Raw genomic sequence first — 56,851 nt, 5'->3', positions numbered from 1 at the left:
CGCCTCACGGCGCGGCCGCCGCCGGCTGCCCGGCCGCAAGTTCACCGGCAGCGCCGCGTGGTACGGCGGCCACCGGCTCATCCAGAGCCAGGACCCGTGGGACGCGCTGGTCGAGCTGAACGTCTGGCGGCACGACGGCGGCACCGAGGAGGGCGAGAAACTGGACCGGGTGCTGTTCTCGGCGTTCCTGGCCGATCTCCGCGACAACGTGACCCACTCGTTCATGCCCCGCTCGTATCTGCTCCTGCTCGACAACGCGCACTCGGAGTACGGCCGCCGCTTCCTGGATCTGCTGATACAGGCCCGGCACGACGACACCGTGGTGGCGGGCGCCGCCTGCGACCCGCTGACCATCGTCGCCAGCTCCAACCGCTGGCTGCCCCGCTGGGGCCCGGCCACCGGCGACCAGTGGCCCTGGCTGCTGCGCGGTCCGGACCGGGCCTCCCTCGGGGACTGGCGCGAGCACCGGCCGCCCCGGGACAGCGACGACACCTGGTGGTACCCGCTGCGGCTGCGCGACCTCAATCTCGACGAGGTGCGCATACGGATCGAACTGGAGGTGCGCGGCCACCCCGACCTCGCGCCCTTCACCCGCCTCGCCCCGTTCGTGTACCGGCTGACCCGGGGGCTGCCCAGGGCGGTGCACCAGGTACTCGACGTCCTGCGGCACTCCGGCGTACCCGCGCAGGACGGTCCGGCGCAGGACCGCTGGCTGCGCACGCTGCCCGACCGGACGCTGCGCGACGGCGCGGACACACTCGTGGACGCCGCGCTCGGCCATCTCTTCAAGGACCTCGACGACCCGGTGGTCGGTGTGCTCGCCGAATGCGCCGCCGCGCGCGATCTGTCCGTCGGGACCCGGGTGCTCAGCGCGGGGGACTCGCTGTTCGGAGAGATCCGCGCACGCTGGCTGCTGGTCGGTCCCGAGTCCCTGACACCGGCCCTGCACCCCTGGCCCAGACGTCTGCTGCTGTGGCGTCTGGCCCGGCGGCCGGACGACTGGGACACCGTGCACGAACTGCTCGCCGAGCACTTCGGCGCCGGGGGCCGTCCCGTCCAGGAGATGTACCACCGGCTGGCGCGGGGGCAGATCGACGAGGTGACCGGGCATCTGGTCGCGCGCTTCCCCGTGGTGCCCGCGGCGCAGTGGATCAGCGAGTTCAACGCGATCACGGCCGCGCCCAACCGGCTCGGGTCCGCGGGCGGCCCGCTCGACCTGCTCGCCGGACTCGGCCCCGGCGAGCCCGGCGAGGCCGTCACCACCGCGTCGGTGATCCGGGAACTGCTCACCGCGCGCTGGGTGTGGAGCGATCCGCTCGCGGACCCCGGGATGCGGCTGAACGACTTGATCGCCGACGGGTTCAGCCAGCTCTCACGACTGCGCGGGAACGATGTCGTGGTCCTGTTCAACGAGGCGGAACGCTACCGCCACTGGCGCCATCCACTGACGTCCACGAGCGAGGGGTGAGCAGGATGCGCAGACTCGAATGGCCGCTGCACATCGTGCGGCGGGTGGTCGTCGCGGTGGTCGTCGTCGCCGTCCTGGCGGTCGCCGTCCCGCTGACCCTGAACTGGATCAGCGATGTCCGGGAGCGCTGCGACGACGGCGTCGTGAAACGGGGCGCGGGTGAGTGCGTGGGGGTCACCGACGGCTCCTGGGTCTTCTCCGGCCATCTCGCCGAGGTCGAGAAGAAGATCAAGGAGGAGAACGAGCTGGTCCTCAAGGACGGCGGGAAGGAGCCGTACGTCAGCGTCGCGTACATGACGTCGTTCACCCTCACCAACGACGACAGCAACTCGGAGGACTCGGTCCGGCATGAGCTGGAGGGCGCCTATCTCGCGCAGTTCCGGCACAACCGCGGCGATCTCTCCGCCTCGCCCAAGATCCGTCTGCTGATCGCCAACACCGGCAGCAGTTCGGCGCACTGGGAACACACCGTGGACGAACTGATCGACCGGAAGGACTCCAAGGAGAAGCTGGTGGCCGTCACCGGTCTCGGCCCCAGCACCGCCCGGAATCTGGACGCGCTCAGAAAGCTCTCCGCGAACGGCCTCGCCACGGTCGCGAGCACCATGACGGCCACGAACATCCATGACATACCCGGTTTCGTACGAGTGTCCCCCACCAACATCGACGAGGCGTACGCGGGCGCCGCCTATCTGAAGCGGTCCAGGAAGTCACTCACGGCGATGGTCGTCCAGGACGCCGCCAAGAGCAATCTGTACGCCGCCACCCTGGGCAACGCCTTCACCGAGGCGTTCCCCGACAAGGCCGGCGACTACCGGCTGGTCGCGGAACGGATGACGTACGACTCCTCGGTGCCCGGCGCCTGGAAGAACTCGCTGCGCTACATCACCGTGCAGCTCTGCGACACAAAGCCGCAGGTCATCTATTTCGCGGGCCGGGGGCAGCACCTCACCAACTTCCTCGACTACCTGGCGAGCCGCACCTGTACGGACCATACGTTCACGGTCCTCGCCGGCGACGACACCTCGAACCTGGACCGGGAACAGATCACCCGCGCCGTCGAGAACGACGTGGAGGTGCTCTTCACGGGGCTGGCCCACCGCGACATGCTGCGGGCCGATCCCGGCAAGGTCTCCAAGGTCTCGGCCGGCTACTTCCAGGAGGACGGCCGGCTCAAGGAGTGGTTCCCGAACGACGACCGCTACGACGGGCAGGACATCATGGCCCATGACGCCGTTCTGGCCGCCGCGCACGGCATCGAACTGGCGGCGGGCAATTCGGGCCCGGTGACCGGGCCCACGGTGGGACAGATGTTCCGCCAGATGCACGGACGGCAGCGGCTGGCGGGGGCGAGCGGATTCATCTCCTTCCAGAACAACGGCAATCCGGACAACAAGGCCGTCCCGATCCTCAGACTCAACTCCGAGGGCCGGACGGAACTCGTCGAGGTCTCGGCCGCCCACGGGAAGCCGCCGGAGGGCCAGTGACCTAGGGTGAGGGTAAGGACGAGGGCGCCGTCCCGTAACCGCCGCCCCCCGGCGTCCGCATGACCAGCACATCGCCGGGGCCCATCTCCACCGAGTCGACGCCCCGCAGCCGCGTGACCGTACCGTCCGCGCGCTCCACCTCGTCGCGGCCGAGCGCGCCCGGCCGGCCGCCCGCCATGCCGTACGGCGGGACCCTGCGGTGCCCGGTGAGCAGGGTCACCGTCATCGGCTCCAGGAACCGGATGCGCCGGACCACACCGTCGCCGCCGTGCCAGCGCCCCGCGCCGCCGCTGCCGTCCCGTACGGCGAAGGCGTCGACCCGCACGGGAAAGCGCCACTCCAGCACCTCGGGGTCGGTGAGCCGGGAGTTGGTCATATGGGTCTGGACGGCGTCGGCGCCGTCGAAGCCGTCACCGGCGCCGGAGCCGCTGGCCACCGTCTCGTAGTACTGCACCCGGTCGTTGCCGAAGGTGAGGTTGTTCATGGTGCCCGACCCCTCGGCCTGGACCCGCAGCGCCGCGTAGAGCGCGCCGGTGACCGCCTGCGAGGTCTCCACATTGCCCGCGACGGTCGCCGCGGGATGGACGGGGGCGAGCATCGAGCCTTCCGGCACGCGGATCTCCAGCGGTTCCAGACAGCCGCTGTTGAGCGGGATGTCGTCGGCCACGAGCGTGCGGAAGACATAGAGCACGGCGGCCGTCACCACCGACCTGGGCGCGTTGAAATTGCCCGGGAGCTGGGGCGAGCTGCCGCTGAAGTCCAGCACCGCGCCGCGCGCCGCCCGGTCCACCCGCAGCGCCACCTCGATCACGGCGCCGCCGTCGGTCTCGTAGCGGTACGAGCCGTCGTGCAGCCCGGCGACGATCCGGCGCACGGACTCCTCGGCGTTCCGCCGCACATGCCCCATATAGGCCTGTACGACGTCGAGGGAGAACTGGTCGACCATACGGGCGAGTTCGGCGATGCCCTTCTCGTTCGCCGCGATCTGGGCCCGCAGATCGGCGAGATTGGTGCCGGGGTCGCGGGAGGGATGGCGCGCGGTGGTGAGCAGTTCCCTGGTCTCCGCCTCGCGGAACCGGCCGTCCCTGACGAGCAGCCAGTTGTCGAAGAGCACGCCCTCGTCGTGCACGGTCCTGCTGAAGGCGGGCATGGAGCCCGGGGTGATGCCGCCGATCTCGGCGTGGTGGCCGCGCGAGGCCACCAGGAACCGCACCCGCCCGCCCCCGTCGCCCGGCCCATCCGCCCCGTCCGCCCCGTCCCCCCTGTCCGCGTCGTCCGTCTCGTCCGCCCCGTCCGTCTCGTCGAAGACGGGGGTCACCACGGTCACATCGGGCAGATGGGTGCCGCCGTGGTACGGATCGTTGATGGCGTACACATCACCGGGCCGCAGACTGCCCTTGTTGCGCCGCAGCACCTCCTTGATGGATTCGCCCATCGATCCGAGATGGACGGGGATGTGCGGCGCGTTGGCGATGAGATTGCCCTCGGCGTCGAAGAGCGCGCAGGAGAAGTCGAGTCGCTCCTTGATGTTGACGGAGTGGGCCGTGTTCTCCAGCCGCACCCCCATCTGCTCGGCGATCGCCATGAAGAGGTTGTTGAACACCTCCAGCAGCACGGGATCGACCTCCGTACCGACCGCGACCCGCGAGGGGCGTGGCCGCACGCGCGTGAGCAGCAGATGCCCCAGCTCGCCCGCGCTCGCCCGCCAGCCCGGTTCGACCACGGTCGTGGCGTCGGCCTCGGCGATCACGGCGGGCCCGGTCACGCTCTCGCCGGGAGACAGCTCCTCGCGGCGGTACAGCGGGGTGTCATGGAGGCGGCCTTCGCTGAACATCCTTACGGAGGCGTACGGTTCCGCCCCGCCGGGCCGGCTCTCCGAGGGCCGGGGCGCGTACGGGGTGTGCGCGCCGGAGGCGCCCACGGCCTCGACCGAGACCGCCTCCACCACCAGGGGCTTGTCCATGGTGAAGGCGTAGCGCGAACGGTGCTCGGCCTCGAAGGCCGCGGTCATGGCCGCGACACCGTCCAGGGCGACCGGCAGACCGGCGTCCGTACCGGCGTACCGGAGCAGCACACGCGCGCGCGTGCTGATGGCGGAGTCCGGTACGGAGTCGGCGCGCAGCTCGGCGCGGGTGCGCCCGGCGAGGGAGTCGCACAGCTCACGCACCCGCCCCAGGGTCCGCTCGGTCAGCTCGGCCTCGACGGACTGCTCGCGCATGGCGGTGGCGTCGGCGAGCCCGATGCCGTACGCGGACAGGACCCCGGCGAGCGGCGGCACGATCACGGTGTCGACCCCGAGGGCGTCGGCGACCGCGCAGGCGTGCTGTCCGCCGGCCCCGCCGAAGCTGGTGAGCGCGTAGCGGGTGATGTCGTGTCCGCGCTGTACGGAGATCTTCTTGACGGCGTTCGCCATATTGAGCACGGCGATCTCCAGATAGCCCGCCGCGACCTCCTCGGGGGTGCGGCCGACGCCGGTGGCCTTCCGTACCTCCTCGGCGCGTTCCTCGAAGCGCCGCCGTACCACCTCGGTGTCCAGCGGCCGATCACCGTCCGGGCCGAACACCGCGGGGAAATGGGCGGGCTGGACGCGGCCGAGCATCACATTGGCGTCGGTCACGGTGAGCGGGCCGCCACGCCGGTAGCAGGCCGGGCCGGGCACGGCGCCCGCCGAGTCGGGGCCGACCCGGTAGCGCTGGCCGTCGAAGTGGAGGACGGAGCCGCCGCCCGCCGCGACGGTGTGGATGTTCATCATGGGCGCGCGCATCCGGACCCCGGCCACCTGGGTGCCGAGTTCCCGCTCGAACTCGCCCGCGTAGTGGGAGACATCGGTGGAGGTGCCGCCCATGTCGAAGCCGACGACCCGGTCGAAGCCGGCCTGCCGGGCCGTACGGGCCATGCCGACGACTCCGCCGGCCGGTCCGGAGAGCACGGCGTCCTTGCCGCGGAAGTGGGCCGCCTCCCGCAGCCCGCCGTTGGACTGCATGAACATCAGCCGGATACCGCGCAGTTCCCGGGCGACCTCGTCGACATAGCGGCGCAGGATCGGGGAGAGATAGGCGTCCACGACGGTGGTGTCGCCGCGCGGCACCAGCTTGATCAGCGGACTGACCTCGTGCGAGCAGCTCACCTGGGTGAACCCCGCCGCGCGTGCGGCGCCCGCGACGGCGCTCTCGTGCGCGCTGTGGCGGTATCCGTGCATGAGGACGACGGCGGCGCTGCGGAAGCCGTCGCGGTGGGCCGCGCGCAGCCGCCCGGTGACGGTGTCCAGATCGAGCGGCCGTACGGTCACGCCGTGTGCGTCGACCCGCTCGGGGACCTCGATGACACGCTCGTACACCGCTTCGGGGAGCACGATCCTGCGGTCGAAGAGCCGGGGCCGGTTCTGGTACGCGATCCGCAGGGCGTCCCGGAAACCCTCGGTGATGAGGAGGACGGTCGGCTCACCACGTCTCTCAAGGAGCGCGTTCGTGGCGACGGTCGTCCCCATCTTCACGACGGCGATCCGGTCGGCCGGGACCGGATCATGCGGACCGAGCCCGAGCAGCAGCCGGATTCCGGCGACCGCCGCGTCCCGGTACCGCTCGGGGTGGTGCGAGAGCAGCTTCCTGGTGACCAGCTCTCCGTCGGGGCGCCTGCCCACCACATCGGTGAAGGTGCCGCCCCGGTCGATCCAGAATTCCCAGCGCCCGGTCATTCCCCCATTCTCGCGCGGGGAGCGCCCGGGGAGAGGGTGGCGAGCGCGCGGGAGAGGGCCTGATCGGCGTGGACGTCGAGACGGCCGCTGGTGCCACGGGCCCAGTGCCGTACCTCGTCCCCCGCGAGGCGCAGCAGCTCGGGCAGCAGATCCCGGCAGCGGCGGGCCACCCAGGCCGCCCCCTTGGTCGCGAGCCACCCCAGCACGGCGGCGCGGCTGGGCGGGAGCTGGTCGACCTCCAGGGAGGGCGGCGGTCCGATGGCCAGCCCCCGGGCGGCGAGCGGCGCGTGGAAGCGCGCGGCGATCATCCGGTGGCCCCGCTCCCCGGGGTGCAGCCGGTCGGCGCTCCACAGTGACCGGTCGTTGACCCAGGCCGCCTCGGCCATATGGAGATGGACGGTGTCGTACCGCGCGGCCAGGGCGTGTACGACGGCGTTCAGCGCACGCTGCCTGCGTGCGAGCGGCCTGGCGAGCGGCAGGGGCAGCCCGAGCATGGTCCCCGGGTCGGGCAGACAGGTGGTCAGCAGGACGGCCCCGCGCGCGGCGAGGACGGCACAGACGCGGTCGAGGCGCTGGGCGATGTCCTGGATGTCGAAGGCGCAGCGGAGCGTGTCATTGACGCCGATGACGACGGACGCGATGTCCGGCCCGAAGTCGAGGACGTCCGGGACCTGCTGCTCCTCGACGTCCCGGGTCAGCGCGCCGCTGACGGCGAAGTTGTGGAACCGTACGCCGCTCTCGCCCTCGGCACCGGCCGGGCGGGCGGGCCCGAGGGCCCCGCCGAGCAGGGCGGCCCAGCCGCGCCACCCGCCGTCCACGCGGTCACCGATCCCGGCGGTCAGCGAGTCCCCGAGCGCGGCGAACCGCAGCGCCCGCACGGACGGGACGACGCCCTCCTTACGGAGGCCGACGGGAACGGGAGCGCCGGCCGGCCCGGCGCCGGACGATCCGGACCCGGACGTGGCCGGGGCCGCTGCCCCGGCGGCCCCGATGCCGCGGACGGTGCCGACGGAACCGTCCCGCGGCTCCGTCGGGGGCACCTCGGCGGCCGGACCGGCGCGACCGGCGGTTCCGTCGCCCGGCCCCGGCGCGCCGTCTCCCGGACCGGAGACCGGCGGCACAGCGCAAGCCATGGCACCGGCGGAGCCGTCGGCAGGCCGGGAGTCCTGGGTGGAGGGCGAAAGCGGCCGACCGGAGGCCGGCGAGTCGGCGGTCCCGGACTCGGCGGGCGTCCGGCCGGCGGGCGCCGGTCCCAGCGACGCCTGCCCGGCGGACGCCGGTCCCAGGGACATCTGCCCGGAGAGCGCCGGTCCCAGGGACGCCTGCCCGGGGAGCGGCTGTCCCGCGGACGCCTCACCGGCGGGCGCCTGCCCCGGCGCCGTCCGCACCGCGCGCGCGTCCGTCTCCACCGGGGCCATGGGCTGTTCCCCTCCTCGTACGACGATGCGCGGCGCCGCGTCCGAGCCCTCGCCGGTGCGTTCTCCGCCCGGCGCCGACTCCGCGATCTCCGCGCCCGTGGTCATCTCTGCGCTCCGTCCGGGCGGCGGATCTGCGACGGCACCTTGTTCAGCAGCGGGGCGTCGTGCGCGGCCAGGAAGCCGGCCACCGCGTTGTCCCAGCTGAAGAGCTCCGCGCGGGCACGGGCCGCGGCGCGGCGGTCGTCCTCCGGGCGCGTCAGCAGCTCCTGGATCGCGTCGGCGAAGGACACGGCGCTGTCCACGGCGGCCACCCCCGCGTCCCCGATGACCTCGGGCAGCGCCGACGACGCGCTCGGCACGACCGGGGTACCGCAGGCGAGCGCCTCCAGGGCCGACAGCCCGAAGGTCTCGGCCGGTCCCGGCGCCAGACAGATGTCCGCGGCGGCCTGGAGATCGGCCATCTCCTCGCGGTCGGCCACATGTCCGAGGAAGAGCGCGGGCAGCCGCTGGGCACGGGCCCTGCGGACCAGTCCGGCCCGCAGCGGACCCTCGCCCGCGACGACCAGCACGGCCCGTACACCCCGGTCCCGCAGTTCGGCGAGCGCGTCCAGCGCGGCGCCCGGCCGCTTCTCCACGGAGAGCCGGGAACCGAGCACCAGCAGTACGTCCGCACCGCGCGCGTACCGGGCCCGCAGGGCCTCGCTGCGCCGCTGCGGCCTGCACCGGGTCAGATCGACCCCGAGCGGCGCGCGCACCACGTTGCGGGCGCCGATGCGGAGGAACTCGCGCTCCGCCCACTCGGTGGTGCACACGATCCGCGAGTACGCCCACGCGCTGCGCGTGTTGAGCCGGTCCGCGGTCCGTCCCGCGGCGACCCCGGGTACGCCCCAGGTGCGCAGCACCCCGTCCGCCGTCTCGTGGGAGACCATCACCGAGGGGACCCGGTGGCGCCGTGCCCACTCCCCCGTCCACCGCAGCGTGGTCCGGTCGGAGACCTCGAGCCGGTCGGGCCCGAGCGATTCGAGCACCTCCCGCAGCCGCCGCCGGGCGGTCAGCACCCGGTAGCCGCCGGTGCCGGGGATGACGGGACCCGGCAGGGTGATCACCCGCCCCTGCACGGTGTCCTCGTCGGTCTCCCGCTCCCCGGGCACGATGAGCACCGGCTCGTGCCCGGCCGCGAGATAGCCGCTGCCGAGCTCCTGGAGCGCGGTACGCAGCCCGCCCGAGGCGGGGGTCACGAAGTTCGCCAGCCGTACGATCCGCAAGCCGCTCACGCGACCACCGCCGTGCGCGCGCCGAGGACCTCGTCGTAGTGGCCGAGGAGCTGGTCGCCGACGACGGCCCAGGTCCTGCCCTCCACGGTGGTGCGCGCCGCCCGCCCGTACGCCTCACGGAGCGCCGGGGCGTTGGCCAGGTCGCGCACCGCCTCGGTGACGGCGTCGGCGTCGTGCGGCGTCACCAGCGTGCCGGTGTACCCGTGGGCGACGAGATCGAGCGGTCCGCCCGCGGCGGGCGCGATCACCGGTACCCCGCTGGCCATGGCCTCCTGCACGGTCTGGCAGAAGGTCTCGTACGGTCCGGTGTGCGCGAACACGTCGAACGAGGCGAAGGTACGCGCGAGCTCGTCGCCGGTCGTACGGCCCAGGAAGACCGCGCCGGGCAGCGCGCCCCGCAGTGTGGTCTCGCTGGGCCCGTCCCCGACGATCACGACCCGGACGCCCGGCAGCTCGCAGACGCCCGCGAGGAGTTCGACATGCTTCTCGGGCGCCAGCCGGCCGACGTATCCGACGATCAGCTCCCCGTTGGGCGCGAGCCGCCTGCGCAGCTCCTCGTCCCGCAGCTCGGGCCGGAACCGTACGGTGTCCACCCCTCGCGGCCAGAGCCGCACCCGCGGGATGCCGTGCTCGGCGAGGTCGCGTACGGCCGCGCTGGACGGTGCCAGGGTGCGGTCGGCCGCGGTGTGCACGGTACGGATCCGGCGCCAGGCGGCCGCCTCTCCCGCGCCCACATAGGTGCGGGCGTAGCCGGCGAGGTCGGTCTGGTACACGGCGACGGCGGGGACCCCGAGCCGTGAGGCGGCCGTCATGCCGCGCACCCCGAGCACGAACGGGCCCGCCAGATGGACCAGTTCGGCGCGGTGCGCGGCGATGGTCGCCGCGACCCGCCGGCTGGGCAGCGCCACCCGTACCTGGGGATAGCCGGGCAGCGGCACGGAGGGCACGCGCACCACGGGGCACGGTGCGTCGATCTCGGCATCACCGGCGACGGCCGGGGCGATGACGAGCGGGTCATGACCGCGCGCGGCGAGGTGCCGGGCGGTTTGGAGGGCGCAGTGGGCTACGCCGTTGACATCCGGTGGGAAGGACTCGGTAACTATGACGACACGCATGTTCGTGTTGTCGTCCTACCGAGCGTGTCCCTGCCAACGTGGATCTTTCCGCGTGGGGAACGTCCCGTGAGCATTGGACGCGGGTCGCCTGCGGCGGGCGGGGGTGATGCACGGAGGGTAGCGATGTGATCACGGTGCGCGTGCGCGTTGCGCCTGGCGGCGCGGGAGCGGTTCGCGCCTGGCGGCGCGGGAGCGGTGCGTGGGTGGTGCGGGTGCCGGGGCCTCCGGAGGTGCGTGTCCGGACTGCTATCCTCACCGCGCTCCGCGCGAGCTGCGACGCTTTACGTCCGGACACGCACCTCCTCCGACCCCGCCCCCCTCCCGCCGGTACTCCGGCTGCGGGCCGCGATTCAAGCCCGTCCGGCGATTGAGGACGGAACCGCCCACCCCGGCACCGGGCTCCCGGACGAACGCGGGGCGAAAAACAAGCCCGTCCGGCGATTGAGGACGGAACCGCGCGCCCCGGCGCCGGGCTCCCGGGGGGACCCGGGGTGGAAAATGAGCCCGTCCGGCGATTGAGGACAGAAACCGGCGCGCGGTCAGGTCGTGGTCAGGAGGACGATCAGGAGTACCAGGCCCGCCAGCGCCGGCGCGATCACCTCGTACGCCCAGCGCACCACCGGCTCGCCCTGGGCCGTGGGGCGCGTCGTGGCCCGTTCGGACAGTTCGCGCATCTCCGCGACCGCGCGGTCCACGAGCGCCAGCCGGGCCGGGTCGGGGGCCTCGGAGCCGCCGCCGCGGGCCAGCCGGTCCTGGTAGCGGTGGGCGCGCTTGCGCTGGCGCAGGGAGACCGGGACCGCCCAGAGCTGGAACTTCCCGGCGCTCTCCGTGAGGACCTCGCACGAGAACGCGGCCCGTATCTCCGTCACCGTCGCCCAGGGCAGCGTGATCGTCCGGAACGGGTTCCTGATCCGCAGCCGGTCCTCCCCCGCGAAGACCGCCGGGCGCAGACTGAACGCGACGACGAGCGGTACGGAGAAGAGGAGACCGGCCAGTGCCAGCCAGGGGGTGCGGCCCGTGCCCCGGACGAGCGCGTCGACGCCGAGCCAGCCCGCGATCGCCAGCAGCAGGAGCCCGCCGAGGATCCCGCCGCCCGACCGGAAGACGCGGTCACGGTAGGTCGGCTGGGAGGTCTGGGGCGCTGGACTCGTCATATGCCCGATTCTGCCGTACGCGTCCGTAAAGCCTCGACGGACCTCCGGTCACAGCTCGGACTCACCTCTGTACAGGTCGCTACGCGCGTAGATATGCTCCTCTGGTGACCATGCCCACCATCACTCCCCCATTCGCCGACGTGACCGGGTCCGACAGCGCGCTGCGCCACTTCCTGCACGGGCTGCCGGGTGTCGACGCCGTCGGCCTGGAGGCGCGCGCCGGTTCGCTCGGGACGCGCTCGATCAAGACCACGGCCAAGGCGTACGCCATCGATCTGGCCATCTCCATGATCGATCTGACGACGCTCGAAGGCGCGGACACCCCCGGCAAGGTCCGGGCGCTCGCCGCCAAGGCCCTGCGGCCCGATCCGACCGACCGTACGACGCCCGCCACCGCGGCGGTCTGTGTCTATCCGGACATGGCGGGGACCGCGGTCGCCGCGCTCGCCGGGTCCGGGGTGAAGGTCGCGTCCGTCGCGACCGCCTTCCCGGCCGGCCGGGCCTCGCTCGCGGTGAAGCTCGCGGACACCCGCGACGCCGTGGCCGCGGGCGCCGACGAGATCGACATGGTCATCGATCGCGGCGCGTTCCTCGCGGGTCACTACCTCAAGGTGTACGAGGAGATCCGTGCGGTGAAGGAGGCGGCCGGAGCCGCCCGGCTCAAGGTCATCTTCGAGACCGGTGAGCTGTCCACGTACGACAACATCCGCCGCGCCTCCTGGCTCGGCATGATCGCGGGCGCGGACTTCATCAAGACGTCCACCGGCAAGGTCGGGGTCAACGCCACCCCCGCCAACACGCTGCTGATGCTGGAGGCCGTACGGGACTTCCGCGAGCGGACCGGGGTACAGGTCGGGGTGAAGCCCGCGGGCGGTATCCGCACCAGCAAGGACGCGGTGAAGTTCCTGGTGCTGGTCAATGAGACCGTGGGCGCGGACTGGCTGGACAGCCACTGGTTCCGCTTCGGCGCCTCCAGTCTGCTGAACGATCTGCTGATGCAGCGTCAGAAGCTCAGCACCGGCCGCTACTCCGGCCCCGACTATGTGACGGTGGACTGATCACCATGGCTTCTGTGTTCGAGTACGCGCCGGCGCCCGAGTCCCGTGGAATCGTCGACATCGCCCCGTCGTACGGGCTGTTCATCGACGGCGAGTTCACCGAGGCGGCGGGCGGGAAGGTCTTCAAGACCGTCTCCCCGTCGACCGAGGAGGTGCTCTCCGAGGTCGCCCAGGGCGGCTCCGAGGACATCGACCGGGCCGTCGGGGCCGCCCGCAAGGCCTTCGAGAAGTGGTCGGCGCTCCCCGGCGCCGAGCGCGCCAAGTATCTCTTCCGTATCGCCCGGATCATCCAGGAGCGCTCACGCGAACTGGCGGTCCTGGAGACCCTCGACAACGGCAAGCCGATCAGGGAGACCCGGGACACCGATCTCCCGCTGGTCGCGGCCCACTTCTTCTACTACGCGGGCTGGGCGGACAAGCTCGGCCACGCCGGGTTCGGCCGGAGGACGGCAGCAGGACACAGCGGGGCGGATCCGAGGCCGCTGGGTGTCGCGGGCCAGATCATCCCGTGGAACTTCCCGCTGCTCATGCTCGCCTGGAAGATCGCCCCGGCGCTCGCCACCGGCAACACCGTGGTGCTGAAGCCCGCGGAGACGACCCCGCTCTCGGCCCTCTTCTTCGCGGACATCTGCCGTCAGGCGGGGCTCCCCAGGGGCGTCGTCAATATCGTGACCGGTGACGGGAGTACGGGCGCGGCGCTCGTCTCGCACCCGGGTGTCGACAAGATCGCCTTCACCGGTTCCACCGCCGTCGGCAAGGCCATCGCGCGCGAGATCGCCGGTACGGACAAGAGGGTCACCCTCGAACTGGGCGGCAAGGGCGCCAATATCGTCTTCGACGACGCCCCCGTCGACCAGGCCGTCGAGGGCATCGTCACCGGGATCTTCTTCAACCAGGGCCAGGTCTGCTGCGCGGGCTCCCGGCTGCTCGTCCAGGAGTCGGTCCACGACGAGGTGCTGGAGTCGCTCAAGCGCCGGCTCTCGACGCTGCGCGTCGGTGACCCGCTGGACAAGAACACCGATCTCGGCGCGATCAACTCCGCCGAGCAGCTCGCCCGTATCACCGCCCTGGCGGAGACGGGCGAGGCGGAGGGCGCGGAGCGCTGGTCCCCGGCCTGCGAACTGCCGTCGTCCGGCTACTGGTTCGCGCCGACGCTCTTCACGAACGTCACCCAGGCGCACACCATCGCCCGTGACGAGATCTTCGGCCCGGTGCTGTCGGTGCTGACGTTCCGTACGCCCGAGGAGGCCGTGGCGAAGGCCAACAACACCCAGTACGGCCTGTCGGCGGGTATCTGGACGGAGAAGGGCTCCCGCATCCTGGCGGTCGCCAACAGGCTCCGGGCGGGCGTCGTCTGGGCCAACACGTTCAACAAGTTCGACCCCACCTCGCCCTTCGGCGGCTACAAGGAGTCGGGCTACGGCCGTGAAGGCGGCCGTCACGGTCTGGAGGCGTATCTCGCCCCGTCGAGCCCGGAGGGCGAGCACTGATGAGCACCGCTGACTCGACGCGACTGAGTGTCCTCAAGACCTACAAGCTGTACGTCGGGGGCAAGTTCCCCCGCAGCGAGAGCGGCCGGGTGTACGAAGTGACCGACTCCAAGGGCACCTGGCTGGCGAACGCCCCGCTGTCCTCCCGCAAGGACGCCCGGGACGCGGTCGTCGCGGCCCGCAAGGCGTTCGGCGGCTGGTCGGGCGCGACCGCGTACAACCGGGGCCAGATCCTCTACCGGATCGCCGAGATGCTGGAGGGCCGCAGGGGCCAGTTCGTCCGGGAGGTCGCGGACGCGGAGGGCCTGTCGAAGCCGAAGGCCACGGCGGCGGTGGACGCGGCGATCGACCGCTGGGTCTGGTACGCGGGCTGGACCGACAAGATCGCCCAGGTCGTGGGCGGCGCGAACCCGGTGGCGGGTCCGTTCTTCAATCTCTCCACGCCCGAGCCGAGCGGTGTCGTCACCGTCCTGGCGCCCCAGGACTCGTCCTTCCTGGGCCTGGTCTCGGCGCTCGCCCCGGTGATCGCCACGGGCAACACGGCGGTCGTCGTCGCGAGCGAGCGGTCCCCGCTGCCCGCGCTCTCCCTGGGCGAGGTGCTGGCCACCTCGGACCTGCCCGGCGGAGTGGTCAACGTCCTGTCGGGACGTACCTCCGAGATCGCGGCCCCGCTCGCCGCGCACCAGGACGTCAACGGGATCGACCTGACCGGCGCGGACGCGGCCCTGGCGAAGGAACTGGAGATCGCGGCGGCGGACAACCTCAAGCGGGTGCTGCGCCCGCACACCACCGACTGGTGGTCCGACCCGGGCACCCACCGTCTGACGGCCTTCCTGGAGACCAAGACGGTCTGGCACCCCACCGGCAGCCTGGGCGCCTCGGGCTCGTCCTACTGACGCCCGGGAGACCTCGCACGGTCCAGGCCCCGCTTTCCCTCATCCGGGCGAAAGCGGGGCCCTTTCAGTGCCCACTACTTGGCAGAGTCGTACGCTTCCAGACATGACTGACACCTACGCCATGACCGATGCCCGCGCCAACTTCGGCACGCTCGTGCGTCGGACAGCCCACTCGCGCGAGCGCATCGCCATCACCGACCACGGACATGTGGCAGCCATACTGATCAACCCGCAGGATCTGGCGGATCTGGAGGACTCGCTGGCGCTGGCCGAGTACCGGCTCAGGCAGGAGCGCGGCACAGTCGAGCCGGGCATCCCGCACGACGAGGTCGGCCGCATGCTGGGACTGCGGTAAATGACTTACGGAATCATCTGGGAGCCCCGCGCCACGAACGCGGCTCTGCGCCACCTCAAGGACGACCCGGCCGGACTCTCGGCCGTGTACGAAACCGTGGACAAGCTCGCGGCCGAACCACGCCCCGCCAACTCGATCCCGTACGGATCGGATGACGTGCGGCGCCTGCACATCGGTGATTACCGCGTCCTCTATCTGATCGATGACGACGTCATCCGGATCCTCGTCACCCATCTCGGCCGCACGGTCTGACCGTCAGGCCGGCGGGGCCGGGAGCAGTAGTTTCAGGGCCGGGCCCGCCAGGGGGAGGTCCTGGAGGGCGCCGCCGCCCTTGGTGAGCGGGTCCGTCAGCATTGCCGTGGAGAGCGGCTTGAAGTCGGCGATCTGGGTGCCCACCGCGTTGTCCAGCGGGTCCACGCCGGTGCCGGCCAGCGGGTTGAGCTTGAGCTTGGTGACGGGGGCGAGCGCGCCGGTGGTGGAGTGCGTGAGCGCGCCGGCGAGGCCCTGGCCCGCCGCCTCGCCCGCCGCGGCGAGCTGGAGATCGCTGTCCGGCGAGGCCACGGCGGCGGGCACACCGCCCAGGCCGAGGGCCGCGCCCGCCGCGGTGACGGTCAGACCCGCGCGCAGCAGAGCGCGGCGCGGGGAGGTGGGAGCCGCATGACGTGCCATGAGTTTTCCTGCCTGGCCGAGGGGAATTTCCTGTTTTGTAACGACACTCGGCCGTGCGGAGATGCGGTGTGGCACACCATCAGAACCGGTCGGCCCACGACCGGTCCGCACCGGTCCGTCATCGGTTCGCCATGATCCGTCGTGGTTCCGTACACCCGGGGGGTCACGTACCCGGGTCCATGCCGCACACTGGTGTCCCGTGAGTCCTCCTTCCCATCCCGCCCGGGTCCTCCTGCTCGCCGGCCCCTCAGGCTCCGGAAAGTCCTCCCTCGCCGCGCGTACGGGTCTGCCCGTGCTGCGCCTCGACGACTTCTACAAGGAGGGCGACGACCCGACGCTGCCGCTGGTCCCGGAGAGTTCGGACATCGACTGGGACTCCGCCCTGTCCTGGGACGCGGACGCCGCCGTCGCGGCGATCGAGGAGCTGTGCCGTACGGGCCGTACGGCCGTTCCCGTCTACTCCATCGCCACCAGCGCCCGGGTGGACACGGAGGTGCTCGACCTCGCGCACACGCCCGTGTTCCTCGCGGAGGGCATCTTCGCGGCGGACATCGTCGCGCGCTGCCGGGAGTCGGGGGTGCTGGCCGACGCGCTCTGTCTGCGCGGCCGGCCCTCGACGACCTTCCGGCGACGGCTGCTGCGCGATCTGCGCGAGGGGCGGAAGTCGGTCGGGTTCCTGCTGCGGCGCGGCTGGCGGCTGATGCGCGCGGAACGCGCCATCGTCGCCCGGCAGACGGCGCTGGGCGCGTATCCGTGCGGCAAGGCGGAGGCACTGGGCCGTATCACCGCCGCCGGGGCGGAAGCGGCGACCGCGGAAGCCGCGGCGGCGAAAGCGGTGGTACGGAATGCCGCGCCCTGTCCCTCATCCGCGCCCAGCCCCACCGCGAGCGGTCACTGAGCGGCTCCCACCGGGAGCGGCCCCCACGGGGAGCGGCCGACCGCGCGCGAGCGGCCGACCGCCTCCGCGGGAGCGGCCGGCCCTTCGGCCGCACGAAAACAGGACCGCACAAGACCCCCCGGTCCTGTACGGTCCCGCTTCTTTTCCCTGTGATCCCCCGGTGGGCCCCCACGACCCCCGAGTTCTCCGTGCACCCCCGTGCTTTCCCCGTACTCCCGCCGTCTCCCCCGAGACCGCGGGCCCCCCACTTTCCCCCGTGCTCCCCCGTGTTTCCCCCTGCGGCCCTCAGGCGACCAGTTCGCCGAAGGACTCCTCCTCGTCACGGCCGAAGCTGAGGACCTCGTCCTCGCGCAGCCGGCGGAGCGACCGCCAGATGCTCGACTTCACCGTGCCGACACTGATGTCGAGGATGTCCGCGATCTCCGGATCGGTGCGGCCCTCGTAGTAGCGCAGTACCAGCATCGTGCGCTGGAGTTCCGGCAGGCGTGCGAGCGCCTGCCAGAGCACCGCGCGCAGTTCCGTGCCGCGCATCGCGTCGGTGTCGCCCGCCGTCTCCGGCAGCTCCTCCGTCGGGTACTCGTTGAGCTTGCGCCTGCGCCAGGCGCTGATGTGCAGATTGGTCATGGTGCGCCGTAGATAGCCCCCGACCGCGGCCTTGTCGCTGATCCTGTCCCACGCCCGGTACGTCGAGAAGAGGGCGCTCTGGAGCAGGTCCTCGGCCTCGAACCGGTCGCCGGTGAGGTGGTAGGCGGTGGCGTACAGGGAGGCGCGGCGCTCCTGGACGTAGGCGGTGAACGCCGCCTCGGCGTCCCCCGACCGCGCCGGGAGCTGCCGCTCCCCCGAGACCTCCCCGTACGTGGCGGCTCCCCCGTTGCCCGCCAGGTCCGCGTCAACCACCGTCATGTACGACGGCTTGTGCTGACGCCCGGCGCCGCGAACGCACCCCCGCCCGTTCACGGCGCCGGACTTCTCACTGCTCCTTGTGACGTCGTGAAGACGCGTGACCACCGCGTTCGAGGCCGTGCCGTGCACTGCGTTCATCCCGCGCCCCCCGTCGTTTGGAGTTGCTTCTTTCCCTGTGACCAAGAGCTTGCCGGGGCAGTTTCATGGCGCTGTCCGCCGACTGTCACAGGCCTGTCACAGGCGGCGGCGTACCTTGCGCGAACCGGGCGGAAAGGATGGGAGCGCTCCAACTGTCGAACTGTGGTCCCCCCATGGGACAGAATGACCTCCGTGCCTTTCCTGTTGCTGATCGAGGACGACGACGCCATCCGCACGGCCCTCGAACTCTCGCTGTCGCGCCAGGGCCACCGAGTGGCCACCGCGGCGACGGGAGAGGACGGCCTGAAACTGCTCCGCGAGCAGCGGCCGGATCTGATCGTGCTGGATGTGATGCTGCCCGGGATCGACGGTTTCGAGGTGTGCCGGCGCATCAGGCGCACCGACCAGCTGCCGATCATTCTGCTGACCGCGCGCAGCGACGACATCGATGTGGTGGTCGGCCTGGAGTCCGGGGCCGACGACTATGTGGTCAAGCCGGTGCAGGGCCGGGTGCTGGACGCGCGGATCCGCGCGGTGCTGCGGCGCGGCGAGCGCGAGTCCACGGATTCGGCGACCTTCGGCGGTCTGGTGATCGACCGGTCCGCGATGACGGTCACCAAGAACGGCGAGGATCTCCAGCTCACCCCGACCGAGCTGAGGCTGCTGCTGGAGCTGAGCCGCCGCCCCGGCCAGGCGCTCTCGCGGCAGCAGCTGCTGCGGCTGGTGTGGGAGCACGACTATCTCGGCGACTCGCGTCTGGTGGACGCGTGTGTGCAGCGGCTGCGCGCGAAGGTGGAGGACGTACCGTCCTCGCCGACCCTGATCCGTACGGTGCGCGGAGTGGGCTACCGGCTGGACGCGCCTTCGTGAGTGAGGCACACGCGATGGACGGGCCGGACCGCGGCCCGCACGGCCCGCACGGCCCGCTGGAGAACGGCGCGGGTGCCGGTGATGGCACCGGCTCGGATGCCGGCTCGGGCGCGGGCACCGGCTCGGGCACCGGCGGTGCGCGGCGCAGCGCGGCGGAGAAGGGCAGCGCCACGAAGAAGGCGATCCTCGCGGGGCTCCGCTGGACCAGTCTGCGGCTGCGGCTCGTGGTCGTCTTCGGGGCGGTGGCCCTGACCGCGGCGGTCTCCGCGTCGGGGATCGCGTACTGGCTCAACCGCGAGGCCGTGCTGACCCGCACCCAGGACTCGGCGCTCAACGACTTCCAGCAGAAGATGCAGAGCCGGGCGGCGGAGCTGCCCCTGTGGCCGAGCCAGAGCGAGCTCCAGGACACCGCGGAGCAGATGGCCGACGGCAACGCCGGTTACAGCGTGCTGCTGATAGGTGAGCGCGCCGAGGGGAAGCCCGTCGTCGGCGCCTCCGACCGGGACACCTTCACCCTGGACGACGTACCGAAGTCGCTCCAGGAGGCCGTGAACGGCCGGCAGAAGGTCACCTCCGGGAACGCCTACCCGTACCACGTCTTCTGGCTACGCACCGAACTGGGCGGTACGCCCTATCTGGTGGGCGGTACGCGGATCATCGGGGGCGGTCCGACCGGCTATCTCCTGAAGTCCCTGGACCAGGAGCGCGCGGATCTCAACTCGCTCGCCTGGTCACTGGGGATCGCGACGGCCCTCGCGCTCGTCGGGTCGGCGCTGCTGGCGCAGGCCGCGGCCACCACCGTGCTCAAGCCCGTGCAGCGGCTGGGCGAGGCGGCGCGGCAGCTCGGTGAGGGCAGGTTCGGGACCCGGCTGCGGGTGTCGGGGACGGATGAGCTGGCGGATCTCTCGCGTACGTTCAACAAGGCCGCCGAGTCGTTGCAGAAGAAGGTCGCGGACATGAGCGCGCGGGAGGAGTCCAGCCGCCGCTTCGTCGCCGACATGTCCCATGAGCTGCGTACGCCGCTGACCGCGCTGACCGCCGTGACGGAGGTGCTGGAGGACGAGGCGGACAGTCTCGACCCGATGATCGCGCCCGCGGTGACCCTGGTGGTGAGCGAGACCCGGCGGCTCAATGTGCTGGTGGAGAATCTGATGGAGGTCACCCGCTTCGACGCGGGTACGGCCCGGCTCGTCCTGGACGATGTCGATGTCGCCGACCAGGTCACGGCCTGTATCGACGCGCGGGCCTGGCTGGACGCGGTGGAACTGGACGCGGAGCGCGGCATCATGGCCCGGCTCGATCCGCGGCGGCTCGATGTGATCATGGCGAATCTGATCGGCAACGCGCTCAAGCACGGGGGTTCGCCGGTGCGGGTGGCGGTGCGCACGGAGGACGGCTCCCTCGTCATCGAGGTACGGGACCACGGGCCCGGTATCCCCGAGGACGTCCTGCCGCATGTCTTCGACCGTTTCTACAAGGCGAGCGCGTCACGGCCGCGTTCGGAGGGCAGCGGTCTGGGGCTGTCGATCGCGATGGAGAACGCCCATATCCACGGCGGTGACATCACCGCGGCCAATGTGCCGGACGGCGGCGCGATGTTCGTACTGCGCCTGCCGAAAAACGGCGCGGAGCCGGACGACGCGGCGGCGCGGGACGGGGAAGCGGAACCGGGAGAGGAAGGCGACGCGCGGTGACGCGGATGAGGCGGCCGACGCGAAGCGGACGGAACGGCGGAAGGACGGCCGGCACGCTGCCCGGGGCTCGGCTCGGGCGGGACGCGGTGACCGGCGGGGCTCGGCGTGTGCCCCGGCTCGGGCCGGACCGGGTGACCGGCGGCGGAACGGCCGATGGCGACCGGACCGGCGACAACCGGACCGGTGACGGTAGAGCCCGCGCGGGCCTGGCCCGTCGGCCGGGATCCCGGGGCGCGCGGCTCGCGGGCGCCCTGGTCGTCCTGCTCGCCGCCCTCGCGGCGGGGTGCGGGATCAGGACCACCTCGGTGCCGGTGGACGCGGGGCCCGCGCCCTCGCGGATGCCGTGCCAGGTCGCGGGAGAGAACGTGATCACACAGTCGCGGCCCGGCGTTCCCGTGCGGATCTATCTGGCCTGCGCGTCCGGCCTCGCGTCGGTGGAGCGCGCGGCGCCGATCCCGCAGGGGAAGTCGGTCGACGGCCGCCTGTCGATCGCGCAGAGCCTGCTCGACGAGCTCCAGGCACAGCCGTCCACGAGCGAGCGGGAAGCGGGCTTCACCACCTACGTACGGAGTCCGCTGGTCCTCTCCCCGCCCCGCGAGGGCGACCCCGCCGGCACACTGCGGCTCAGCCGCCAGCCCGAGGACCTGCCCGCGACCGCGCTCGCCCAGATCGTCTGCACCTTCGCGGAGAGCGAGGTCACGGCCGGCACGGTGGTCCTGGGCGGCCCCGGCGACTATCCCCCGCGCGGCTACGGGTGCGACCAGAAGACGAAGAGCAACCCGGACACGGCGGTCCCCACGCTCGCCCCGCGTCCCTCGGCCTCCACGTCGGCTTCCGGTTCCGCGTCGGCTTCCGGTTCCGCTTCCGCGTCCGGTTCCGTTTCCGCGTCCCGTTCCGCGTCGGCGCCGTGACATCCGGCGTGCCGGGGTGATACCCGTCTCATGGCGGCGTTCCCGCGCCGGTGGCGGAACCGATTCCGCCGGCCCGCGCGTCCTTGGGTACGTGCGTCAAGGTCCGGGCGGCACCGCCGTCATCCGCGTCCGTACGGCGGGGCTCGTACTCCTCCTTCTGCATCTCGCGCTGGTGGGGTGGCTGACGCTCCGCCCACTGGACGTTCCGTGGGTGCACGCGGCCAATCTGACACCGTTCGCGGGCATCAAGGCGGATCTGGCCCTCGGCCCCCTCATGGGCGCGCGCCGGATCGCCGAAGGACTGCTCCTGCTGGCCCCGCTCGGGGTGCTGCTGCCCATGGCGGGGGGCAGGGTCGCCGTGTCCGGCTGGGCCTCCATGGCCCGTACGGTCACGGCGGGCGCGCTGATCTCCCTGGGCATCGAGCTGCTCCAGACCGGGGTCCCCGGCCGCGTGGTCGACGTCGACTCGCTCCTGCTCAACACGGCGGGTGTGGCGCTGGCCCATCTGCTGCTGGTGCCCGCCGGGCGGGCACGGCTGCGGCGCGGGCGCCGGTCCCGTACGCCGCGTCGCGCACCCCGCCTGGGCGACGGGACGGAAACCGTCCATCGGGACGAGGCCCCTCAGGGAGCGACCCCGACGATTCCCAGGGTCGGCATCGCTCCGTAGAGCGACGCTCGGGCCCCGGCTCCGCCCGCACCATGGAGACAACGGGAGCACACGAGAAGAGGCTCCCCCAAGGTCTCGAAGGAGCCCACCATGGCCGCATTGATCCGCCCCCGTGACGGACGGATGATCGGCGGAGTGTGCGCGGCGCTGGCACGGCGCTTCGGCATCTCCGCGAACACGGTTCGCGCGATCTTCCTGGTCTCGTGCCTGCTGCCGGGACCCCAGTTCCTGCTCTACGTGGCGCTGTGGGCGCTCCTGCCGAATGAGAGGACCGCCACGACCGCCTGGTAGCGGTCCGGTCCCCGCGCACGGGCTCCGCGCGCACGGGCTCCGTACGCGCGCGGACGACACGGGCACGTGTCCGTACGACACACAGTGGGGCGCGCACCCGGATGCGGGTGTGCGCCCCACTGACGTGGTCCCGGACCGCCGGGCCGGGCGGTTCAGCCGCCGATCGGGATCCCGTTGACCGGCAGTCCGCCCTGGGCCAGACCGTTGACGGGCAGTCCGCCGAGCAGTCCCTTGAGCGGGTTGGCGGTCTGCGCGGCGCCGAAGACGTACGGCGTGACCGCCCGCAGAGTGCCGAGCGCGATCCGGCTGCCCTCCACGACATCGGAGGTGGGCGCGGGAAGCTCCTCCGCGACCTCCTCCAGAGGCAGTTGCTCAGCGGCGTTTCCGACGGTGTCCAGCGCGGAGACCGCGCCGGCGCCGACGAGGGCACCGCTGCCCACGGGCACGGGCGCGGCGGCCGCGGTGCCCACGGCGGTGGCGGCGAAGGCGGCACCGAGGGCGGCGACTCCGAGAGTCTTGACGGCGGACTGCTTCATCTGGGATTTCGTCCTTGGGGAAGAGGCTTCGGAACTTCGGGAGGAAGAGGAAAACGGGAGCGGATATACGCGCGGCTCCGCAAGGTAGCCAGTCCCGTACGTCTCCCGCAAACACCGGGAAGCGGTCGGAATCACACGCTCCCGACCGCTCCCCGGACTGCCGACCCCTCCGCCTCACCCATATATGTGCTGGTCAGGGCCTTCTACTTGAACAGCCACTCGGATTTCAGCTCCGCGTATCCGGGCTTGATCACGTCATTGATCATCGCGAGTCGTTCATCGAAAGGAATGAATGCTGATTTCATCGCATTGACCGTGAACCACTGCATGTCGTCGAGCGTGTAGTCGAACGTGTCGACCAGCAGCTCGAATTCCCGGCTCAGGCTCGTACCGCTCATCAATCTGTTGTCGGTGTTGACCGTGGCCCGGAAGTGCAGTCTGCGCAGCAGCCCGATGGGGTGCTCGCCGTACGACGCCGCCGCGCCGGTCTGGAGGTTGGAGCTGGGGCACAGCTCCAGCGGGACGCGCTTGTCCCGTACGTACGCGGCGAGCCGGCCCAGCGTCACCGAGCCGTCCTCGGCGACCTCGATGTCGTCGATGATCCGCACACCGTGGCCGAGCCTGTCGGCGCCGCACCACTGGAGCGCCTGCCAGATCGAGGGCAGTCCGAAGGCCTCGCCCGCGTGGATGGTGAAGTGGTTGTTCTCGCGCTTCAGATACTCGAAGGCGTCGAGATGGCGGGTGGGGGGATAGCCGGCCTCCGCGCCCGCGATGTCGAAGCCGACGACTCCCGAGTCCCGGTAGCGGTTGGCGAGTTCGGCGATCTCCAGGGCGCGGGCCGCGTGGCGCATCGCGGTGAGCAGGGCGCCGACCCGGATGCGGTGCCCGTTCGCCTGGGCGCGTCGCTCGCCCTCGCGGAAGCCCGCGTCGACGGCCTCGACGACCTCTTCGAGAGTGAGCCCGTTCTCCAGGTGCTGCTCGGGCGCGTACCGGACCTCCGCGTAGACGACGCCGTCCTCGGCGAGGTCCTCGGCGCACTCGGCGGCGACCCGGAAGAGCGCGTCGCGGGTCTGCATGACGGCGCAGGTGTGCGCGAAGGTCTCCAGATAGCGCTCCAGCGAACCGGAGTCGGCCGCCTCGCGGAACCAGACTCCGAGTTTGTCGGACTCGCTTTCGGGAAGGTTCTCGTAGCCGGCCTCACGGGCGAGGTCGATGATCGTGTCCGGGCGCAGTCCGCCGTCGAGATGATCGTGGAGGAGTGCCTTGGGGGCGCGGCGGATCTGGTCGGCGGTGGGCGGACGGTAGGTCTGGCTCGTCATCTCCGCACTCTAACGCCTACGCGCGTAGAATGCCGCCGCCGATATGGCCGTCGATATGTAACAGTGATCAGGCGGACGGGTGGAGTACACCCGTCCTTCTGAGACTGTTCTGCTATGGGACAGAACGCAGTTCCCGGGCCGGGGGGACGTACGGCAGGCCGGGGCGGTCCGGCACGCGCGCGTCGCGCGGAGCCGCGGGCACGGTTGGGGCGGCCGTTCACCGCACTTCCCACGGGGGTGGCCACGGGGGGCGTGATCCTGGTGCTTCCCACCGGCGAGCAGGTCTCCGACCGCCGTCCCTCCCCCCTCTCGTACGCCCGGGTGCTGCCGCTGGCACGGGCGTTGGCCAGACCGGGGGCGGCCGAGGGGCTGGCCGTGCATGTGGTGCACTACCGCAGACGGGGCTGGAACGGCACGGACGCGCAGCTCGCGGCCGACGCCGAGTGGGCGGCGGAGGAGGTCGTACGGCGGTACGGCGACGTACCGGTGTGCCTGGCCGGACACGGGATGGGCGGCCGGGCCGCGCTCCAGGCGGCGGGGCACTCCGCGGTCAACTCCGTGCTGGCGATGGCCCCTTGGCTGCCCGAGCAGGACAGGGCGGTGGAACCGGAGCCGGTGGGACAGCTCACGGGCAGACAGGTACTGATCATGCACGGCACCAATGACCAGCGCAGCGACCCGGAACTCTCCTACCGGCTGGCCGAACGGGCCAAGAAGATCAACCGCGACATCTGCCGCTTCGAGGTGCACTCCGACGGCCACGCGCTGCGCCAGCACCACGGCGAAGTCCTGGCGCTGGCCAGGGACTTCGTCCTGGGCGCCCTGCTCTCCCGCTCCTACTCCCGCCCGGTCGCGGACGCCCTGGCGGCGCCGCCGCCGCTGGGTCTGCGTATGCCGCTGGCGGCGGGGTTCGGCAGGTTACTGCGTCCGTAGGGGCGGACGGCGGCGGACGGGGCGGGGACAACGGGCGGACGCGGCGGTCGGGCGGTCGGGACAACGGCCCTACGGCGCACCGCGCCGGTTCAGTTCGCGAGCAGTTGGCCTCTGCGGGAGAGCAGGAAACGTTTGAAGGCCGCCACCGGCGGGGTGTCCGGGTGGCCGCCGAGCCAGGCGAGGCCGATCTCGCGTACCGCGCGCGGCGCCGTGACGGTCAGTTCCACCACTCCGGGGCGGGGCACGGCGGGCGGGGGCAGCAGGGCTACGCCCAGGCCCGCCGCGACCAGCCCGCGCAGGGTCTCCGCCTCCTCGCCCTCGAAGGCCACGCGCGGCCGGAAGCCCGCCTCGGCGCAGAGGTCGTCGGTGATCCGGCGCAGCCCGTAACCCGGCTCCAGGGTGACGAACGTCTCGTCCGCCGCCTCCGCGAGCCGGATCCGCCGGCGGCCGGCGAGCCGGTGGTCGTCGGGGACGACCAGCAGCAGCCGCTGTTCATCGACCCGGCGGGCGACCAGATCCGGGGCGTCGGGCACCGGCGAGGTCAGACAGAGGTCCAGCTCGCCCGCGCGCATACGCTCCAGCATCGCCTCGCCGTAGTTCTGGACGAGCTGGAACCGGACCCGCGGATGGTCGGCACGGAAGGCCCTGATCAGTCCCGGTACGGTCTCGGACCCCATCGTGTGCAGAAAGCCGAAGGCCACCTTGCCGGACGCCGGGTCGGCGTCGGCCCGTACGGACTCGGCCGCGCGCTCGACCTCCGCGAGGGCCCGTTCGACCGAGGCGAGGAAGGTCCGGCCCGCCGGGGTGAGCGAGACCGTACGGCCCTTACGGGCGAACAGCGCGATGTCCAGGTCCTGTTCGAGCCGGACCATCGCCCGCGAGAGCGTGGACTGCGGTACGCCCATGTCCTGCGCCGCGCGGGTCACATGCTCATGCCGGGCCACGCCCGCGAAGTACGCGAGGCGCGGTGCGAGGACGGCCGACCAGGACTCGGGATCCAGCTCGGCTGCACCAGTGGCACCGGTGGCACCGGCGACACCGGCAGCACCACCGACACCGACACCGGCTGTCGCCGCCATGTCTTCTTCGTAACTGTTCGATGACACGCGCCTCTGTGACCTGTGCTCATGCGTCATGGGAACGATTATCGCCGGTCCATGCATTGGACGCATGAAGCCGCGGTGCCTACGTTCGAGTCATGCCTTCCGTCAGTACCGGGGCGCCCACCACCGTGGGTGCCTCCCCCTCGCCGTCCACGGCCACCGCCGATCCCGTCCCCGCCTCCGCGCATCTGAGCCCCGGCCGACCCGGCTACCGCCGGATGAGCCTCGCGCTCTTCGCCGCGGGGGTCGCGACCTTCGCCCTCCTCTACTCCACCCAGGCCCTGCTGCCCGCCATCTCCACCGGTCTCGGTGTGACGGCGGGCCAGGCGAGCTGGACGGTCTCGGCGGCCACGGGCGCGCTGGCGCTCTTCGTCCTGCCGCTGAGCGCGCTGTCCGAACGGTTCGGCCGGCGCACGCTGATGACCGTCTCGCTGGCGCTCGCCGTCGTGGTCGGGCTGCTGGTGCCGTTCGCGCCGAGCCTGGAGTGGCTGGTGGCGCTGCGCGCGGTGCAGGGCGCGGCGCTCGCCGGGTTGCCGGCGTCGGCGATGGCGTTCCTCGCCGAGGAGGTACGGCCCAAGGCGCTGGTCGCCGCGATCGGTCTGTTCGTCGCGGGCAACAGCGTCGGCGGGATGAGCGGCCGTATCCTCACCGGCTGGGTCGCCCAGCTCTGGGGCTGGCGCGCGGCGCTCGGCGCGGTCGGACTGCTGGCGGTGGTGTGCGCGGTGGCCTTCCGCGTTCTGCTCCCCAAGGCACGGAACTTCACCCCGCGTTCGCTGAGTCCGCGATCGCTGGCGAGGACCGTCGGCGGGCATCTCGCCGATCCGCTGCTGCGCAGGCTGTACGCGATCGGCGCGCTCTTCATGACGGTGTTCGGCGCGGTCTACACGGTGATCGGCTACCGGCTGGTGGAGGCGCCGTTCGACCTCCCGCAGGGCGTCATCGGTTCGATCTTCCTGGTCTACCTGGTCGGTACGGTCTCCTCGGCGGCGGCCGGACGGCTGGTCGGACGGCTGGGCCGGCGCGGCGCGCTCTATCTGGCCGTGGGGACGACGGCGGCGGGGCTGCTGCTCTCCCTGGCGGACACCCTGGCCGCGGTGCTGCTCGGTCTGGTGCTGATCACGGCGGGCTTCTTCGCGGGCCACGCGGTCGCCTCGTCCTCGGTGAGCCGTACGGCGAAGACGGGCCGCGCGCAGGCCTCGGCGCTCTATCAGTCGGCGTACTACCTGGGCAGCAGCGCGGGCGGAACGCTGGGCGCGATCGCGTTCCACGCGGGCGGCTGGGCGGCGACCGTACTGCTGGGCCTGGCGGCGGTGCTCGGCGTCGTCTCCCTCACCCTGTACGGCACCCACCGCGCCCGCACAGAACGCCGCCTGACCGCCGCGTCGGTCTGACCGCCACGTCGACCTGACCGCCGCGTCGGTCTGAGCCGCGAGCGGCCTGAGCCTCGGCCGTCTCCGCAGGCGCCGAAACCTCCCGCGGCTGAGGGAAATCTCCCGTCCCGTCCGTGCAACTCCGCACGCTCCTCACCCGTCTACCACCCCGAGTACTCCACATGAGTGACATGTACCGAAGGGGGACGGGAGAGATGGGGCACATAGGACGTACCGGGGCCGTGGCGGCGGGGGTCGCCGCGTTGGTGGTGCCGTTGACCGTGGTGCTGGGGGCCGCGCCCGCACAGGCGGCTTCGTGTACGACCAGCAAGGGGCCGTATCAGAAGCAGGTCGAGAAGTTCCTCGGCCGGCCGGTGGACGGCAAGCAGTCCGCGGCCGACTGCAAGGCCATCCGCTCCTTCCAGCTGAAGCACGGCATCACGCCGACCATCGGCTACGCCGGACCCGTCACCTGGGGCGTGATGGATCTGATGAACAAGCAGAAGGCCGCGGGCAAGACGCCCAACAAGGCCGGCAAGTGCCCGGTCAACAAGGGCCGTATCGCCTGTGTCGATCTCACGCGGCAGCTGAGCTGGGTCCAGGACGGCAAGAAGCTGGTGTACGGGCCCGTGCCGGTCCGTACCGGGCGCGACGGGTACGAGACCCGGACCGGGCTGAAGAAGATCTACTGGCGGCACAAGAACCACGTCTCCTCGATCTACGACGTGCCCATGCCGTACAGCCAGTTCTTCGACGGCGGCCAGGCCTTCCACTCGGTCGGCGTCAGCATGTGGAACCCGCCGGGTTCGCACGGTTGCGTGAACATGACCAAGGCCGCCGCCGTCAAGTACTGGTCCCTGCTGAAGAACGGTGACGACGTCTACGTCTACGGCCGGAAGCCGGGAACCTGATCCGGATTGTCAGTGCCGTGCGGTAGCTTCCGGGAGACTGTTCAAGGGGGCGACTGGGGTGACCTATGAGTGATCTTGTTCCGGCACAGGACCTCGATTCCCGGCTGGAGAAGCACCGCACGGAGCTGACCGGCTACTGCTACCGGATGCTGGGCTCGGCCTTCGAGGCCGAGGACGCCGTGCAGGACACGATGGTGCGGGCGTGGCGCGGCCTCGCCGCGTTCGAGGGCCGCTCCTCGCTGCGGTCGTGGCTCTACCGCATCGCGACCAATGTCTGTCTGGACATGCTCAACGCGGGCAACCGCAGGGCGCGGCCCATCGATCTCACGGCCGCGACACCGGTGGCCGAGGCCCAGCTCAGCGCCCGTCCGGAGATCACCTGGCTGGAGCCGGTGCCGGACGGGCGGGTGCTGCCGTCGGTCGCGGATCCGGCGGACACCGCGGTGTCGCGGGAGACGATCCGGCTGGCGTTCGTCGCCGCGCTCCAGCATCTTCCGCCGAAGCAGCGGGCCGTGCTGATCCTGCGTGAGGTGCTGGCCTGGAAGGCGAGCGAGGTCGCCGAGCTGCTGGACACCACGGTCGCCTCCGTCAACAGCGCGCTCCAGCGGGCCCGTGCGACCCTCGCCGAGGCGGGGCCCGCCGAGACCGATACGGCCGATCCGCTGGACGACGAGCAGAAGGCGCTGCTGGAGCGGTATGTCACGGCCTTCGAGGGCTATGACATGAAGGCGCTGACCGCGCTGCTCCATGACGACGCCAAGTTCTCCATGCCGCCCTACGACCTCTGGCTCCAGGGCCATGAGGACATCGTCGGCTGGCTGCTCGGTGTGGGCTCGGTCTGCCGCGGTTCGCGGCTCATCCCGACGGCGGCCAACGGCACCCCGGCGTTCGCCCACTACCACCCGGCCGAGGACGGCTCCGGCCATACGCCATGGGCGCTCCAGATCATCGAGATCGAGGACGGCCGGATCGTGGGGATCAACAACTTCCTCGACGCGGCCCGCTGGTTCCCGCTGTTCGGTCTGCCGCCGAGGCTGGAGCCCCCCGAAGCCCGGGAGGGCATGATCTCAGCGGCGCCCGCCGTCACCGCTCCCGGGCCGCTGCTGGACCAGGCCGAGTAGGCCCACCAGGTCGAGGAGCAGGCGCAGTTCGCGGTCGGCGCCGCGCAGGCGGACGCGGCAGCCGTGGCGTCGGGCGGTGAGATGGAGGCGTGCCACCGCCTCGACGGCCGCGAGATTCGGCGGGCCGAGGCCGCCGACATCGCAGATCACCTCGGCCGCCTGCGTGCCGTACAGCCGCGCGGTCAGTTCCTCGCACAGCCGGGGCACATCGGCCGGGGTGAGCCGGCCCGCGATGACAAGAACGATCGGTTCTGTGGCGTCCACGCCGAATGAGACCGGCGCCATGGCCGGAACTCATCGCGGCGCCCCCGGCCCCGACGGTGTCGGGGCCGGGGGCCAACCCGCCCGGGTCAGCCGACCGGGTAGGAGACGCGCTCCAGCACCACCGGGGTCCGCTCGTACGAGGTGCCGGGCGGGGCGATGTCGTACGCGCCCTCCAGCGCCTCCAGCGCGTAGCCGAACTTCTCCGGGGTGTCGGTGTGCAGCGTCAGCAGGGGCCGCCCCGCGGTGATCTCGTCGCCCGGCCTGGCGTGCAGTTCGACACCCGCGCCCGCCTGGACCGGGTCCTCCTTGCGGGCGCGGCCCGCGCCCAGACGCCAGGCGGCGACGCCGACACCGTACGCGTCGAGCCTGGTGAGGACACCCGACGCCGGCGCGGTGACCACATGCCGCTCCCTGGCCACCGGCAGCGCCGCGTCCGGGTCGCCGCCCTGGGCCGTGATCATCCGGCGCCAGACATCCATCGCCGAGCCGTCGGCCAGTGCCTTCGCCGGGTCGGCGTCCTTGAGGCCCGCCGCGTCGAGCATCTCGCGCGCGAGAGCGAGGGTCAGCTCGACGACATCGGCCGGGCCGCCGCCCGCGAGCACCTCGACGGACTCCCGTACCTCCAGGGCGTTGCCCGCGGTCAGTCCGAGCGGGGTGGACATGTCGGTGAGCAGGGCGACGGTCCGCACGCCGTGGTCGGTGCCCAGACCCACCATGGTGGCGGCCAGTTCACGGGCGTCCTCGACGGTCTTCATAAAGGCGCCGGAGCCGACCTTGACGTCCAGGACGAGCGATCCCGTGCCCTCCGCGATCTTCTTGGACATGATCGAGGAGGCGATCAGCGGGATGGCCTCGACGGTGCCGGTGACATCGCGCAGCGCGTAGAGCTTCTTGTCCGCGGGGGCCAGTCCGTCGCCCGCCGCGCAGATGACCGCGCCGGTGGTCTCCAGGACCTCCAGCATCTCGGCGTTGGAGAGCAGGGCCCGCCAGCCGGGGATGGACTCCAGCTTGTCGAGCGTGCCGCCGGTGTGGCCGAGCCCCCGGCCGCTGAGCTGCGGTACGGCGGCGCCGCAGGCGGCCACCAGCGGGGCCAGCGGCAGCGTGATCTTGTCGCCCACTCCACCGGTGGAGTGCTTGTCGGCCGTGGGCCGCGAGAGCGCGGAGAAGTCCATGCGCTCGCCCGAGGCGATCATGGCGGCGGTCCAGCGGGCGATCTCCGTACGGTTCATACCGTTGAGCAGGATCGCCATCGCCAGCGCCGACATCTGCTCGTCGGCGACCTCACCGCGCGTATAGGCGTCGAGCACCCAGTCGATCTGCTCCGGGGTCAGTTCGCCGCGGTCCCGCTTGGCGCGGATGACGGAGATGACGTCCATGGCGTTCCTTTCGTACAGCGGGTCGTACACGTCGTAGACGTCGTACACAGGCAGTACGGCCCCGGCCCGCCGGGTCGCGGCGGTGCCGGGGCCGGGTCTCAGATCAGATGCCCCGGCCCGAAGGCCTGCGGAAGCATCTCGTCGAGCGTGCGGATCCCGTCCGGGGTCTCCAGGACCAGTTCCGGGCCGCCGAACTCGTACAGCAGCTGCCGGCACCGTCCGCACGGCACCAGCACCTCACCCTTGCCGTCGACACAGGTGAAGTGGGTGAGCCGGCCACCGCCGCCGAGCTGGAGGGCGGAGACCAGACCGCACTCGGCGCACAGCCCGAGACCGTACGAGGCGTTCTCGACGTTGCAGCCGGTGATGGTACGGCCGTCGTCGACCAGCGCGGCGGCGCCGACCGGGTAGCGCGAGTACGGCACATACGCGTGGGCCATCGCCTCGCGCGCGGCGGTCCGCAGCGTCCCCCAGTCGACGTCCCCGTGTCCGGCGGCGTCCCCGTGCCCGGTGTCCCCGTGCCCGGTGTCCCCGGTGGCGTCCCCGTTCCCGGCGGCGGCGGTCACTTTCCCTGTCCTCTGCGATAGCGCATGCCATCAGCTTTCGGCATCCGCAGCCGCTGCGCCGACAGGGAGAGCACCAGAAGGGTCACGACATACGGCGTGGCGCCGACGAAGTCCTCGGGCACGGTGTCCGTCAGCAGGTACCAGACCAGGATGAGCACGGCGACCGCCGCGCTCGCGCCGGCCTGGACCATCGCCTTGCGGTACGCCTTCCACAGGGCGAGCAGCACCAGCAGCACGACCAGCAGAAGCAGCAGCGCGTGGACGGTCTCGCCGCCGTTGCGCAGCTGGAGCGCGTCGGAGAAGCCGAACAGACCCGCGCCCATGGCGAGCCCGCCGGGCCGCCAGTTGCCGAAGATCATCGCGGCGAGACCGATATAACCGCGCCCGCCGGTCTGGCCCTCCAGATAGATGTGCGAGGGCACCGTCGCGAGGAAGGCGCCGCCGAGACCGGCCAGTCCGCCGGAGACGGCGACGGCCGCGTACTTGTACGAGTAGACGTTGACGCCCAGCGACTCCGCCGCGACCGGGTTCTCACCGCAGGAGCGCAGCCGCAGTCCGAACGGGGTCCGCCACAGCAGCCACCAGGTGGCGATGAAGAGGACCACGGCGAAGACGGTCAGCACCGAGACATTCGTGACCAGACCGCCGAGGATGCCCGCGAGGTCCGAGACCACGAACCAGTGGTGGTTGGCCAGGGAGGTGAGCCCGTCGGAGAGGCCGGGGACGGTGACATCGGGGATGGAGTCGACCGGTGGCGACTGCTTGGGGTTGCCGCCCTTGGTCAGCGCCTCGCCGGAGTTGAAGAAGATCTTGGCGAGATACTGGGTGACCCCGAGCGCCAGCAGATTGATCGCCACACCGGAGACGATGTGGTCGACGCCGAAGGTGACGGTCACGACCGCGTGCAGCAGTCCGCCGAGGACCCCGAAGGCGATCCCGGCGAGCAGTCCCAGCCAGGGGTTGGTCTGCCAGCCGACCCAGCCGGCCCCGAACGTGCCGAGGATCATCATGCCTTCGAGACCGATGTTGACCACACCGGCCCGCTCGGACCAGAGACCGGCGAGTCCGGCGAGACCGATCGGCACGGCGAGGCCGAGCGAGGCGCTGATCTGGCCGGTGGAGGTGAGCTGGTCGGCGCCGGTGAGTATCCGTACGGCGGACAGCAGGACCAGGGCGCCCGCGATGATCAGCAGAACCCGGGCGAGGGTGAGCTTGCGGCGTACGGGCTTGGCGGCCGGGGCCGGGGCCCTCGGCGCGGCCGGAGGCGGAGTGTCGGTCGTCGTGGCAGTCATCCCGCCACCTCCAGCTTCTCGGTCTTGGCAGCCTGGGCGGCCTGGGCGGCGAGTTCGGCGCCGACCCGCTGCTGCTGGCGCCTGAGGCCGTAGCGGCGCACGAGTTCGTAGGCGATCACGACGCACAGGACGATGACGCCCTGGAGCACGCCGAGGATCTCCTTGTCGTAGCCGATCACCTCAAGGTGGTTGGTGGTGCGCTCCAGATAGCCCCAGAGCAGTGCGGCGAGGGCGATGCCGACCGGGTTGTTGCGGCCGAGGAGGGCGATCGCGATACCGGTGAAGCCGATGCCCAGCGGGAAGTCGTTGCTGTACATGTGGCTCTCGTTGAGCAGCGTCGGCATACCGATCAGCCCGGCCATACCGCCCGAGAGGATCATGCTGGTGACGATCATCTTCTTGACGCTGACACCGCTCGCGGCGGCGGCCGACTCGGACTGACCGACGGCGCGCAGGTCGAAGCCGAAGCGGGTACGGCCGAGGACGAACCAGTAGGCGAGGCCCGCCAGTACGGCGATGAGGAGGAAGCCCCAGAGGAGTCCGGCCGGGCCCATGTCGATGGTGAAGAACCAGGACGACTCGGGCAGCGGCTTGGTGGAGACCAGGGTGCCCGCCTCGTCGAGCTGGCCGAGCCGCTCGGGCTGGATCAGATAGCCGATGATCGCGGTGGCGATGGAGTTCAGCATGATCGTCGAGATGACCTCGCTGACCCCCCGTGAGGTCTTGAGGACACCGGCGATCCCGGCCCACATCGCGCCGACCAGCATCGCGACGATGATGATCACCGGGATCTGGACGATGCCTGGCAGATCGAGGGTGCCGCCGACGACCGCGGCGAAGAAGGCCGCGATGCGGTACTGGCCGTCGACGCCGATGTTGAACAGGTTCATCCGGAAGCCGATGGCGACCGCGACGCCCGCGAGGTAGTACGTGGTCGCCTTGTTGAGGGTGTAGACCTGGCTGTCGCTGGCGGAGCCGTACGACAGCATGTCGTCGAACGCCTCGAAGGGGTTCTTGCCGGTGACGGCGATGACCAGCGCGGTGACGACCAGCGCGGCGACCACGGCCAGTACGGGGGCGGCGATCGCGAGGAGCAGCCGCTCCTTGTCGATGCGGGAGGTGAGCTTCTTCATCGGTCCTCTCCCCCGGCTCGGGTTCCGGCGGCGGGCCCGGCCTCGGTCCCGGCCTGGATGCCGGGGCCGGTCTCGGTGCCGGGGCCGGTCTCGGTGCCGGGGTCGGCCTCGGTGCCGGGGTCGGCCTCGGTGCCGGGGTCGCCGGCCGTGTCCTGGGCCTCCAGATGGCCGGTGGCGGCGCCTGTCATCGCGGAGCCCAGTTCCTCGGGGGTGATCGTGGCGGGGTCGGCGTCGGCGACCAGCCGGCCCCGGTACATCACCCGCAGGGTGTCGGACAGGCCGATCAGCTCGTCCAGGTCGGCGGAGATCAGCAGGACCGCGAGACCGCCGCGGCGTGCCTCCCTGATCTGGTCCCAGATCTGCGCCTGGGCGCCGACGTCCACACCCCGGGTGGGGTGCGCGGCGATCAGCAGCTTGGGCGTGTGGCTCATCTCGCGGCCGACGATCAGCTTCTGCTGGTTGCCGCCGGAGAGGGAGCCCGCGGTGACATCGATACCGGGGGTGCGTACGTCGTACTCGCGCACGATCCGCTCGGTGTCGAGCCGGGCGGCCCTGGCGTCGATGAGTCCGCGCCTGGAGTTGGGGCGCTCGGTGACATGGCCGAGGACGCGGTTCTCCCAGAGCGGGGCCTCCAGCAGCAGTCCGTGCCGGTGGCGGTCCTCGGGGATGTAGCCGATACCGCTCTCGCGCCGCTTGCGGGTGGGCGCGTGGGAGATGTCGGCGGTGTCGAGGGTGATGACACCGCCGTCCGGATCGCGCATCCCCATGATCGCCTCGACCAGTTCGGCCTGGCCGTTGCCCTCGACGCCCGCGATGCCCAGGACCTCGCCCCGGTGGATGGTGAAGTCGATCCCGGCGAGGACGTCCCGTACGACACCGTCGGTGTCGGTGGCGGTCAGCCTCAGATCACGGACCGTCAGGGCGGGTACCCCGGTGACCGTCGACTCGCGGGTCTCCGGGGAGGGCAGCTCGCTGCCGACCATCAGCTCGGCGAGCTGCCGGGAGGTGGTGGAGCGCGGATCGGCGGTGCCCACGGTCGTACCGCGGCGGATGACGGTGATCTCGTCCGCGACCGACAGCACCTCGCCCAGCTTGTGGGAGATGAAGATGACGGTCAGGCCCTCCGACTTGAGCTCCCGGAGATTGTCGAAGAGCGCTTCGACCTCCTGGGGGACGAGCACCGCGGTGGGCTCGTCGAGGATCAGGATCCGCGCGCCCCGGTAGAGGACCTTGAGGATCTCCACGCGCTGCCGGTCGGCGACGCCGAGTTCCTCGACGAGGACGTCGGGCCGTACGCCGAGGCCGTACGCGTCCGAGATCTCCTTGATCTTGGCGCGGGCGCGGGAGCCGATGCCGTGGAGCTTCTCGCCGCCGAGGGCGACGTTCTCCAGGACTGTGAGGTTGTCGGCGAGCATGAAGTGCTGGTGCACCATGCCGATGCCACGGGCGATGGCGTCCGCGGGGCTGCCGAAGGCGACCTGGTCACCGTCGACGGTGATGGTCCCCTCGTCGGGCTTCTGCATCCCGTAGAGGATCTTCATCAGGGTCGACTTGCCGGCGCCGTTCTCGCCGCAGAGGGCGTGCACGGTGCCTCTGCGCACGGTGATGTCGATATCGCTGTTGGCGACGACGCCGGGGAAGCGTTTGGTGATGCCGCGCAATTCGACGGCGGGAGGGCTGGACGCGTTGATGGCGCACTCTCCTCGGAGGAAGGAGCGTTGGGGCGGGGGGCGTGGTGACGCTAGCGCGTCAACTCCCGCCTACGCGCGTAGAGTTGACACATCGTTATGGGCCCGGGAAGAGGAGGTGAAAGCCTCTCCCCGGGCCCGAACGCTCAGCCGGCGGCGGGACTCCGAAGAACCCGGAAACGCGTGCCGGAGGGGGTTGCGGGATGGTCATGACCGAGGGTTACGGAACGGTCCCGCCCATGGGCCCCGGAGCGATCCCGACCGGAGGCCACGGAGTGGTCCCGGCCGGGGGTCACCGGGCGGTCCTGACCGGAGGTCACGGGGTGGTCTTGACCGTGATGGAACCGTCGACGATCTTCTGCTTGGCCTCGTCGATCTTGGCCTGGATGTCCTCGATGAAACCGCCGCTGGTGGCGAGCGAGACGCCGTCCTTGGCGAGCGAGTAGCTGTTGGTGCCGAGCAGCGGCTTCTTCTCGTGGACCGACTTGATCAGGTCGTAGACGCCGACATCGACGTTCTTGACGACCGACGTCAGGATCGAGTCCTTGTACTTGGCGAGCGAGGCCTGGTTGTACTGGTCGGAGTCGACGCCGATCGCCCAGGCGCCCTTGACGCCGTTGACGGCCTCGATGGAACCGGAACCGGAGGAGCCGGCGGCCGAGTAGATCACGTCGGCGCCCTTGTCGAGCATGCCCTGCGCGGCGGCCTTGCCCTTGTCGGGGCTGGCGAAGCCGGAGGTGTCGGAACCGTGCGACAGGTACTGGACGTCGACCTTGAGGCTCTTGTCCGTGTCCTTGACGCCCTGGACGAAGCCGGCCTCGAACTTCTTGATCAGCGGGACGTCGACACCGCCGATGAAGCCGACGTGCTTCTTCTGCGTCTTCAGGGCCGCGGCCACACCCGCGAGATAGGAGCCCTGCTCCTCGGTGAAGACGATGTTGTCGACGTTCTTCGCGTCGACAACGGAGTCGACTATGCCGAAGGTGGTGTCGGGGAACTTGACCGCCACCTGCTTCATCGAGTTGGAGTAGGCGTAACCGATACCGACGACCGGGTTGTACCCGGCCTGGGCGAGCTGGGTCAGACGCTCGACGCGGTCGGCCTCGGTGTCGGTGGTCTTGGCGGTCAGTTCCTTGACCTCGCCGCCGAACTCCGACTTGGCCTTGTCCATACCGCGCGCGGCGGAGTCGTTGAAGGAGTGGTCACCACGGCCGCCCACGTCGTAGGCGACACCGACCTTGACGCCGTCCGCGGCGGCGGCCGAGCTCGACGTGTCGTTTTCCTTGGCCTTGTCGGCCGAAGTGCTGCCACACGCGGTGGCAGTCAGAGCGAGCGCGGCGGAGGCGATGCCCGCCGCAGCAATCTTGGTTACCCGGCGCAAGAGGGTGGTCCCTTCGACCTGACCGAAGCGCCTCTTCCGGCGCTGGTTTCGCGGCGATCGTAACGCGCGTAGATGTCAGATAAAGACCTGTACGGAAGCTGTTATCGGATCGTCGCGAACGGGAGGTGACGGGAGGTGTTCATGGCCGGTTACAAACGGTTTCCGTCGATCAACGCGGCGGCCGTGAACAGTTCCACACCGACCTCGATCGCCTGCTCGTCGACATCGAAATCACCACGATGCAGGTCGTACCGGGCCTGGCTGCCGGGCGTACGCACACCGAGCCTGGCCATCGCGCCCGGCACATGCTCCAGATACCAGGAGAAGTCCTCCCCGCCGAGGCTCTGCTCGGTGTCCTCGATCGCATACGATCCGCGGCGCGCGGTCTGGGCGGCGCGCAGCAGCTCCGTGACGACCGGGTCGTTGACGACCGGCGGCACCCCTCGGACGTAGGTGATCTGCGACTTGGCGTGGTGGAGCGTCGCGATCTCGTCGATCGCGGCATGGACCATGTCGGGGGCGTCGCGCCAGGCGGGCAGATCCAGGCAGCGGACGGTGCCGGAGAGCTCGGCGTGCTGCGGGATGACATTGCAGGCGTGGCCCGCGTCGATACGTCCCCAGGTGACGGCGAGCCCGGAACGGGCGTCGACCCGGCGGGCCAGCAGGGCCGGGACCTCGGTGGCGACCTTGGCCACGGCGGTGACCAGGTCGGTGGTGAGATGCGGGCGCGCGGTGTGGCCGCCGGGGCCGTCGAGGGAGATCTCCAGCCGGTCGCAGGCGGAGGTGATGGGGCCGGGGCGCAGCCCGATCAGCCCGGCGTCGACCCGGGGGTCGCAGTGCACCGCGATGATCCGGCCGACTCCCTCCAGCGCCCCGTCCTTGATGGCGTCGGCGGCGCCGCCGGGCAGCACCTCTTCGGCGGGCTGGAAGATCAGGCGTACGGCGTTGGGCAGCAGGCCCTGCCGGTCGAGCCCGGCGAGCACCAGGCCGGCGCCGAGGACGGCGGAGGTGTGGACGTCGTGTCCGCAGGCGTGCGCGCGGTCGGGCACGGTGGAGCGGTACGGGGCGTCGGCCTTGGTGTCCGGAATCGGGAGCGCGTCGATGTCGGCACGCAGCGCCAGCATGGGCCGCACCCCGTCCCAGGTCCCGACGTCACAGACGAGTCCCGTCCCGCCCGCGAGCACGCGGGGCGCGAGTCCGGCCCGCTCCAGGCGGTGCTTGAGCGCGGCGGTGGTACGGAACTCCTGATTGCCCAGCTCGGGATGCATGTGCATGTCCCGCCGGAAGGCGATCAGCTCGGCACGCAACCCCTCGCTCACCGCGCCGGGCAGCGCGGCCTCCCCCGGCAGCACGCTGTCGCCGGGCAGCTCGTCGGTCTCGGACTCTGGGGACATCAACTGGCTCACCTGTCGAAGACTAGGCCTCTTCAGGGATCAACGAAGTCACGATCAGCAAAATTTCAGCCACCCAGGGGAAGAAACCCGGCGCGGCGGCGCATAGCCCCGCGAAAGAGCGGGTATACCGCGCCGCTCCTCCGGGACGCCTCACAGGTCGTCGGGCAGCACCCTGAAGTGGGTGTACCGGCCGCCCTGCGGTCTGACGGTGCGGAAGTCACGGATGTCCCGGGTCAGGACGGCGTCCGTGTCGTACTCGGCCGCCAGGGCGACGTTCAGCGCGTCGACGAGGTCGAGGTCGAGGGAGTCGTACCGGGCCCGCACGGACAGGGCCGTGTCGAGAAGTCCGGGCGTGACCGGTGGCAGAACGAGTCGGGTCTCGCGGACGCGCGCCGCGAGGGAGCGCAGGATCGCGTCGGCGGCGCGGCGCCCCGCGCGGCTGGTGGCGACCTGGTGCACCTCGGTGAGCGCCAAGGGGCAGGCGACGAGGAGTCCGCTGCTGTCCGCGGCCTTCCTGGCCTCATGGTGGGCCGGGTCCGCGCGGTTGAAGAGAGCCAGGAGCCCGGAGGTGCCGGCGATGACGATCACGCCGCGTGCCCGTCGTTCCGCCGCTCGCGTGTCTCGTATCCATCGGTCACCGTCGCACGGATGTCGTCCCTGGTGACGGGCCCGCCGAGGTCGAAGGTCTCTTCGTCGGTGACGAAGGGTTCGTCCCATACCCGGTGCGCCAGAGCGATGCGGTGGATGCCCTCACGGATTATCTCGGCTTCCGGGACGCCCAGACGGGCCGCGGCCTCCTTGATCAGAGCGAGATCGGCGTCGTCGGCGTAGACGTTGGTGCGCTTCAGGGCCATGAGGCCATGGTACAGGTCATGTACCACGAGCGGCCGGACGAGGGCGGCGGGGAGCGGGCGAGGTCGGCGGGGGCGGGCGGGCGAGGCAGGCCCGGGGGGTGGGCGAGGTCGGCGGAGGCGGCGCGGGGCGGAGGGCTTGGGGAAAACGCGCTGGGCGTTGTCAGTGGGGCTCTCTACGATGATCCGTACCTTCCCAGTCCAGCTCGGTGGTGGGCACCTGTGTGTGCCGTCGAGGTCAGGGCCGGGGCCATCGCGATTCGTGAGGGGGGGACCCCGCGATCGCCCGACCCGCGCCAGCGGCCGCCGATCCGGGGCCGTGAGGTCGCCCCCTTGAGACTCCATGAACCTTCACTCGCCCGTGCCGTCCGTCCCGCCGATCCCGCCCGTTCCGCCCGTCGCGCAGGTGCCGCCCGTGCCGCCCGTGCCGCCCGTGCCGCCCGTCAACACGTTCCAGGTGGATCTGCGGGGCCTTGTCGATCTGCTCTCCCATCACCTCTACTCCAGCCCGCGCGTCTATGTGCGCGAGCTCCTCCAGAACGCCGTGGACGCCGTCACCGCGCGGCTCGCCCACGATCCCGCCGCGCCCGCCCGCATCCGGCTCACCGCCACCGACGGCGCGGTCGTCATCGAGGACAGCGGCATCGGGCTGACCTCCGACGAGGTGCACACGCTGCTCGCCACCATCGGCCGCAGCTCGAAGCGCGACAGCCTGGAGAACGCCCGGCACGAGTTCCTCGGGCAGTTCGGCATCGGGCTGCTCGCCTGCTTCGTGGTGGCCCGGCGGATCCGGGTCGTGTCGCGTTCCGCGCGTACGCCCGACGCGCCGCCCGTCGAGTGGCTCGCGAGCGACGACGGCTCGTACACCGTACGGACGCTGCCGCACGAGGCGCGCCCCGAGCCCGGTACGACCGTCCGGCTGGAGCCCAGGCCCGGCGCCGAGGAGTGGACCGAGCCGCGGCGCATCGCCGAACTGGCCGCGGACTACGGCTCGCTGCTCTCCCACGAGGTCACCTTCACCGGCCCCGGTGTCACCGACCGGCCGCTGACCGAGCGGCCCGCCGTCTGGGACCGCTCGTATCCGACGCCCACCGCGCGCCGGGTCGCGCTCGCCGGGCACTGCGCGCGCGTCTTCGGGTTCAGCCCTCTCGACTCGATCGATCTGGACCTTCCCGTCGCGGGGGTGCGGGGCGTCGCGTACGTCCTGCCCGACGCCACCAGTCCCGCCCAGCGCGCGGCCCACCGGGTCTATCTCAAGGGCATGCTGCTCACCAGCCGGGCCGACAATCTGCTGCCGGACTGGGCGTTCTTCGTCCGGGTCGTCCTCGACACCGACACGCTGCGCCCCACCGCGTCCCGGGAGAATCTGTACGACGACGAGACGCTCGCCGCCGTACGCGAGGCGCTGGGCGCCCGTATCCGTGAGTGGCTGGCCGAGCTGGCGGCGGGCGACCCCGACCGGCTGGCGGCGTTCCTCGGCGTGCACCACCTGGGTGTGAAGTCCATGGCCCGGCACGACGCGGAGCTCTTCGCGCTGATGCTGCCGTGGCTGCCCTTCGAGACCAGCGACGGCCGGGTCACGCTCGACGAGTTCGTCCGCGCGCACCCCGAGGTCCATTTCACCCGTACGGTGGAGGAGTTCCGCCAGGTCTCGCCCATCGCCGCCGCACACGGCCTCGGCATCGTCAACGGCGGATACACCTATGACGCCGATCTGATCGCGCTGCTCCCGCGGATCAGGGAGGACGTCACCATCAGTGAGCTGGACGCCGGAGCCGTCACCGCGCATCTCGACCCGGTCGAGCCCCGGCAGGAGCTGGCCCTGGCCTCCTTCCTGGCCACCGCCAGGACCCGGCTCGACCCGCTCGGCTGCGATGTGGCGCTGCGCTCCTTCCAGCCCGTGACCGTGCCCGCGCTGTTCCTCGACGACCGCGCGGCCCGCCACGAACGGGACCGCGCGGCGGCGGAGGAGAGCGCCGACAGTCTCTGGACGGGCATCCTCGGCGCGCTGCGCGGCTCCGCCCCGCGTGCCCGGCTGGTGCTCAACCACAACAACCCGCTGGTGCGGCGGATCGCGGCGATCAGCGATGCCGAGCTGGCCGGGACGGCGGTCGAATCGCTGTACGGACAGGCGCTGCTGATGGCCCAGCGTCCGCTGCGCCCGGCGGACACCTCACTGCTCAACCGGGCCTTCCTCGGCCTCCTGGAGTGGGCCACGCATCCGGTGGCCGCGGCTCCGGATCCGGAGGGCAACCGGCCGGCCGTCACCGAGGAGGACGACAAGTGACCACCAGTCTCTCGCCCGAGGAGATCCGCCGGGCCCTGTGGGAGAACCGGTCCGCGCCCAACGGCCCGCTGCGCAACGCGCGCGGTGAGGAGCTCGCCGCGGCGGCCGAGTCGACCGGGGACCGCGATCTGCTCCGTGCGGCGCTGTTCGGCCTGATCCAGGCGTACGAGTACAGCACCGAGCGGGGCAAGATGCTGGTGCCGTTCGCCCGGCTGCTCCAGGAGTGGGACGCGGACCCGTCCGCGTTCGACGGCGCGGACACCCATACCTTCCACTGGATGTTCAAGTGGGTCAGCTCGGGGATGCTGTCGCTGCCCGAGATCCCGCTCGCGACCATGGAGCAGTGGCTCGCCGAGATGGAACGCCGGTACCGGACGGCGGGCTTCACCGAACGGGCCGTGCGCCAGGCCGAGTTCGACCTCGCCGAGCAGACCGGTGACACCGGGCGTACGGCGCGGGCGTTCGAGGCGTGGACCGCCGCTGAGCGCGACCGGATGGCCAACTGCCATGCCTGCGAGCTGAACGACCAGGGCACCTACTGGATGAGCCAGGGGCAGGACGACAAGGCGCTGGGCATCTGGGAGCCGGTCCTCGCGGACCGCTCGCACTGCGCGGAGGAGCCGCACCGGGTGCTCGCCAAGTCGCTGCTGCCGCTGGTGCGGACGGGCCGGCCGGAGGAGGCGCGCGCGAACCATCTGCGGGGCTACCGCATGGCCCGGGGCAACGAAAGCCTGCTGCCGTCCATCGGCAGGCACATCGAGTTCTGCGCGCTGACCGGCAACGAGGGCCGGGGGCTCGAACTACTCGCCGAGCACGCCCAGCATCTGTCCTCCGACGGGAACGCGTACTCGCGGCTTGAGCTGTTCACCGGCGCGCTCACCCTGCTGCGCCGTCTGCTGGCGCTCGGTCTGGACACGCAGCCCGCGGTCCCGATGGCGGGAGAGCGGCGTACGGTACGCGAGCTGCACGACCTGCTGGACGCGGAGGCCGCGTCGATCGCGGCGAGGTTCGACGCGCGCAACGGCAGTGATGTCGTCTCGGGCCTGCTGAAGAGCAGGCTGGAGTGCGAACCGCTCCTCGGCGCACTGCCGCTGGGGGTGCGGGCGGCCACGCTGACGACGGCCGGGGCGGCGGCGACCTCCGCGACGGGGGCCGGCGCTGTGGGGGCTGGCGCTGCGGAGGCCGGCGCCGCGGGGGCCGGCGCCGCGGGGGCCGGCGCTGCGGAGGCCGGCTCGCGGACGGCGGCGGGCACGGCCTCCGGGGCGGGCACCGTACGGACGGTGCCGGAGCTGGTCGCCGAGGCCCGTGAGCTGCGCGACCAGGGACACCCTGGTACGTCGGGCGCGTGGGACCGGATCGTGTCCCGGCTCGCGCGGGACGGCGTGACGGCCGACCCGCTGCTCGCGGCCGAGTTGCTGGAGCGCGGGGCGATTCGCGCGGGTAACTCGGGTAACGCAGCTGGTACGACTGCGGGCGGTGCGGGTGGTACGGCCGGTACCAGCGGTGCGGGCAGTGCCAGCGGTGCGGGTGGTACGGCCGGTACCAGCGGTGCGGGCGGTGCGGGCGAGAAGACCGTCCGCGCGCTCTTCGAAGAGGTCGTCGTCGCCTATCGGGCCGCCGGCGAGCCCAGCCGCGCCGCGCTCAACGAACTGCGCGTCGCTTACATGGCGGCCCGCGCGGGCGCGTCGCCCGGGGAGATCCGGGCGCTGCTGGCGACGGCCGAGGCGTCGGCACGAGCACTGCCGCTCACGGATCCGACGAGGACACGGCGGATCGCGACGGTCGCCCTGAACACCATCAGGCTCGGCCCGACCCTGCGCCATCAGCACGAGGAGCACGGCGACGCGGACCACGGGAGCGGTGGTCACAGCACCGCCGCCCATGGTCACGCGCGTACGGACGCGGAGCTGGCGGCTTTCGTCGCGGAGTTCTCCACCGCGCCGACGGACGAGGGCGGCGCCCCCGGCGAACCGGCCGGACCGGCGGGACCGGGCGGACCCAGCGCCCCCGGCGACCCGCGCCGTCCCGGCGACCCGGCGAACCTGGCCGATCTGCTCAGTGATGCCGAGGCTCTGCGCGCCGAGCACGCGTGGCGGGAGGGCGACACCGACCGGGCGGACGCGCTGTTCGTATCGGCCGCGCGGCGCGCTGTCGACGGAGGCTACCCGTGGGAGGCGGCCGAACCGCTCGCCCAGCGGGCACGGCTGCTGCTCATGCTGGGCCGGCCGCAGGAGGCCGAGAGCCCGGCGCGCGCCGCGCTGGAGCATGGCGCGGAGCTGGTGGAGGCGGACGAACTGGGTCATCTGCGGCTGACGTTGGCGGATGCCCTGTATCAGCAGGACGGCAAGGAGGCCGAGGCCGCGGAGTACGCGCTCGAAGCGGCCCACTGGCTCGACGCGGCGGGGCAGTCGGCGGGCGCGGGTGCGTACGCCCGGCTGCTTCTCGCCCAGGCCTACGGCGAGACCGGGCGCCATGCCGAGGCGGCCGAAGTGCTGGAGTCCGCGCTGCCGGATCTGCTGGAACACGGTCAGGGGCAGACCGTACGGGCCCGGGAGACGCTCGGGCGGAATCTGCGCGCGCTCGGCGACCAGCGGGCCGCGGCGGAGCAGTATCTGCTCGCCGCCGAGGTGGTGGGGGGCTGGGAGGACGACCGTCCGCAGGCGCAGTTGGCCACGCTCGCCGCCGAGTGTCTGTCGGAGGCGGGCCTGCGCGAGGAGGCGGTGGCCGCGTACCACCGGGCCATCGAGCTGTGGCGGAGCCTGGGCGAGCCGGTCGCCGCCGCGCGGGCCCTGCGCTCCCTGGCCTGGCTGGAGGTCCGGGCGGGCGATCGGGAGTCGGCGGAGGAGCTGATGGCACAGGCGCTGGCGGCCGTCGACGGCGAGAGCGAGGGACACCGGCTGGAGCGGGCGCGTACGTGGTCCCAGACGGGCGAGTTGCTGCTGAACGGTCTGTACGAGGAGGAGGACGAGGACGAGGAGGAAGCGCCGGAGGACGGCCAGAACGGGGCGGCCGGGAGGGACGCGGATAAGCAGCCTGACCAGGCCGAGCAGGATGAGCGGGCCGATGCCCTCCGTGTGCGCGAGGAGGCGCTGCGGCTGCTGGGGCGGGCGGAGTCGGCGTTCGCCGCGCTCGGCGCCGGCGTCGTGGACGAGCGGGTCCGCTGTGCCGTACGTATGGCCTGGACCGAGCAGGAGATGGACCGCGCCGACGACGGCGCCGCCCGGCTGCGGACGCTGATCGACGAGGTGACCGCGCTGGACACGGACGACGCGCGCGCGTTGCTGCCGCGTCTGGAGCTCACGCTCAAGCAGCTCACCCAGCAGGGCTGATCCCCGGGGCACCGGCCGGTCACCACGACCGGCCGGTGCCGTTCCGCTCCCGTCAGACGGGTGGGTGCCAGATGAAGATCTCGGTGCTCGGCTGACGCTCCGAGAAGCGGCCCGAGGCGGAGTGTTCCCGGAGCAGTCGGCCGAGGTCCGATGTGAATGCTCCGAGGCGCTCACCGAACAGATGCGGCGCGGAGGCCGACAGGGAGAACACCCACGCGGTGATGTCGTCGCGGGTACGCTCCAGCGCCTGACCGCCGGGTACGACATAGCGCCGGGGGCCGGTGAAGCCCGCCCGGGTGAGTATGGCGGCCTCGCCGCCGGGGGTTCCGTACGGGAGCACGCCACGGCCGGCTCTCCGGACCGGTCCGAGATAGCGCCTGGTCAGATCCCCGATCGCGGCAGAGGGAACCGCCGGATACGGGAGCCCGTCGGCGCTCAGCCGTTCCGTCTTGAGATCCGAGACATGAACGAGCGCTCCATCGGGTCTGAGCATGTCCCTGACCCTGGCCGCGACGAGATCGCGGTCCATCCAGTGGAAGGACTGGCCGAAAGTCGCCGCTGTGAAGGTCCCGAGACCGGCGGGAAGTTCCTCGGCGCGAGCCCGGACCCACCGGGTACGCGCGGCCACGCCCACCGTCGCGGCCTGCCGCTCGGCCTCGGCGATCATCCCCCGGTCCGGGTCCACCCCGACCACGCCGTCGAAGAACCCCGCCAGCCCCAGCGCGAGCGTCCCCGGCCCACACCCCACATCGATCAACCGCCCCCGCCCGTCCAGCCCGAGCACCTCAGCGAGCCGCTCCGCGAACCCGGGCGCGTACGGCAGCCTCCCGCGCCGGTAGTACGGAGCGGCCCCCAGAAACAACGTGTCGTCCCACTCCCACCCCTCAACCACCACGACCCCCACCCGCCACGCCCCGGCCCGGCCTCGCCCGGCCCCGCCGGAACCGGATCGTACAGCGACGCCCCCGCGCCATCCGGGGACCGAGGTCGGGCGAGATACGGCGGCCTCAGGGCAGGTTCAACGCTCGTCGTGCCGCAGTGACGAGATCGCGCGCGTCAACGCCGTACGCGGCGGACTCCCGAAGCGTCTTCCAGGTCCGCAGGTAGGTGTCCACACTGGTCTCGTCGTCGATCCACAACTCCGCGTGCCAGTTCTCGACGATCACCTGGCGGTCGTCGTAGATCCAGAAGGCGGTGGACGGAGGGACCTTGAGGGAGGCGGACAGCGGGATGATCCCCAGTTCCACCGTGTCCAGGCCGACGGCTCCTGCCAGGCGGTCGAGCTGGGCCGCGAGAACCGAGGGCGGACAGATCAAGGCACGAAGGGCGGCTTCCCACAGGATGAGGTGGAAACGCTTCGAGGAGTCGTACAGCGCCCCTTGTCGCTTCATGCGGGACCGCACCGCCTCCTCGGTGTCGCGCGGCGATCGCTGCAGCTCCGCGTATCTCGTGAAGATCGACCGGGCGTAGTCCGGCGTCTGGAGAATCCCGAAGATCATGGAGGACTCCCAGCCCCGGAACACAGAGGCGTCGGCATGAGCGCTCAGATGGGTGTCCTGAACCGCCTTGTGTCCGGAGGCCAGTTGTCGCCGCCATGACCGGATGTGAGACTCGAAGCCGCGGAGGCGGGCGAGCAGTTCGTCGTACGCCTCGGGCCGACCGGTTGCCTCGGCCCATCTGCGAAGGTCATCGGGCGTAGGGGTCTGCCTGCCGTTCTCCAGCCTGCTGACCTTGGACTTGTGCCAGCCGTACCGCTCGGCGAGCTGCGTGCCGGTGAGCCTGCCACCAGGAGCTGAGAGCCTGAGTTCGCGCAGCTGCACCCCAAGTGCTTCCCGTGCCTGCTGATAGTCCGTGCTCACCGGTACACACCTGCCTCATTCCTCCCGCGTGGTCAACCAGGCCGCGAATTCCTCGTACGGGATGGCGTGATGCATCGCCGCGTCACGAGCCATGGCGTATCGCAGAACCGCCGCCGGCTCCGTGATCAGTTCGACGTCAACCAGATTGTCGGCGTTGTCGAAGTTGAGCAGCGCCACCAGCCGGGAGTCGAAGATCCAGAAATCTTCGGTGGGCAGGCCGAGCCGCTCGGCATCGGCGCGCTGGAGGCTGAAGATCTTCTCGCCGACCGCGCTGTTGCGGCGCGCGTTGTCGAGCAGATAGAGCTGGCCCGCCGAGGGCGGGGCGTCGACGACACGGACGCGCTCGAACCGCTTGCCGAGCGCGGTCTGCTCGCGGCGTTCCGCGCACCATTCGGCATCGACTCCCTCCCAGTTGACGGGCTCGCCCCGGGTGAACTGAGCGTAGGTCTCGGTTGGTTCGTCGGACGCGTACCGGGTGCGGATCTCCAGGCGCCAGGCCGTGTGCTCAAACCGCGTGAAGAGCCGGTCGAACTCGTCCAGTCCGATGATGTGCGGCACGCGGCTGACCTCCTTGGGACCGAAGTCGACGAGCAACTCGCGCGGCACGACGATGGGCACCTCACCCTCGTTCAAGTGCCGTAGCTGGGCGATGTCGTCAGGGGCGGTGAGGGCCGGGCCGTGCACGACGACCTCGCCCGTGCCGAGGTCTTCGTGAATGGACGGGCACCCGTTGACCCCGCTGCCCGTGCCGTTGAATCGCAGTCGTCGAGCCATGATCACGTCCTTCCGTCGGGGACTGATCCGCCCAGCTTCCCGGAGGTCACCGTCCGACGTCGGGGTTCCGTCGGCCCATATCAGCAACCTTGAGCAACCTCATCGCATGGTAGAGCAACTTCGCGCAACATCTGTGGTGTCCCCCAACTCCCACTCCCTACAGTCCCGTTCATGGCCACAGCACATGAGCCCCCGGGAGTCGACCCGACCGGCACGGCACAACCTGCCCCCGAAGGAGTATGTCCATGACCGTCACGCTCGATCGGCCCGCGAACACCCGTACGCGGGAGCCGAAGGAACTGCTCAACGCCGTCCAGCCGCACATCAAACACCTGACGATCAACGTGCTGGACAGCGGTATGACCCTGTGGGACCGCGAGGTCGCCCTACTGCTGCGTGATCACACGATGGTCCGCGACATGGCCGAGCGCATCCTCGGCAATGCCGTCATGTACACCATCGGCTGTATGGAACACCCCGGGGTCCACCTCGGGGTGGGCAAGCTCGTCGACATCGGGGTCCACCAGCTCATCCTCGACACGCCCGTGTGGTGGGCTCTCTGCGACGCGTACAACGAGGGCCGCTACAAGCACCACTCCCCGTTCGTCGAGCGCCGCCGCGACGGGCTCTGTCTGCGCACCGCGGACTTCCTGACATCGGTCGGGTTCGACGTCGACGAAGAGCTGTGGGCGATCGACGGCACGGACTGCTCGCCCTGCGACAACAAGGTCCCGGACAGCCACTGAACCCGACCCGACCCGCGTCGGCCTCCTGTCCTCGGTCCCCCGGGGGACAGGGGGCCCGCCCCCGTGAAGAGGAATCGTCTTGCCCGTACACCACGACATCGCCGCCGAGACCGAGCTGTGGGACACCTACGCCTCCTCCGCCTTCAAGGACGACGCCGAGCCGGGCTTCGGCTGGACCCAGTACGCCGGGCACGGGCCCGGGGCGGAGTTGCTCGGCGAGCCGCGGTCCGTGCTGGAGATCGGCTGCGGTACCGGTCGCGCGCTCGCCCATCTCGCCGGGCTGGGCATCGTCGCTCATGGCGTCGATCTGTCCCCCGTCATGGTCGGGAGGACCACCGCGAAGTGGGCCGGCACCGGTGCGGTGTTCGTCTGCGCCGAGGTTCTGGAGTATCTGAGCGAGCACGACGATCTGTACGACGCCGTCTACTCCATCTTCGGAGCCGCCTGGTTCACCGACCCGGGCCGCCTCCTGCCGCTCGTACGGCGGCGGCTGAGGTCCGGCGGCGTCTTCGTCTTCTCCCAGCCTCCGGCCATCCCCGGCGCGTACGGGCCGCAAGGCATGTACAAGGGAGGCTTCGCGGGCAGGGCGCTGTTCACCTACCGCTACAGCTACCGTCCGGCCGTATGGGAGCGCCTGCTCACCCGGGCCGGGTTCGCCACGGCCGAGGCGCGGATCCTCGACGCCCCTCACGCCGGGCACATCGGGACACTCCTGGTCCGGGCGGTCGCTCCGTGACCGGCTCCCGTGTCGTGCGAAGCCGCCCCGGCCGTCCCTGACCCGGCCGCCCGCCTGCCCGGCTCCCCGTGCCCCCAGCGCCCAGCCCCCACTCCCCAGGGCTACGCCGGTGATGCCATCTTCGGGAGTCTGTGGACGTCGCGGGCCGTGGTCGTGACTCCCGAGAGGAAGCCCTGGGCGCGGGGAGAGGCCGAGGACTTGAGCCACTCCGGGGCGATGTCGCAGACCGCGACGCGGACGCCCGTGCCCGCCAGGGCCAGGGGGAGGGTGTGGACCACCGTGGAGGGGAAGCTCAGGATCGTGCTGCCGACCGGGCCCCGGCGGGCGATCAGTTCCAGGGGGAGGTCCGGGCGGACGATCTCCAGGCCGGTGGCCGTGTGCAGGCGGTGGAGTTTGTCCGCGCTCTCGCGGCGGTGCGCGAAGTAGCGGGTGGCGTTGTGGGTACGGGCCAGGGCGGCGACCGCGGCGAGGTACTGGTCCGCGTCGACCACGCCCGTCTCCACCAGCGACGTGCCGACCATGTCCGCGCCCTCGTGGACCCGGGGTGGCCCGAAGGTGGCCCTGGTCCACTCGAAGCGGTTGGCGGTCACGGTGATGCCGTCCGGTACGTCCTCGACGGGCATCGAGGTGAAGACCTCGACCGGGCGCTCCCCGGACGGGGTCAGCCGGCGCCGCGCGGCGGCGGTGACGGGTGCGAGCACCAGCTCCCGGGGCCCGCGGGAGCCACCGCGCCGGTGCCAGCGCACCAGCCGCTCACCGCGGGCGATCTGTCCTATGAACTCCATGGTCGCGGTCCCGTCGTCCACGACCGTCAGCTCCTTGGTGCCGACCAGGGTCAGCAGGAGCTGTACATAACGGGAGAACGGATCGCCTATGACGATCCTGCCGGCCTTCCGCAGCAGCGGTGCCAGCTCCCGTACGGTCCGCAGGGGCGCCCCCGCACCACCGCGCGCGTCCTGCCAGCGCACGGTGAAGCCCTCGTCGCGGGCCAGCTCCGCCATCCGCCGGAGCTGGCCGCGTGACATGGGATCGGTGGGCGAGAGCACGACGACGGTGAGCGCGTCACCGGTCGCGCTCGCGCGCGCCCACTCCAGCACATTGAGCAGCTGGACGGGGCTCTCCACAAAAGCGATCACCCGAGGGTGCGGGGGGCGGCCCCCGCTGGGACCGGTCATGGCCGTCAGACCGCCGCCGGCTCGGCGGACTCCGCGGACTCGGCGACGACGCCCGCGACACGGCGGAGCTTCTTCATCGGGCCGAGCTCCGACTCGTAGACCTTCTTGACACCGTCACCGAGGGACGCCTCGATGGTGCGGATGTCACGGACGAGGCGCTGGAGACCCTGCGGCTCGACCGAGGCGGCCTGGTCCGAGCCCCACATGGCGCGGTCGAGGGTGATGTGGCGCTCGACGAAGGTGGCGCCGAGGGCGACGGCGGCGAGGGTGGTCTGGAGACCGGTCTCGTGGCCGCTGTAGCCGATCGGCACGTTCGGGTACTCGGCCTGGAGCGTGTTGATCACGCGCAGGTTGAGCTCCTCGGCCTTGGCCGGGTACGTCGACGTGGCGTGGCAGAGCAGTATGTTGTCGCTGCCCAGGACCTCGACCGCGTGACGGATCTGCTTCGGCGTCGACATGCCGGTGGAGAGGATGACCGTACGGCCGGTGGAGCGCAGGGCGCGCAGCAGCTCGTCGTCGGTCAGGGAGGCGGAGGCCACCTTGTGGGCCGGCAGGTCGAACTTCTCCAGGAAGGCGACGGCCTCGGTGTCCCACGGGGAGGCGAACCAGTCGATCCCGCGCTCCTTGCAGTGCTCGTCGATGGCGCGGTACTCGTCCTCGCCGAACTCGACGCGGTGACGGTAGTCGATGTACGTCATCCGGCCCCAGGGGGTGTCGCGCTCGATGTCCCACTGGTCGCGCGGGGTGCAGATCTCCGGGGTGCGCTTCTGGAACTTGACCGCGTCACAGCCCGCCTCGGCGGCCACATCGATCAGGGCGATGGCGTTGTCCAGCTCGCCGTTGTGGTTGATGCCGATCTCACCCGTGACATAGACGGGCTGGCCGGGGCCGGCGGTCCGCGTGCCGAAAGTCCGCAAGCGGGAGGTGGCGTCGGTGCTCATGGGTGGGTCCTTACTTGTTGAGGGTGTTCGTGTGGGGGGTCTGGAGACCCGGACCGAGGAGCCAGGCGGCGATCTCGCGGATCGCCCCTTCGCCGCCGGGGGTCGTGGTGACGGCACGCGCGGCGGCGCGTACGGCGTCATGGGCGCTCGCGACGGCCACCGGCCAGCCGACGAGGCCGAAGCACGGGAGATCGTTGACGTCGTTGCCGACGTACAGCACGCGCTCGGGCGTGATCCCGTGCTCGTCGCACCACTGCTTCAGTGCGAGGTCCTTGCGGTCGATGCCATGGAGCACCGGCACCTGGAGTTTGCGGGCGCGCGCGGCGACGACCGGGTTCTGCTCGGTGGAGAGGATGAGCAGTTCCAGGCCGGAGCGGCGCAGCGCGGCGATCCCGAGTCCGTCGCCGCGGTGGACGGCGACCGTCTCGCGGCCGTCCGAGTCGACCATCACCTTGTCGTCGGTCTGGGTCCCGTCGAAGTCGAGGACGACCGCGTCGACGTCGTCGTACGTGGGCAGGACGGCCGGGTCGAGCAGCGGCGCGAGGAGGCGGGCGCGGGCCAGGTCGTGCGGATCGTCGATCTCCAGCACCCGGGCCGCGTCGGTCCGCACGAGCGCGGTACGCCCGAAGAAGCGGTGGTTGGCGGCGCGGAAGCCGTCGGCGCGCATCGCGTACGCGGCGCCGGTCTCCAGATACTCCTGGGGACGGTCCTGGCGGCGCGGCCGGTTCGACTTGTCGTGGTTGACGCCGTAGCCGCCCGAGGCGCCGGAGTCGTCGCTGCCCGCGCTGTCCTGGCGCCAGATGAAGCCGTGCGTGGGCGCGACGGTCAGCGCGCTGTCGGCGCCGTCCTCGGTGACGGCGCCGGCGACGCCGTCGAGGTCCTCGGCCGTGATGAACGGGCTGGTGCACTGCACCAGCAGCACCACGTCGGCGGCCACGCCGCGCATGGCCTCGTACGCGTCCATCGCGTGCAGGACGGCGGCCTCGCTGGTCGCGGTGTCGCCCGCGATCGCGGCGGGGCGCAGGACGACCTCGGCGCCGGCGGAGCGGGCCGCCTCGGCTATGGCCGCGTCGTCGGTCGAGACGACGACATCGGTGACGCGCCGGGCCGCGAGGCTCGCGCGGACGGCGCGTACGACGAGCGGGACGCCGCCGACGGGGGCGAGGTTCTTCGCGGGCACGCCCTTGGATCCGCCGCGTGCGGGAATTACCGCGAGGACGGTCATCTGTACTCCTTGGTCCGCGGGTGCTGCCTCCGCGGCTGGTCGCTGTGCGGCTCGTGCTTCTTGCTCTGCTGCGGCTCGTGCTTCCTGCTCCGCCGCCGCGGCTCGGTGCTGTTCTCCTGCCGGTGACGCGGGTGGTACGGGTGGTGCTGTGTACGGGTGGTGCTGGGTGGGGCGGCGGCTCACAGGTCGCCCATACGCCGGATGACGGGGGCCACGCGCTGCACGCCGTGCCGGTACGCGCCGCGCGCCGCTCCCCGTACCGCCTCGCGCACCACCCGGCGGACCCCGCCGTTGCCGCCCGCCGCGGCCTTGGCGGCCGACGGCAGCGGTGTGCCGTCGGGGGCGAGGTGGTAGCGGGCGAGGAGCCCCGGCAGATAGCCGGGCGCGGTGGTGGCCGTGTAGTACGGGCTCAGCGGCGGCAGCACGGGCCCGTCGAGCAGCTTGGCGACCCGTCCGCGCGCCGTGTCGAAGGACGAGGAGTACGAGCCGTCGGCCGCGACGCCCTGGCGGTCCGCCCAGACGGCGTCGGCGCGCGGGCGTCCGCCGCTGTCGAGCTCGTCCCAGGAGGCCAGACAGCCGGAGCCGATGAAGTGGTGGTTGCCGAGCGGCTCGCGCACCCCGAGGTCGGTGAGGATCGCGGTGGGGATGCGCCGGTGCAGGGCTTCCAGGGCCGCGGTCGAGGAGACGGTGACCAGCAGATCGGTCCGGTCGAGGACCTCGCCCATGTTCCCGTAGACCAGCTTGAAGTTGGGCGGCAGACCGCCGGTGACCTTCTCGGCGAGCCGCTGGTAGGGGAACTCCTCCACATGGGTGGTGTGCTCGCCGATCTTGCTGCGCAGCTTCAGCAGGACCTCGCGGCGCGGGTGCAGCCGGGCGTGCTCGACCAGGCGCTTCAGCAGATAGGCGCGGTCGGCGCGGTTCGCGGGTACGGACGGCTGCGCGGCGAAGACGACCGTGTCACGGCCCTCCTCGGGGACATAGCGCTCACCGCCGAGGAAGGGGAGCGCGGCCTCGGTGACGGAGGAGGCGTCGGCGCCCACGCCTTCGTACACGGCGCGGAAGCGCTGGCCGTCGTACCGGGAGTTCGCGAGGACGACATCCGCGCCGTGCCGGAGCAGCAGACCGTCCGAGAGCTTCTCGTAGACAACGCCCACATAGCCGGTCACGATGACCGGCCGGACCTCCAGGTTCAGCGCGGCGATCCCGTGGAGCACGGCCTGTACGGCGCCTCCGACCAGGGCGAGCACGACGAGGTCGTACTCCTTCTCGCGCAGCGTCTGGAGGAACGCGGTGCCGGTCACCTCACGCAGCGCGTCCGCGTCCGCGCCGACCTCGGCGAGCTGGCGGGCGGTGGGCGTGGCTCTGCCGCGCAGCAGATAGCCGCTCAGCTCTGTGGAGCGGCCTTCCGGGGCGATGCGGCGCGCGGTGAGCGCACCCCACTTCCACCGGGTGTCGGAGTCGGCGAGCACTGCGACCCGGACCGCTTCGTTGGTACGTGATGGCACGACGAGGACGTTAGAAAGAGATTCCGTTTGTCGGCCGAACTCAATGGCAATAAAGGGTTAACAACACATCTACGGATGGCGAAGTCGCCTCAGGAGAGCCGCGCTTCACCGTTCCGCCATTCTTCGTTCACCTTCCATACGCCCAGATGTCAGAACGGATGGTCTTGTGCCGCCTAGCGTTCTGGACGTGGTCAAGCTCTCCGTCGTCGTGCCGTTCTACAACGTGCAGACATATGCCCTCGAAACCCTGAGAAGCCTTCGCGCGAACAGCCGCGACGACTTCGAGTTCCTGTTGGTCGACGACTGTTCGACCGACGGAACCCCCGAGATTCTCGAACAGGCCGCCCGCGATCTTCCAGGGGCGGTCCTGCTCAGACATGAACAGAACGGCGGACTGGCTACGGCACGCAACACCGGACTCGACGCCTCGCACGGCGAGTACGTGACCTTCCTGGACGGCGACGACTGGGTGGCGCCCGGCTACTTCGAGCGGCTCGTCGCCGCGATCGAGGAGCTCGGGGTCGACTTCATCCGTACCGACCATGTCCAGTTCACGGCCAGGGAGCGGACGATCCACCGGGTCCCGGTCGGCCGCCGCGACGAGGTGCTGAACCCGCGCGACGCGATCCTGCCCGTGAACCGTACGAACTCGGTCGACTACGCGTTCGCCTGGGCCGGCGCCTACCACCGGCGGCTGGTCGACCGTGGTCTGGTGCACTTCACGGACGGGCTGCGGACCGCCGAGGACCGGCCGTGGATCTGGCGGCTGCACCGCGAGGCGGAGTCCTTCGCCGCCGTCGGACTGCTCGGGGTCTTCTACCGGCGCGGGGTCGCCTCGTCCCTCACCCAGATCGGTGATGTGCGCCAGCTCGATTTCATCCGGGCCTTCGACGAGGTCGTCGAGGAGACCTCGAAGGACCGGGAGGCGGACCGTCTGCTGCCCAAGGCCGTCCGTACGTACTGCGCCATCATCGCCCACCATCTGGCGGCGAAGGACCGGTTCGAGCCGGCCGTGGCGAAGCAATTGCGTGCCATGAGCGCCGCCGCCCTGAAGCGGCTGCCCCAGGATCTTCTGAAAGAAGCACTCGACTCGATGGATCTGGACCGCTCGGCCCAGTTGCGCCGCCTGCGTCGGCGGATGGTCTCCTCCTCAGGAAAGGCGGCGGCCTGATGGACCGGCCCGACCGCAGGACGACGCAGATCTTCTGCGCCTCCACGCTCTACGGAGCCGCCACCCTCGCCGCCGCCGTCGACGCCGGTCTCTTCCGCCCGGCCGCCCGGCGGGTGCTGCTCGTCAGCAACAACGCGGGTACGCCCGAGCTGACGCCCTCGGTGAACGAGATGCCGGGGTTCGAACAGCTCCGTGACCGGTTCGACGATCTCGTGTCGTGGAACGAGACCATCGCGCCCTCGCATCCGGGGGTCTGGGAGCCGCGCCCCGAGGACATCCCCATGTGGGAGCGGCATCTGCGGCTCGCCTGGCGGCTCGGCGACGACCGGGTGGAGCTGATCGTCGAGTCGATCCAGGTCAACCCCGCCCTCGCGATCGCGCAGATCCTCACCGACGCGACGCTCGAGGTGTACGCGGACGGGCTGATGAGCTACGGGCCCACCCGTAACAAGATCGATCCGCTCATCGGCGACCGGGTGCGCAGACTGCTCCATCTCGACCTCGTACCGGGACTCAAGCCGCTGCTCCTGACGGAGTTCGGCGTGGCGCCCGAGCTGGTGCCGACGGACGCGTTCCTCCGGGTCCTGGACCAGCTCTCCGACGCCGTGACCGGGATCCGGACACCGTCGGCGCCTCCGGCGCTGCTCCTCGGCCAGTACCTCTCCGCGCTGGGCATCATCAGCGAGCGCGAGGAGGAGGAGCTGCATATCCGGATGGTGCGCGGGGCGGTCGCCCTCGGGCACACCGAGGTGGTGTTCAAGCCGCATCCCACCGCGCCGGCCGTCTGGTCGCGGCGGCTGGAGCGCGAGGCGGAGAAGCTCGGCGCCGAGCTGACCATCCTGGACTCCCCGGTGCTCGCCGAGGTGCTGTACCGGCGGCTGAAGCCGGCGCTGGTCGTCGGATGCTTCTCGACGGCGCTGTTCACGGCCTCCGCCTTCTACGGCATCCCGGTGGCGCGCACGGGCACGGATCTGCTGCTGGAGCGGCTCGCCCCGTACCAGAACAGCAACCGCGTACCGCTGACGATCGTGGACGCGCTGGTGCCGCCCCTGGAGGGCAAGGAGACGTACGAGCCCGAGACCCGGCTCGCGGAGCTGGTCGCGGCCGTCGGCTACGCGATGCAGCACCGGATGTATCCGGAGCTGCGGCCCACGGCCGAGCGCTATCTCTCGGAGCGGCTGGACGACCGGACCTGGCGGTACTTCAAGCGGCGCCGGCTCACCTCGCTCGGGCTGCCGGGCGGTATCCCGGAGCAGCTGAACCGTCTTCCGCGCAACGCGACCGCCCAGCGGATGGTGCGCCGGGCGCGGCGGCTGCGCCGGGCGGTGCTGCGCGTCAGCCCGCGCTGACGCCCCGCGGGGCGCGGCGGGCAGAACGAGAAGCACGAGAAGCACGAAGAGGGCGGGCCACCGGGA

50 protein-coding genes (1 of these 50 cut by a window edge) are annotated in these 56,851 nt (G+C 71.4%); 23 read left to right on the top strand and 27 right to left on the bottom strand.

The genetic code is table 11. The features are described 5' to 3' along the window. Window positions 1-1,468, top strand: partial view of a hypothetical protein gene (locus ACWGDX_RS29110; protein ID WP_453630269.1) — the 3' portion only. 500 nt of this gene lie to the left of the window's left edge; only the last 1,468 of its 1,968 coding nucleotides appear in the window; the start codon falls outside the window, past its left edge; the stop codon is at window positions 1,466-1,468. A gap of 5 nt (window positions 1,469-1,473) precedes the next feature. Beyond that, window positions 1,474-2,955, top strand: a complete 1,482-nt coding sequence (locus tag ACWGDX_RS29105; protein ID WP_453630267.1) for an ABC transporter substrate-binding protein — start codon at window positions 1,474-1,476, stop codon at window positions 2,953-2,955. A gap of 1 nt (window position 2,956) precedes the next feature. On the opposite strand, the gene ACWGDX_RS29100 is transcribed toward ACWGDX_RS29105, so the two are convergent. The 5 genes from ACWGDX_RS29100 to ACWGDX_RS29080 all read right to left on the bottom strand — a co-directional run bounded on the left by ACWGDX_RS29100 (window position 2,957) and on the right by ACWGDX_RS29080 (window position 11,610). Beyond that, on the bottom strand, window positions 2,957-6,649 hold the full coding sequence (locus ACWGDX_RS29100; RefSeq protein WP_453630265.1) for a hydantoinase B/oxoprolinase family protein: 3,693 nt from the start codon (window positions 6,647-6,649) through the stop codon (window positions 2,957-2,959). Further along, on the bottom strand, window positions 6,646-8,172 hold the full coding sequence (locus tag ACWGDX_RS29095; protein ID WP_453630263.1) for a GDSL-type esterase/lipase family protein: 1,527 nt from the start codon (window positions 8,170-8,172) through the stop codon (window positions 6,646-6,648). Before ACWGDX_RS29095 ends, ACWGDX_RS29100 begins: the two co-directional genes overlap by 4 nt. Then, entirely contained in the window at window positions 8,169-9,341 is a 1,173-nt protein-coding gene (locus tag ACWGDX_RS29090; protein WP_363085487.1) for a glycosyltransferase, read from the bottom strand. The genes ACWGDX_RS29095 and ACWGDX_RS29090 overlap by 4 nt, the downstream gene beginning before the upstream one ends. After that, complete coding sequence (locus ACWGDX_RS29085; RefSeq protein WP_453630261.1) at window positions 9,338-10,456, bottom strand: glycosyltransferase family 4 protein; 1,119 nt, start codon at window positions 10,454-10,456, stop codon at window positions 9,338-9,340. The genes ACWGDX_RS29090 and ACWGDX_RS29085 overlap by 4 nt, the downstream gene beginning before the upstream one ends. 539 nt (window positions 10,457-10,995) lie before the next feature. Next, window positions 10,996-11,610 carry a PH domain-containing protein gene (locus tag ACWGDX_RS29080; RefSeq protein WP_453630259.1) on the bottom strand — a complete coding sequence of 205 codons (615 nt, stop codon included), beginning with the start codon at window positions 11,608-11,610 and terminating at the stop codon, window positions 10,996-10,998. Window positions 11,611-11,720: 110 nt separating this feature from the next. On the opposite strand from ACWGDX_RS29080, the gene deoC reads away from it, so the two are divergent. From deoC to ACWGDX_RS29055, 5 genes are all read left to right on the top strand, one after another. Next, window positions 11,721-12,668, top strand: a complete 948-nt coding sequence (deoC, locus tag ACWGDX_RS29075) for a deoxyribose-phosphate aldolase (protein WP_453630286.1) — start codon at window positions 11,721-11,723, stop codon at window positions 12,666-12,668. 5 nt (window positions 12,669-12,673) lie between these two features. Further along, the gene (locus ACWGDX_RS29070) at window positions 12,674-14,158 is read left to right on the top strand and encodes an aldehyde dehydrogenase family protein (RefSeq protein ID WP_453630257.1); all 1,485 of its coding nucleotides are present in this window, start codon (window positions 12,674-12,676) and stop codon (window positions 14,156-14,158) included. Further along, window positions 14,158-15,054, top strand: a complete 897-nt coding sequence (locus tag ACWGDX_RS29065; RefSeq protein WP_453630255.1) for an aldehyde dehydrogenase family protein — start codon at window positions 14,158-14,160, stop codon at window positions 15,052-15,054. The genes ACWGDX_RS29070 and ACWGDX_RS29065 overlap by 1 nt, the downstream gene beginning before the upstream one ends. A gap of 103 nt (window positions 15,055-15,157) precedes the next feature. After that, the gene (locus ACWGDX_RS29060) at window positions 15,158-15,409 is read left to right on the top strand and encodes a type II toxin-antitoxin system Phd/YefM family antitoxin (protein WP_365906579.1); all 252 of its coding nucleotides are present in this window, start codon (window positions 15,158-15,160) and stop codon (window positions 15,407-15,409) included. Further along, window positions 15,410-15,661 carry a type II toxin-antitoxin system RelE family toxin gene (locus ACWGDX_RS29055; RefSeq protein WP_453630254.1) on the top strand — a complete coding sequence of 84 codons (252 nt, stop codon included), beginning with the start codon at window positions 15,410-15,412 and terminating at the stop codon, window positions 15,659-15,661. Between the two features lie 3 nt (window positions 15,662-15,664). Here ACWGDX_RS29055 and ACWGDX_RS29050 read toward each other — a convergent pair whose 3' ends face one another. Beyond that, window positions 15,665-16,078 (bottom strand): hypothetical protein, encoded by a 414-nt coding sequence (locus ACWGDX_RS29050; protein WP_453630252.1) that lies wholly within the window; start codon window positions 16,076-16,078, stop codon window positions 15,665-15,667. A 199-nt stretch (window positions 16,079-16,277) separates the two neighbouring features. On the opposite strand from ACWGDX_RS29050, the gene ACWGDX_RS29045 reads away from it, so the two are divergent. Beyond that, on the top strand, window positions 16,278-16,976 hold the full coding sequence (locus ACWGDX_RS29045; protein WP_453630250.1) for a uridine kinase family protein: 699 nt from the start codon (window positions 16,278-16,280) through the stop codon (window positions 16,974-16,976). 285 nt (window positions 16,977-17,261) lie between these two features. Here the strand turns inward: ACWGDX_RS29045 and ACWGDX_RS29040 are convergent, their stop codons facing one another. Continuing rightward, entirely contained in the window at window positions 17,262-18,017 is a 756-nt protein-coding gene (locus ACWGDX_RS29040; protein WP_453630248.1) for a SigE family RNA polymerase sigma factor, read from the bottom strand. A 192-nt stretch (window positions 18,018-18,209) separates the two neighbouring features. On the opposite strand from ACWGDX_RS29040, the gene afsQ1 reads away from it, so the two are divergent. From afsQ1 to ACWGDX_RS29015, 5 genes are all read left to right on the top strand, one after another. Then, window positions 18,210-18,887 carry a two-component system response regulator AfsQ1 gene (gene afsQ1, locus ACWGDX_RS29035; protein WP_079124961.1) on the top strand — a complete coding sequence of 226 codons (678 nt, stop codon included), beginning with the start codon at window positions 18,210-18,212 and terminating at the stop codon, window positions 18,885-18,887. Further along, entirely contained in the window at window positions 18,884-20,581 is a 1,698-nt protein-coding gene (locus ACWGDX_RS29030; protein ID WP_453630245.1) for an ATP-binding protein, read from the top strand. Before afsQ1 ends, ACWGDX_RS29030 begins: the two co-directional genes overlap by 4 nt. Before the next feature lie 107 nt (window positions 20,582-20,688). Continuing rightward, complete coding sequence (locus ACWGDX_RS29025) at window positions 20,689-21,492, top strand: hypothetical protein (protein ID WP_453630243.1); 804 nt, start codon at window positions 20,689-20,691, stop codon at window positions 21,490-21,492. A 91-nt stretch (window positions 21,493-21,583) separates the two neighbouring features. Next, window positions 21,584-22,159, top strand: coding sequence for a VanZ family protein (locus ACWGDX_RS29020; protein WP_453630242.1), 576 nt, complete (start codon window positions 21,584-21,586; stop codon window positions 22,157-22,159). A gap of 90 nt (window positions 22,160-22,249) precedes the next feature. Next, on the top strand, window positions 22,250-22,450 hold the full coding sequence (locus tag ACWGDX_RS29015) for a PspC domain-containing protein (protein WP_365906586.1): 201 nt from the start codon (window positions 22,250-22,252) through the stop codon (window positions 22,448-22,450). Between the two features lie 152 nt (window positions 22,451-22,602). Here ACWGDX_RS29015 and ACWGDX_RS29010 read toward each other — a convergent pair whose 3' ends face one another. Together ACWGDX_RS29010 and ACWGDX_RS29005 are read right to left on the bottom strand one after the other, a co-directional pair. Next, on the bottom strand, window positions 22,603-22,986 hold the full coding sequence (locus ACWGDX_RS29010; protein ID WP_453630240.1) for an ATP-binding protein: 384 nt from the start codon (window positions 22,984-22,986) through the stop codon (window positions 22,603-22,605). Between the two features lie 203 nt (window positions 22,987-23,189). Continuing rightward, complete coding sequence (locus tag ACWGDX_RS29005; protein ID WP_453630238.1) at window positions 23,190-24,305, bottom strand: adenosine deaminase; 1,116 nt, start codon at window positions 24,303-24,305, stop codon at window positions 23,190-23,192. Window positions 24,306-24,557: 252 nt separating this feature from the next. Between ACWGDX_RS29005 and ACWGDX_RS29000 the strand changes: the two genes are divergently transcribed. Continuing rightward, window positions 24,558-25,238 (top strand): alpha/beta hydrolase, encoded by a 681-nt coding sequence (locus ACWGDX_RS29000; RefSeq protein ID WP_453630236.1) that lies wholly within the window; start codon window positions 24,558-24,560, stop codon window positions 25,236-25,238. A gap of 89 nt (window positions 25,239-25,327) precedes the next feature. Here the strand turns inward: ACWGDX_RS29000 and ACWGDX_RS28995 are convergent, their stop codons facing one another. Further along, window positions 25,328-26,374, bottom strand: coding sequence for a LysR family transcriptional regulator (locus tag ACWGDX_RS28995; RefSeq protein WP_453630234.1), 1,047 nt, complete (start codon window positions 26,372-26,374; stop codon window positions 25,328-25,330). Between the two features lie 62 nt (window positions 26,375-26,436). Here ACWGDX_RS28995 and ACWGDX_RS28990 point away from each other — a divergent pair, with 62 nt between their 5' ends. The 3 genes from ACWGDX_RS28990 (at window position 26,437) to ACWGDX_RS28980 (ending at window position 29,743) form a co-directional block, all read left to right on the top strand. Further along, the gene (locus ACWGDX_RS28990; protein WP_453630232.1) at window positions 26,437-27,732 is read left to right on the top strand and encodes an MFS transporter; all 1,296 of its coding nucleotides are present in this window, start codon (window positions 26,437-26,439) and stop codon (window positions 27,730-27,732) included. Between the two features lie 194 nt (window positions 27,733-27,926). After that, window positions 27,927-28,622, top strand: coding sequence for a L,D-transpeptidase family protein (locus tag ACWGDX_RS28985; protein ID WP_453630230.1), 696 nt, complete (start codon window positions 27,927-27,929; stop codon window positions 28,620-28,622). A gap of 65 nt (window positions 28,623-28,687) precedes the next feature. Continuing rightward, on the top strand, window positions 28,688-29,743 hold the full coding sequence (locus ACWGDX_RS28980; RefSeq protein WP_453630229.1) for a sigma-70 family RNA polymerase sigma factor: 1,056 nt from the start codon (window positions 28,688-28,690) through the stop codon (window positions 29,741-29,743). Here ACWGDX_RS28980 and ACWGDX_RS28975 read toward each other — a convergent pair. The 10 genes from ACWGDX_RS28975 to ACWGDX_RS28930 all read right to left on the bottom strand — a co-directional run bounded on the left by ACWGDX_RS28975 (window position 29,690) and on the right by ACWGDX_RS28930 (window position 39,691). Next, window positions 29,690-30,028 (bottom strand): STAS domain-containing protein, encoded by a 339-nt coding sequence (locus ACWGDX_RS28975; RefSeq protein WP_453630228.1) that lies wholly within the window; start codon window positions 30,026-30,028, stop codon window positions 29,690-29,692. The genes ACWGDX_RS28980 and ACWGDX_RS28975 overlap by 54 nt on opposite strands. A gap of 65 nt (window positions 30,029-30,093) precedes the next feature. Beyond that, entirely contained in the window at window positions 30,094-31,383 is a 1,290-nt protein-coding gene (locus ACWGDX_RS28970) for a thymidine phosphorylase (RefSeq protein ID WP_453630284.1), read from the bottom strand. A gap of 98 nt (window positions 31,384-31,481) precedes the next feature. Then, the gene (locus ACWGDX_RS28965) at window positions 31,482-31,949 is read right to left on the bottom strand and encodes a cytidine deaminase (protein WP_453630226.1); all 468 of its coding nucleotides are present in this window, start codon (window positions 31,947-31,949) and stop codon (window positions 31,482-31,484) included. Then, a complete protein-coding gene (locus tag ACWGDX_RS28960; protein ID WP_453630225.1) occupies window positions 31,946-33,241 on the bottom strand; it encodes an ABC transporter permease in 1,296 nt (431 codons plus the stop codon). Before ACWGDX_RS28960 ends, ACWGDX_RS28965 begins: the two co-directional genes overlap by 4 nt. Further along, on the bottom strand, window positions 33,238-34,374 hold the full coding sequence (locus tag ACWGDX_RS28955) for an ABC transporter permease (protein ID WP_453630223.1): 1,137 nt from the start codon (window positions 34,372-34,374) through the stop codon (window positions 33,238-33,240). Before ACWGDX_RS28955 ends, ACWGDX_RS28960 begins: the two co-directional genes overlap by 4 nt. Then, a complete protein-coding gene (locus ACWGDX_RS28950; RefSeq protein ID WP_453630221.1) occupies window positions 34,371-36,035 on the bottom strand; it encodes an ABC transporter ATP-binding protein in 1,665 nt (554 codons plus the stop codon). Before ACWGDX_RS28950 ends, ACWGDX_RS28955 begins: the two co-directional genes overlap by 4 nt. Before the next feature lie 343 nt (window positions 36,036-36,378). Continuing rightward, on the bottom strand, window positions 36,379-37,443 hold the full coding sequence (locus tag ACWGDX_RS28945) for a BMP family lipoprotein (protein WP_453630219.1): 1,065 nt from the start codon (window positions 37,441-37,443) through the stop codon (window positions 36,379-36,381). Window positions 37,444-37,592: 149 nt separating this feature from the next. Continuing rightward, on the bottom strand, window positions 37,593-38,837 hold the full coding sequence (locus ACWGDX_RS28940; protein WP_453630217.1) for an amidohydrolase: 1,245 nt from the start codon (window positions 38,835-38,837) through the stop codon (window positions 37,593-37,595). Window positions 38,838-38,987: 150 nt separating this feature from the next. Further along, a complete protein-coding gene (locus ACWGDX_RS28935; protein ID WP_453630215.1) occupies window positions 38,988-39,425 on the bottom strand; it encodes a type II toxin-antitoxin system VapC family toxin in 438 nt (145 codons plus the stop codon). Next, window positions 39,422-39,691, bottom strand: coding sequence for a ribbon-helix-helix domain-containing protein (locus ACWGDX_RS28930; RefSeq protein ID WP_453630213.1), 270 nt, complete (start codon window positions 39,689-39,691; stop codon window positions 39,422-39,424). Before ACWGDX_RS28930 ends, ACWGDX_RS28935 begins: the two co-directional genes overlap by 4 nt. Before the next feature lie 340 nt (window positions 39,692-40,031). Here ACWGDX_RS28930 and ACWGDX_RS28925 point away from each other — a divergent pair, with 340 nt between their 5' ends. Both ACWGDX_RS28925 and ACWGDX_RS28920 read left to right on the top strand, forming a co-directional pair. Then, window positions 40,032-41,975 carry an HSP90 family protein gene (locus ACWGDX_RS28925; protein ID WP_453630212.1) on the top strand — a complete coding sequence of 648 codons (1,944 nt, stop codon included), beginning with the start codon at window positions 40,032-40,034 and terminating at the stop codon, window positions 41,973-41,975. Beyond that, on the top strand, window positions 41,972-45,304 hold the full coding sequence (locus ACWGDX_RS28920; protein WP_453630210.1) for a tetratricopeptide repeat protein: 3,333 nt from the start codon (window positions 41,972-41,974) through the stop codon (window positions 45,302-45,304). The genes ACWGDX_RS28925 and ACWGDX_RS28920 overlap by 4 nt, the downstream gene beginning before the upstream one ends. A gap of 52 nt (window positions 45,305-45,356) precedes the next feature. Here the strand turns inward: ACWGDX_RS28920 and ACWGDX_RS28915 are convergent, their stop codons facing one another. The 3 genes from ACWGDX_RS28915 to ACWGDX_RS28905 all read right to left on the bottom strand — a co-directional run bounded on the left by ACWGDX_RS28915 (window position 45,357) and on the right by ACWGDX_RS28905 (window position 47,937). Beyond that, on the bottom strand, window positions 45,357-46,196 hold the full coding sequence (locus ACWGDX_RS28915) for a class I SAM-dependent methyltransferase (RefSeq protein ID WP_453630282.1): 840 nt from the start codon (window positions 46,194-46,196) through the stop codon (window positions 45,357-45,359). Between the two features lie 115 nt (window positions 46,197-46,311). Then, window positions 46,312-47,163 carry a helix-turn-helix domain-containing protein gene (locus tag ACWGDX_RS28910; RefSeq protein WP_453630208.1) on the bottom strand — a complete coding sequence of 284 codons (852 nt, stop codon included), beginning with the start codon at window positions 47,161-47,163 and terminating at the stop codon, window positions 46,312-46,314. A gap of 15 nt (window positions 47,164-47,178) precedes the next feature. Continuing rightward, window positions 47,179-47,937 carry a DUF6879 family protein gene (locus ACWGDX_RS28905; RefSeq protein ID WP_453630206.1) on the bottom strand — a complete coding sequence of 253 codons (759 nt, stop codon included), beginning with the start codon at window positions 47,935-47,937 and terminating at the stop codon, window positions 47,179-47,181. Between the two features lie 245 nt (window positions 47,938-48,182). On the opposite strand from ACWGDX_RS28905, the gene ACWGDX_RS28900 reads away from it, so the two are divergent. Together ACWGDX_RS28900 and ACWGDX_RS28895 are read left to right on the top strand one after the other, a co-directional pair. Beyond that, window positions 48,183-48,683 (top strand): hypothetical protein, encoded by a 501-nt coding sequence (locus tag ACWGDX_RS28900; RefSeq protein WP_453630205.1) that lies wholly within the window; start codon window positions 48,183-48,185, stop codon window positions 48,681-48,683. A 79-nt stretch (window positions 48,684-48,762) separates the two neighbouring features. Further along, window positions 48,763-49,419 carry a class I SAM-dependent methyltransferase gene (locus ACWGDX_RS28895; protein WP_453630203.1) on the top strand — a complete coding sequence of 219 codons (657 nt, stop codon included), beginning with the start codon at window positions 48,763-48,765 and terminating at the stop codon, window positions 49,417-49,419. A 101-nt stretch (window positions 49,420-49,520) separates the two neighbouring features. Here the strand turns inward: ACWGDX_RS28895 and ACWGDX_RS28890 are convergent, their stop codons facing one another. The 4 genes from ACWGDX_RS28890 to ACWGDX_RS28875 form a co-directional block, all read right to left on the bottom strand. Continuing rightward, window positions 49,521-50,594 (bottom strand): P-loop NTPase family protein, encoded by a 1,074-nt coding sequence (locus ACWGDX_RS28890; RefSeq protein WP_382856746.1) that lies wholly within the window; start codon window positions 50,592-50,594, stop codon window positions 49,521-49,523. Between the two features lie 5 nt (window positions 50,595-50,599). After that, the gene (locus ACWGDX_RS28885; RefSeq protein WP_363079769.1) at window positions 50,600-51,535 is read right to left on the bottom strand and encodes an N-acetylneuraminate synthase family protein; all 936 of its coding nucleotides are present in this window, start codon (window positions 51,533-51,535) and stop codon (window positions 50,600-50,602) included. Window positions 51,536-51,545: 10 nt separating this feature from the next. Further along, complete coding sequence (locus ACWGDX_RS28880; RefSeq protein ID WP_363079768.1) at window positions 51,546-52,760, bottom strand: acylneuraminate cytidylyltransferase; 1,215 nt, start codon at window positions 52,758-52,760, stop codon at window positions 51,546-51,548. A 179-nt stretch (window positions 52,761-52,939) separates the two neighbouring features. Next, window positions 52,940-54,265 (bottom strand): DUF6716 putative glycosyltransferase, encoded by a 1,326-nt coding sequence (locus tag ACWGDX_RS28875; protein WP_453630200.1) that lies wholly within the window; start codon window positions 54,263-54,265, stop codon window positions 52,940-52,942. Window positions 54,266-54,452: 187 nt separating this feature from the next. Here ACWGDX_RS28875 and ACWGDX_RS28870 point away from each other — a divergent pair, with 187 nt between their 5' ends. Further along, window positions 54,453-55,436, top strand: a complete 984-nt coding sequence (locus tag ACWGDX_RS28870) for a glycosyltransferase family 2 protein (protein WP_453630198.1) — start codon at window positions 54,453-54,455, stop codon at window positions 55,434-55,436. Next, the gene (locus tag ACWGDX_RS28865; protein ID WP_453630196.1) at window positions 55,436-56,785 is read left to right on the top strand and encodes a polysialyltransferase family glycosyltransferase; all 1,350 of its coding nucleotides are present in this window, start codon (window positions 55,436-55,438) and stop codon (window positions 56,783-56,785) included. The genes ACWGDX_RS28870 and ACWGDX_RS28865 overlap by 1 nt, the downstream gene beginning before the upstream one ends. The last annotated feature ends 66 nt before the right edge of the window (window positions 56,786-56,851 follow it).

It is taken from the genome of Streptomyces sp. NPDC055025, assembly GCF_053608565.1.
The sequence above is the reverse complement of the archived record's forward strand: the minus strand, read 5'-3'. Positions and strand labels throughout refer to the sequence as shown.

Coding starts and splice junctions, on each gene's coding strand:
- ACWGDX_RS29055 (WP_453630254.1), top strand. CDS start 15,410: ATGACTTACGGAATCATCTGGGAGCCCCGCGCCACGAACGCGGCTCTG.
- deoC (WP_453630286.1), top strand. CDS start 11,721: ATGCCCACCATCACTCCCCCATTCGCCGACGTGACCGGGTCCGACAGC.
- ACWGDX_RS29085 (WP_453630261.1), bottom strand. CDS start 10,456: ATGCGTGTCGTCATAGTTACCGAGTCCTTCCCACCGGATGTCAACGGC.
- ACWGDX_RS28905 (WP_453630206.1), bottom strand. CDS start 47,937: ATGGCTCGACGACTGCGATTCAACGGCACGGGCAGCGGGGTCAACGGG.
- ACWGDX_RS28930 (WP_453630213.1), bottom strand. CDS start 39,691: ATGGCCCTGAAGCGCACCAACGTCTACGCCGACGACGCCGATCTCGCT.
- ACWGDX_RS29065 (WP_453630255.1), top strand. CDS start 14,158: ATGAGCACCGCTGACTCGACGCGACTGAGTGTCCTCAAGACCTACAAG.
- ACWGDX_RS28995 (WP_453630234.1), bottom strand. CDS start 26,374: ATGACGCATGAGCACAGGTCACAGAGGCGCGTGTCATCGAACAGTTAC.
- ACWGDX_RS29050 (WP_453630252.1), bottom strand. CDS start 16,078: ATGGCACGTCATGCGGCTCCCACCTCCCCGCGCCGCGCTCTGCTGCGC.
- ACWGDX_RS28975 (WP_453630228.1), bottom strand. CDS start 30,028: ATGGCGCCGGTCTCATTCGGCGTGGACGCCACAGAACCGATCGTTCTT.
- ACWGDX_RS29080 (WP_453630259.1), bottom strand. CDS start 11,610: ATGACGAGTCCAGCGCCCCAGACCTCCCAGCCGACCTACCGTGACCGC.
- ACWGDX_RS28960 (WP_453630225.1), bottom strand. CDS start 33,241: ATGACTGCCACGACGACCGACACTCCGCCTCCGGCCGCGCCGAGGGCC.
- ACWGDX_RS28955 (WP_453630223.1), bottom strand. CDS start 34,374: ATGAAGAAGCTCACCTCCCGCATCGACAAGGAGCGGCTGCTCCTCGCG.
- ACWGDX_RS29005 (WP_453630238.1), bottom strand. CDS start 24,305: ATGACGAGCCAGACCTACCGTCCGCCCACCGCCGACCAGATCCGCCGC.
- ACWGDX_RS28940 (WP_453630217.1), bottom strand. CDS start 38,837: ATGTCCCCAGAGTCCGAGACCGACGAGCTGCCCGGCGACAGCGTGCTG.
- ACWGDX_RS28885 (WP_363079769.1), bottom strand. CDS start 51,535: ATGAGCACCGACGCCACCTCCCGCTTGCGGACTTTCGGCACGCGGACC.
- ACWGDX_RS29070 (WP_453630257.1), top strand. CDS start 12,674: ATGGCTTCTGTGTTCGAGTACGCGCCGGCGCCCGAGTCCCGTGGAATC.
- ACWGDX_RS29095 (WP_453630263.1), bottom strand. CDS start 8,172: ATGACCACGGGCGCGGAGATCGCGGAGTCGGCGCCGGGCGGAGAACGC.
- ACWGDX_RS29040 (WP_453630248.1), bottom strand. CDS start 18,017: ATGAACGCAGTGCACGGCACGGCCTCGAACGCGGTGGTCACGCGTCTT.
- ACWGDX_RS28900 (WP_453630205.1), top strand. CDS start 48,183: ATGACCGTCACGCTCGATCGGCCCGCGAACACCCGTACGCGGGAGCCG.
- ACWGDX_RS29010 (WP_453630240.1), bottom strand. CDS start 22,986: ATGAAGCAGTCCGCCGTCAAGACTCTCGGAGTCGCCGCCCTCGGTGCC.
- ACWGDX_RS28890 (WP_382856746.1), bottom strand. CDS start 50,594: ATGACCGGTCCCAGCGGGGGCCGCCCCCCGCACCCTCGGGTGATCGCT.
- ACWGDX_RS29015 (WP_365906586.1), top strand. CDS start 22,250: ATGGCCGCATTGATCCGCCCCCGTGACGGACGGATGATCGGCGGAGTG.
- ACWGDX_RS28865 (WP_453630196.1), top strand. CDS start 55,436: ATGGACCGGCCCGACCGCAGGACGACGCAGATCTTCTGCGCCTCCACG.
- ACWGDX_RS28880 (WP_363079768.1), bottom strand. CDS start 52,760: ATGACCGTCCTCGCGGTAATTCCCGCACGCGGCGGATCCAAGGGCGTG.
- ACWGDX_RS28985 (WP_453630230.1), top strand. CDS start 27,927: ATGGGGCACATAGGACGTACCGGGGCCGTGGCGGCGGGGGTCGCCGCG.
- ACWGDX_RS29060 (WP_365906579.1), top strand. CDS start 15,158: ATGACTGACACCTACGCCATGACCGATGCCCGCGCCAACTTCGGCACG.
- ACWGDX_RS29105 (WP_453630267.1), top strand. CDS start 1,474: ATGCGCAGACTCGAATGGCCGCTGCACATCGTGCGGCGGGTGGTCGTC.
- ACWGDX_RS28925 (WP_453630212.1), top strand. CDS start 40,032: ATGAACCTTCACTCGCCCGTGCCGTCCGTCCCGCCGATCCCGCCCGTT.
- ACWGDX_RS28980 (WP_453630229.1), top strand. CDS start 28,688: ATGAGTGATCTTGTTCCGGCACAGGACCTCGATTCCCGGCTGGAGAAG.
- ACWGDX_RS28970 (WP_453630284.1), bottom strand. CDS start 31,383: ATGGACGTCATCTCCGTCATCCGCGCCAAGCGGGACCGCGGCGAACTG.
- ACWGDX_RS28990 (WP_453630232.1), top strand. CDS start 26,437: ATGCCTTCCGTCAGTACCGGGGCGCCCACCACCGTGGGTGCCTCCCCC.
- ACWGDX_RS29100 (WP_453630265.1), bottom strand. CDS start 6,649: ATGACCGGGCGCTGGGAATTCTGGATCGACCGGGGCGGCACCTTCACC.